Here is a 57,671-nt window from a genome sequence, read left to right on the forward strand (position 1 = left end):
GGCGATTTTTGCCGCGGGCATGATCGACCAAAATCCGCCGCATCATCTTGGCACCGATCGCAAAAAAATGAGTCTTCCCCTGCCAATCGACGCGCGTCTGGTCGGCCATTCGCAAATAGGTCTCGTTGACCAGCGCCGTCGGTTGCAGCGTATGGGACGGAGATTCCTGATTCAGCATCGATTGAGCCAGACGCCGCAATTGGTCGTAGACCTCCGGCATCAAACGGTCCGCCGCAGCAGGATCCCCGTCAACGATTTGTTGCAGCGAGCGGGCGACATCGATGGAATCGTCGTTCATGGCGGGATGACTGTTATTGCGGGGACTGAAATCAATCCACAAATCGAACTGCGGACAGTAGTTAGAACCGTCGCGTACCGCTGCGAGAGCCGTTGTCACAGCTAAAAGCAATGTACGAGAGTTCCTCGATGCAGTCCACCATGAGTTCCCCAACCATTGAAAGCCAGTCGGTCCCGATTCGGGATCTGATCGATGCCGCACAGCGAGGAGATACCGACGCCTATGCCCAAGTCATGGCGAGGTACCAAGATCGACTCTATAACGCGATGCGGAATTTTGTTGGTTGCCCAATCCTTGCCGAGGACATCGTTCAAGATGCATTTGTCCGAGCGTTTGTCCACTTGGGGTCGTTTCGGCAGGAGAGTGCATTCTACACTTGGCTGTACCGTATCGCGCTGAACGCTCGCCATACCTACGCCGAAAAACAACGTCGGTTGGTGCCGATGGAATCGGTTCCCGATGGTGCCAGGCCGCACGGCAAACGGTCGGTCGAGTCGCCATCGGCAGCGATCGAACGCAACGAGAGCTGCGAACAGGTACAAAATGCAATCAAGCGGCTCGACGATAGTTTTCGAGAGGTCTTGGTGCTGCGGGAGTTCGAAGGCTATGACTATCAAAAGATCGCGGAGATCCTGGAGATCCGCGTCGGCACCGTCCGCAGCCGATTGTCGCGTGCCCGGTCACAGCTGCGGCGGGAACTTTCCGCTTATGAGCAATCGATTAATTAGGCAGCCGCGGTGTCACACGTCGAAACAGGCAAGACGTACACTTTTAGAGTAAGGACTTGCATGACACCGGAAGTCCACGGAACTTGAGCAGCGAGATGGCGTTGAACGAACAGCAGTACGCAAAGGTCAAGGATGTTTTTTCTCAAGCGATTGCTGCCCCCGAGTCGCAATGGTCGGCGATCGTCGCTGCGCAGGCTGATCAGGATCCAGTTGTCGCCGACGAGGTCCGATCGCTGCTGAGGCATCATCGCGACGTGACGCTTCTGGACTCACCTCCCCAGGAATCGACCGAACCGACGGCGATCATGCGGGGCGGTGCGGTCCGGCAAGCTATCGATTTCGTCGATCCCGAGGTCCCAGTCGATACGTTCTTGGTGCAGCGAGAGATCTGGGAAGAGAACCGGCAGATCTTGCGGCGGCGGTTGATCGTGATCGCCATGGTGATGTCGCTGTTCATCGCGGTTTCGATGATCCGGTTGATGACCTATCACTACGCCGCCGTCGGCTATGGAGTCCGCGTCGCCGCGCTGCTGATCAGCCTCGGTGCCGCCTGGGTTCTGCATAGCGATCACAAGCTGAGTCTGCGGCGGCTGAGAATCATCGAACTAGTCGTGATGGTCAACGCCGGACTGCTGGCATCGGTGATCTATTTAAGGATGCTGCTGGACGCCGCAATTCGACAAGACGTCGTCATGTTTGTCAGCATCAACAACTGGCACTTCTTCGCTTGGGCGTTGCTGATCTTGATCTACGGGATCTTCATGCCCAACAACTGGCAGCGAGCCGCCGCGGTCGTCTTCCCGATGGTCCTGGTCCCGAATTTGACCATCTGGCTGGCCGCTTGGATCGATCCACAAATCCCGTTGCTGTTGGCTCAAGATACGTTTGGCAAACCGATTCCCGAAGTCTTTGTCGCCGCATGCATCGCGACTTACACGGCGCATCTGATCCATGGAGCTCGGTTGTCGGCGTTCCAAGCCCGTCGATTGGCTCAATATAAGATCAAGCGTTTGATCGGCGAAGGAGGAATGGGGCGAGTCTACGAAGCGGAACATCTGCTGCTGAAACGCTCCTGTGCGATCAAGCTGATCCAACCCGAACGCAGCGTCGAGGGGGAAGCTTTGCAGCGGTTCGAACGCGAGGTGCGGGCGACGGCAAAGTTGACGCATCCGCACACGATCGAAGTCTACGATTATGGCCAGACGAACGAGGGAGTCTTCTTTTTTGCGATGGAGTTGTTGCCGGGGATGAACTTGCGTGAAATGGTCAAACGGACCGGCCCCATGCCCGCGCCCCGGGCGATTCACTTTTTGATCGAAATTTGCGAAGCCCTGCAGGAAGCTCACAAGGCCGGCCTGATCCACCGGGACATCAAGCCGGCGAACGTCTTCGCGTCGCAGCGTGGCGGAATCGAAGACTACACGAAACTGCTGGACTTTGGCGTCGTCCGCGACGCGACGCTCGATCTCGATCCCCACACCGCAGCCGTCGAGGCGCAGCGGATCACCGGAACGCCCGATTACATGTCGCCTGAACAGGTAGCGACTCCCAGCCTCGTCGGCCCGCCCAGCGATCTGTACAGTATTGGCGCCGTCGGATATTACCTGCTGACCGGACGACCTCCGTTGACCGGCGGTTCGTTGCAAGAAGTGATGCGGGCCAAGTTGACGCAAACTCCGGAACCTCCTTCGACTCACGCAGCCGATGTTCCCGCCGACTTCGAAGCGATTCTGATGCGTTGCCTGTCCACCAATCCCGGTGGTCGTCCGGGGAGCGCCGCAGAACTGCTAAACGAACTTCGATCGTGTGAATCGGCGGGCCGCTGGAGCGAAGAAGATGCATCGGCATGGTGGACCGCGCAGACCGACTGAACCGCAGTCTATTAGAATCAGTACTCAACTCATCACCTCATGGAATACGTTATGAGAGTCTCATCACTCGTTGTCCTCGCGCTGCTTGCGTCGTTTTCGGCCGCGACGGCACAAGCACAACCGGGCTCCAGTCCTCACGTCGATCCATTGCCTTCGTGGAATGAAACCGCTCGAAAACAAGCGGTGATCGATTTTGTAAACCGCGTCACCGATCGCGATGGCGACGACTATGTCCCGCCGGCTCAGCGGATCGCTGTCTTCGATAACGATGGCACGCTGTGGCCCGAAGCGCCGCTCCCCTTTCAAGTTGAATTTGTGTTCGAAGAACTCAAACGCCGCGCGCCGCAAGAACCCAAATTGGCAGCAGATCCGATGGTGCAAGCCGCGTTGGCGGGCGATGTGAAGAAGCTGCTGGCGGGCAAGCATTACGATGGCTTGATGCGAATCCTGGCGCTGACGCACACCGGCATCACGACCGACGAGTTTAATGCTCGCGTCGAAACCTGGCGGGAAACGACACGACATCCACGCTTCCAAAAAGCGTACACCGATCTCACTTATCAACCGATGCAGGAGCTGCTGAAGTATCTCCGCGACAATGGTTTTGAGACGTTCATCGTCTCCGGCGGTGGTGCCGATTTCATGCGGGTCTGGTCCGAAGCTGTCTACGGGATTCCGCCGCAGAATGTCGTCGGATCGACAGCGTTAACGAAGTTCGAATTTCGCGACGGCAAACCTGTCTTGATCAAGACGATGGACCAGGCGTTTGTCGACGACAAGGATGGCAAACCGGTCGGGATTCATCAGTTCATCGGTCGGCGACCGATCGCCTGTTTTGGCAACAGCGACGGCGATCAAGCGATGCTGGAATACACGACGATCGGCAACCCGTTGCCCAGTTTCGGGATGCTGGTTCATCACACCGATGGCGAACGCGAGTACGCTTACGACGCTCATCCGCCCGCCAGCGGCACGCTGGTTACCGCGCTCGCAGCGGCACCGGCTAACGGTTGGAACGTGGTTGATATGAAGACCGACTGGAATCAGATTTGGAGAACCGACGCATTGGAATCAGCGCAGACCTTTTCAAAAGCATTGGTCGGTAACTGGTTGGCCGAGGATATCGAGAACCGAGGCGTCGTCGACCGGGCGCAAACGACGCTGGAGATCGCCGACGACGGCACCGCAGCGGGCAACACTTCGGTCAACCGCTACTCGGGCAAAGCGAAGATCAGCGGAGATAAGATCGAACTGGGACGGTTGGTCATGACGCGCCGTGCCGGCCCGCAATCTCTGATGGATCAAGAGACCCGGTTCATGGCGGCATTGGCCAAAGTGACCCGCTACCGAATCGGCGACAACGGGCTGTTGTACCTGCTCGACGCCGAGGGGAATGAGATCGTGCGGCTCTCAAAAATCGAAGATTAACCGCAAGCTAAATAGGTCGCGTGAAGATCCTTCCCTGCCGGAGGATCTTCACCAGCGGATCAGCTTGGTTCATCGTGCGGTTCGTCGAAGTTAGGCCCCCAGGGATCGATCTGCTTCAACTGTTTCGATTCCAGGAAGCGGTAGCAGTCGGGCAGGTCGAACCGCTGCAAGATTCCGGGGACCATCGACGACAGCGGCCACTTGTAAGTCTCCGCCGATGCAAGATCGGTATACGACGTGAGAGCGTGTTGCAGCGTGACCTGCTTCACGACCGGCGACAACACCGCCGCAAACGTCGCCGGGATCGCTCCCCAACCGTTTCCGATCAAATGGACTCCGTCGTGGCCGAAGGACTGCAGCCAGTTGAGGACCGTCAGAAGATCGAACGTCCGTTGCCGCGGGTATTCGTCGCGGAACATCACTCCGTGAATCGCATACATGTAATCGGAACCGTACGCGGACAGATAGGAATTGACGTCGGCGGTATCGGGTTGCGATTCCCCCATCCCACGCAGGTCGACCGTGAAGACGGGCGTGTCGGGATTTTCGGCGATCGCTTTACCAAGCAGTTCGTTTTCGCGTAGCTCCGCATCGGACGAGTGATGCGACACATACAGGATCGCCTGACGCTTATCCTTGGGCGGTCGCGAGAAATGCCAGTCGTTGTCGATTCGATAGACCAACGCTTGCACGCGTGGTTCGGTCTCGATCACATATGCGGCGACGTACTTGCGAGGATACTTGCGATCGCGGCGGTTTCGCAAGATCCGATAGTGCGGATCGTCCAGTGGCTTTCGATCCCCCAACCAATCGTGGACCATCTTCTTCAGCGGCTTTGCCCCGATCTCGCCTCGACTCTCCGCCAACTTGGCGGCCGTTTCGCGCGTGAACTGTTGGACCGTCTTCGAACCCAACTCGCTGACCTGGCCATCGGGAGTGCACCACAAGGTCTTATCGTCTTCGATCGTCATCTCGGGCTCTGCCGGATCGCCATCGCTGCCGGTGGCGCGATTGAACCAACCGTACATCGCCTCGCGATTCTCTAGAGTAAAACCGTGACGCGTCGGCCCCACGAACAGACCGATGTTCTCCTCTTTCCCAAGCTTGGTGTAGAGACGCTTCAGTCGCTCGTAAGCTTGTTCCGCACCGCGGACGTCGAAGAAGTCCTGCTCCTTGGCCAGGATGATGACCGGTTTGGGAGCCAGCGCGGCCAAAAAGTCTTCGTGATCTAGGCCCAGAGCGAGTGCATTGGGAGGGCATTGTTCGGTGTCCGTCGGCAACTCGTTCTCCAGGTTCCGAACGAACGACGTCACGTAACAGGATGGAGCGGCCATCGCCCACCGCTGGTCGACTCCGGCCAACAGCGTGGTCATCGTTCCGCCTCCCGAATTCCCAGTCACACCGATCTGCGACGGATCGACCTCGGGGCGGGTGAGCAGATAATCGAAGGCTCGAATGCCATCCCAGGCTCTCCACATACTGAACGACTCGCCCGTCAGGAACTGCTGATTCCCAGCCAACAGATGCTCGCGAACTCCCACGCCGACGTGCGACTTCAGATGTTCGTCGACATACTGCAACCGTTCGCCTTGACCGATCGGATCGTAGATCAGGCAGACATAACCTTTTTTGGCGAGTCCCTGCGAGAACGACTGATAGGCTTCCTCGGCTTTCCCATTGTGAGAGTGACCGCAGGTGCCGACAACCGCCGGGCGTGGGCCTTCGACATTGGTTGGGATATAGAGATTGGCAGTCACCAAAAAACCGGGGCGACTCTCGAAGATCAGATTCTCGATTCGATACCCATCGCGTTGGACGACTCCTGTGATTTGTGGATTCAGCGGCGTCTTCTCGGGCCGCGGTCCGAAGCATTCTCGCACCCGCGTTTGGCACGACTTCACGTACGCTTCCGCATCGGCCTGCGTTTCGATGGCATCGAGCCGCGCGACACGTTTATCATGAAATTCCCGCATCCGGTCGACGTAATATTCCTGCATCATCCGGGGAAAACGATTCAGCGGCGTCATCGCCGCCGGTTCGGATTGCCCCATTGCTCCGCTGGCCCACCACTGCTGGGCGATCAACGCTCCCAGCGCTCCGGCAGCCGATGATTGCAAAAATTGACGACGTGGATTCGGGGAGGACATGCAGGTCTCCAGAGGAGGGTAGGGAGAGTATCGCGGGAGGGAAGGTTAGCCAACATGGTAACCCAAACCGACAGCGGCATCGACTTTTTGAAGCTTTGCTTCGCGGGTGCGGCTACGGAAGACATAAAGATCTACTTCGTGACGGGCGACTTCAGTTCTTCGCGCAGCTTTTCGAGACCGCTGAGGTCTTCCTAAAGCGCCACCTCGGCGTCGACACAGGGTTTCCCTGAGTTCTCCCCCAAAAAATCCCCTGCAAATCCAGCCCTAAACACCGCCAGAGGTCGAGCCTTCGCAACGTAGCGTAGACGGTGGAACTTGCGATTTGATGCTCGCGTTAACCGCGTGAGGCGACGACGGTTGCGCGAGTTGGCAGCGGGTGTCCTTCGATCGTGGTCGTTTGATCGGGAGAGAGGAAATCGGATAGCGATTCGAACTCCATCCACTCAGTCCGCCGCTGTTCTTCGGTCGTCGTGACGCAGACGTCGACGACTTCGATATCGCGGAATCCACAACGGGAAAGAAAACGCTCGAGCATCGTCAGCGATGGGATAAACCAGACGTTCCGCATCTTGGCGTAACGTCCCTCGGGAATCAGAACCTGCGAATCGGGATGATCGATGATCAACGTTTCCAGCACCAATTTCCCTCCCGGTCGCAGCGACTGGAGCATCGATTTCAGGTGATCGATCGGGCTGGTGCGGTGATACAAAACGCCCATCGAAAAGGCGACGTCAAACGCTTCCAGACGCTTGGGAAGATCGGCGTCGGTGCCGGGAAGAACGTGCGCCGCCGAACCGCCGACGTAATGTTCGATGACACGATGCTGTGCAATGTACAGCGGAAACGGATCCAATCCGATCACGCGACGCGCCCCGGCGGCGAGCATTCGCCAACCGTAATACCCGTTGCCACAACCGACATCCAAGACGCTGGCATCCCGTAAATCGAGGTGCGACGCGACGCGAGCCCACTTCCAATCGCTACGCCATTCGGTATCGATGGCGATCCCAAACAGATCGAACGGCCCCTTTCGCCAGGGATGAAACAGCCGCAGTTGTTCGCGCAATCGCTGCTGATCTTCCGGGCTGATCTCGCCGGAAAGCGTTACCGCCGGCAGACCGAAGTCGGCCGTCACCGATTCGACTGCGGGAAGATCACAAATCGCCTGAGTCCACTGCGGCCACAGCCCATGCGCTGCATCGTGCTCGAATTCGCGAGCCCGCTGACGCAGCGTTTCCGCCCAGCCAGCGTGTCCCTCGGATTCCAATTCGGCCAACAGTCCTTCGATACCCAACATCATTTTTATAGCCGAAACCGCAAACAAGTAGGAACACGATGACACCGCGGGTGCACATAGAACCGATCAACGTTTCTGATCGCCGAAACCGCAAGCAAGTAGAAACACAACGGCACCGCGGGAGCTCTTGGAATCGATCATCATTTTACCGCCAAGATCGACGTAAAATTAAAGCATTGGAACCAAGGAACGACGGTTGCGAAGCCGACGTCGGCAAGCCGGGTGCGATGCGTCGCAAGCGTCTCGGGGACCATCATCTTTTCGAGCGCCGTCCGTTTTTGAGCGATCTCGAGTTCGCTGTAACCGTTGGCTCTTTTGAAGGCATGATGCAGTTCGGTCAGCCGCAATTGTTCCTGCGGATCGTCGAAGCTGATCTTCTCCGAAAGGACCAGCGCGCCGCCGGGCAACATTCCGTCGAAGATCGTTTGCAGAACCGATCGCCGCTCCGCCGCGGGGACAAATTGCAAAGTGAAGTTGAGCACGACAAAGCTGGCTCGATCGATCGGCACCGCGGCCAGATCGGCTTCGTGCAACGCGACCTCACATCCTTGGATCGCTTCGGCGGCCAACAGTTCTCGCAACCGGGCGATCATCGCGGAGGAGGAATCGACCGCCTGGATCGTGCAACTGCTGGGGACACGTCGGCTGATGATCCGCGTCGCCGCCCCCAGCGAACATCCCAGGTCGTAGATATTCGTGTCGGCGACGGCGTATTGCTGGGCCAGTTCGCCGATCATCGAAAGGATCGAACCGTACCCGGGAACGCTCCGCGAGATCATGTCGGGGAAGACATCGACAACGCGTCGGTCGAACTGAAAGTCGCCAACGTTTTCGAGAGGGAGCGCGTAGATATCGTCTTGGGACACGGTTTGTTTAACAGATCCGAAGGGAGCCGCGGTTTAGTTGTCCGTGGCGGGAGGCAGCTTAAATTCGGGTTCCACGTTTTCGGGAGTCGTGTTTTCGACAGGTTCGGTACCGAGATTTGGCGGCACGTTAAATTCCGAACCGCTGCCGGGGCCTTCAGCACTGCTGGTCGCGGCGGCTGCGGGAGCCGGCGTGGTTTCGGCGGGTGCGTCGGTTGCAGCAGGTGCTGGTGCGGCTGCGGGTTGCGAATCGGTTGCCGCAGGTTCGGTAGCGGCCGGTTGGTCTCCGCCGCCACAACCGATGGAGATCGCGACAAACACAAAGCTGAGCGTGAGGCTGAGGGTACGTGACATGAGACTTCTCTTGAATTCTGATCGTTGGGTGGGGAAACGTTCGATTTCAGCGGGCATCCGCCGCGCGATCGCCGCAGCGGTGGACATGCTCACAGTTTACAAGCTTTTGCCGCCGGTACGAGATGGAGTCCCCGGGCAAACCGGCGTCTCAATCGGAGGTATCAGCTCAAACACTTAATCGCTCTGCCAGCGTCCCCTTGAGCGGAGTCATACAAAGCCGTTTAATTGTTCGCTAAATAGCTCTTGGCATTTGAGCGCCAAGCATCTTTCGGTAGACAGGGCCATTCTGGCCGGTGTGGCAAGCGATTTACACGATTCAACCCTTGGCGGAGTTCTGCAATGTCAAACATTTCCAAATTCATGGACGACCATTTTCGCCACTTCAACGCTCGGGAGACCGTCGCGGCGGCGCAGGCTTATAAAGATCAGTTGGCCTCGGGCAACAAGATGATGGTTTCGCTGGCTGGAGCGATGAGCACCGGCGAGATCGGCCGTTCGTTGGCTGAAATGATTCGCCAAGACAAGGTCCACGCGATCAGCTGCACCGCGGCCAACCTGGAAGAAGACATCTTCAACCTAATGGCTCACGACGAATACAAGATCGTCCCCAACTGGCGTGCCCTGTCGACTGAAGACGAAGTCGAATTGCTCAACCAGGGTTTTAATCGCGTCACCGACACCTGCATCCCCGAAACCGTGATGCGGAACATCGAAGGCCGCTTGCTGACGCTGTGGCAGGACGCCGCCGACAACGATCGGCCGCGCTTCCCGTACGAATTCATGTACGAACTGTTGGACGATCCGACGCTGGAACCGCTGTTCCAAATTCCGAAAGAGAACAGCTGGATGCTGGCCGCCAAAGAGAAGGGCTTGCCGATCTTTGTCCCCGGCATCGAAGATTCGACTCTGGGCAACATCTTTGCAGCACGCGTGACGCAGGGCGTCGTCAGTTCGCACCGCGCGATGCGCAGCGGAACCGAACAGATGTCGAAACTGATCGGTTGGTATCAGGAACAGACCAACAGCGGTGCGGAGATTGGATTCTTCCAAGTCGGCGGCGGGATCGCTGGCGATTTCGCGATCTGCGTCGTGCCGACGATGATCCAAGATCTGAAGCTGGACATTCCACTGTGGAGCTACTTCTGCCAGATCAGCGACGCCGTGACCAGCTACGGCGGCTACAGCGGCGCCGTCCCTAACGAAAAGATCACCTGGTGCAAACTGTCGGGCGAAGCGCCGAAGTTCATGATCCAGAGCGACGCATCGATCGTCGCCCCGTTGATGTTCGCCTACATCTTGGGCTGGTAGTCGAAGGGGCTGGGCAATCGTTGCAGCATCGAGAACGTGCGGGGCGTTGCCCACGCGGTTAAACGAGAGCGATGACGGTGAATCGTTTAACCGCGTGCCCAACGGGCCGCGCGTCGCACGAGTCCAACCAAACGCATCGCGTTGGCGATCCGTAAGATCCGAGACGCTTCATTACCACGCGAAAACGCGCGGGGCGTTGCCCGCGCGGTTAAACGAAGGCAGCGACGGTGAATGCGGTCCCGATCGTTTAACCGCGTGCCCAACGGGCCGCGCGTCGCACGAGTCCAACCAAACGCATCGCGTTGGCGATCCGTAGGATCCGAGGCGATTCATTACCGCGGGAGAACGCGCGGGGCGCTGCCCGCGCGGTTAAACGAGAGCAGCGACGGTGAATCGTTTAACCGCGTGCCCAGCGGGCCGCGCGTCGCACGAGTCCAACAAAGCGCATCGCGTTGGCGATCCGTAAAATCCGAGACGCTTCATTACCACGTGAGAACGCGCGGGGCGTTGCCCACGCGGTTAAACGAAGGCAGCGACGGTGAATCGTTTAATCGCGTGCCCAGCGGGGCGCGCGTCGCACGAGTCCACCAATGCGCATCGCGTTGGCGATCCGTAAAATCCGAGACGCTTCATTACCACGTGAGAACGCGCGGGGCGTTGCCCACGCGGTTAAACGAGATGTAGTGCCGGAGAGCTAGACCGGAGCGCCGGCGACTCCGATCGCGAAGCAGAGGAAGCCGGGCAGGGCGGTGGCGATCAACGAATCGGTGACGTCCCAGACGCCGCCGAGGCCGGGCAGCAGATTGCCGCTGTCTTTGGCTCCCGAGTCGCGTTTCATCAACGATTCAGCTAGGTCGCCAAACATCCCGCAATTGCTGCAGACCAGCCCAAAGGCGATCGGGCCCCAGATCGGGTAATCGATCGGAGTACCGGTGAGTGCCGGGATCAGCCAGTGGAACATCGCAAAGCTGACGCCGATCGAAGCCGCGACGCCGCCGAGCGCTCCTTCGATCGTCTTGCCGGGACTGAGCCGCGGGATCAGCTTATGCCGTCCGATCGCACGTCCCGTGAAATAGGCTCCCGCATCGGCAGCTTTCGTCGCCGCGACCAGACTGATCAATGCGGCCAGTCCCCAGTGGGAAGATCCCAAACATCGAATCGCCACCAGGAATGCCATCGGCACGCCGATGTAGAGGATCGTAAATGAAGCTGTCATCACACAACCGGCAGCTCCCGTCTCGCCCGGGCGATAGCGAAACATCTCGTTCCCGATTGCAAGCCCCAACGCAACAATCGCTCCGACGGAGATCCAGCCCAGTCGTCCGACAGGGCAATCGGCCGGATAGAGCTCGCCCGACAGCGGCCACAACATGGGAACGCTTGCGATCAAGACGACGATCGCCACGCCGATTTTCGTCGGCAAGGGACGAACTGGATAATTGGCACTCCGCCACAATCGCGTCACATCGATCGCGGTCCCAACGGAAAAGAACAACAGCAGCGGAAGCAACCACAGCCCGCCGGTAGGGAAGCGATGATCGAGGTAAATCAGGGCCACGACAATGGAAATCAAGACTGCCGAAGTAGCAAGGCGTTGATAGAGCATAAGGTTTCTCGGCGACGATCCATCGCAAGGTGGGAGTGGTTCAAATTGGCATCGAGCGTGGGATCGATACGATAGACGGCAGGGCGTTTATTCGCGAGTGCCCTCTTTGTGCTCGCGGATCCGGCGATTGTAGGTGGCGATCGTTTCGCGGCGACGCAACATTCCCAACAGCCGCTGCGACTGATGATCCTCGACCACCGGCAACTCCTCCAGATTCAGCGCCGTGAAATGCCCCAACGCAGTATTCAGGTCGTCGTCGGGAGTGACCGAGACGACGTTGGTTGTCATCACATCGCTGGCGTTGGCCAGTTTCCAGATCGCATCGTGAAACAGATACGACCGGACGTCGTCGTCGGTGAAGATCCCAACCATGTTGCGATCGGCGTCGACGACGGGGAAGTAGTGTTGGTGGTTGTCGGCTAGGCGGTGGACGATTTCGTCCAACGACATCGATTCGTGAATCAGAGAATAGCTGTCGATCGGGCGATAGGTTCCGCGGACCTGCACGCCGTCCAAGACATCGACGATAAAGTCGCCGCGGTGGGCGGGGGAATCCATCCGCGTCGGGACCTGTTTGCGATACAACCGCGATCGGCGGCCGAAACCGAAGGTGATCGTGGTGACCAACATCGTTGGAACCAGCAATCCAAAGTCGCCTGTCAGGGCGCGAACCATGATGATCGTCGAGATCGGTGCGTTGGAAACGCCCGCAAAAAAACCAGCCATTCCAACGATCGCAAACGCCTCGGGATGAGGAGCCAAGTTGGGCATCCAATCGTGCAGATACAGTCCCAGGCCGGCGCTGAAGCAACCGCCGATCACCATCGACGGACCAAAGACTCCGCCCGGGCTGCCGCTGCCGATCGAAAGCGAAGTCGTCACAATCTTGACCAGCGCGATCGCGATCAACAGGGGCGGGCCCAATCGCAGCGAATGATGCACCGCCTCTTGAAGCGTCCCCGAACCGCTCCCCAACACCGCCAACGCACTCATCTGCTGGCCGGCTAAATAATAGAAGCCGACTCCGACGATCCCGGCGAACAACGCACCGATCGCCGGCCGCACGTGAGGCCGCACGGGCAAGCGTTCAAACGCCCACTGCGAACCATAAAACATCTGCACATACGCGATCCCGACGGGGATCAAAGCACAGGCCAACATCAGGTAGGGGATCAACTCCAACGGACCACTGATCGCGTGCTCCACCTTGATCCCAAACAGCGGCTGAAAACGGACTTCCGGCGGGAGCGATTGGGTGTAAATGCTGTAGGCGATCACCGACGAAGTTGCCGCCGGAACGATCACATCGGCTTCCAGTTCGGCATCGCTATAGAGGATCTCGGCGGCGAAAACCGCTCCGGCCAACGGGGCTCGGAAGAGCGCTCCCACACCGGCTCCCATCCCCGCGGCTAGCAAGATCCGCCGATCGCGCGGCGACAATTGCAGGCGTTGGGCGACCATCGATCCGATCCCCGCCCCAATCTGGCAGATCGGTCCCTCGCGGCCGCCGCTGGTTCCCGTCCCCAACGCGATCGCGCTGGCGATAGTTTTGACAAACGGAACCCGGGCGGCGATCTTGCCGTGCTGATTGTGGAACGCATCGATCGCCGCATCAGTTCCCGGCCCCGCCGCTTCGGGCGCAAATTGGTAGACCATCCACCCGGCGACCAGAGCTCCACAGACCATCACGACCACGATCATCCACGGCACAAGCGTCGTCGGCGGGTGGGTGAAGGGAGTGCCTTCGCCGGTCGCTTCGGGAGGGGCGTATCCGGCGTATTGGACCAACGAAAACCTGACGACCAGATGCCCCAGGAACTGAAAAACGACAGCTCCCAAACCGACGGTAACCCCGACCAGCACCGCCAGAAACAGCGATCGACTGGACGATCGGAAGTGTTTCGTGCGCGAGCGGAGCGTTTGGGCTAGATGCGGCGGAGCGGGCATTGAGACCTGAGACGCGGAAGCGGTGCAAACAAAGGGGGACGCACTGGCAGTCTAAAGGGTCCGCCGACGATGGTGAAGTCGGACGTCGGCGGCGGCGAGGATTCAGCCTGCCAAAGGCTGCAGAAATCGTGGCCGCAAGGGTTACCTGGTCGCTGAAATTGGTCCCCTTAACCCCGCTTAGGTATCAGAAGTGTAACGAAAAAGTAACCGTTTGAACGATCCGCAGCGAACCACTTTTTGCCCCATTTCGATTCTGCTAACGTAGCCCGGTCTCGATGCAAGGGGAGGCTCGCGAAGATCATCTTCAAGCCCACGCTCGCATTGCAATTCCTCCTTTTCAGTCCGTTCCGGCGGTTGCAAACCGCATCACTCCCACAACAGGAAACTGCCCCGTGTCGATTGTGATGGAACCCGAAGACGCGTCACCAGGGCTGAACAGCTCGCAAGAGAGCGCGCCGCTTCCCACCCGCAAACAAGTTCTGGCGGCGATCCCCGAGGACTGTTTCGATCGAAACACCTTTAAGTCGTCGGTCTACATGGTCATCTCGATCGTGTTAACCGTCGGCAGCGGCCTGTTGGCCTACCTGTTCCTGCCGATGACCTGGGCGTGGCTGCCAGCCTGGATTGCGTACGCCGCCGTGACCGGCACAATCGCCACCGGATGCTGGGTAATCGCCCATGAATGCGGCCACCGCGCGTTCAGCAAACACAATTGGTATCAAGACGCCGTCGGCTTCACCTTGCACTCGGCTCTTCTGGTTCCCTACTTCTCGTGGCAGCGCAGCCATGCTCTGCACCACGCTCGTACCAATCACATGGATCTGGGCGAGACGTTTGTGCCGACCCGCGACACGACCGCGGCGGGGAAGGCTTGGATCCGTTGGCAAGAGATTATGGGAGACGAAGCGTTTGCCGTCGTGATCATGGTCGCACGTCTATTGGTCGGCTGGCCCGTCTATCTTTTGACGGGTGCCAGCGGCGGACCGGCTCGCGGCGTGACCAATCACTTCTGGCCAGCGAAGCCGTTTTCGGCGGCGATGTTCCCCGGCAAGTGGCGAACCAAGGTTTGGCTGTCCGATTTGGGAGTGCTCGCAACGCTAGGCCTATTGGGTTGGTGGGCGTACGCGGAAGGTTCATTCCTGCCCGTGCTAGCCGTTTATGTCGGCCCCTACCTGTTCACGAATGCTTGGTTGGTCCTTTACACCTGGCTGCAACACACCGATGTCGACGTCCCGCACTTCGATGAAGACGAATGGACCTGGGTCAAAGGTGCTTTCATGACGATCGATCGTCCCTACGGACCGGTCTTCGATTTCTTGCACCATCGGATCGGCAGCACCCACGTCGCCCATCACATCGACGCCCGGATCCCACACTACAACGCGGTCCGTGCGACCGAGGCGCTCAAAAACGCCTTCCCCGATCTCTACCTATACGATCCCACTCCGATCCACAAGGCCTTGTGGAAAGTGGCAACGCACTGCAACGTGGTTTCCAAAGCCGATGTCGGCTGGAAATTCAACGGTAAGACACGGGTCTAACTCGCTAGCGAATCAACACCCCATTCTCCCTGGTCACGCCCAATCGGTGGCGTGGCCTTTCTGGAAAGCATGCCGGGCGATAGGTCGCGGCGTTTCTAAACGCTGCACGATCAAAACCACGCTCCGATCAAAGGCATCAGCAGCCACGCGCTCGCGTCCGGCTCGTCGGTTTAATCAGCCGATTGGGCGTTAGCCCCGGTTCCGCTGCCACTAAACCGGGGCGAACGCCCAAACGGCTAATCCAAGGAAGCTCGTTGTGACTAAACCGCCACGCGTTAGCGTCCGGTTCTGCAATCTGGGGATCGCTCGTCGACTGAATAGCCGCCAACGCAAATGCGTTTCAGCGATGGGCACGGCAGTTGGTGACGTCTCTTAATTGAAGAGAAGCTTGCGGCGGCGGAGCGACGCAACCACTGCAACTTTGGCAATGGGCACTCTATAACGCCGGGGCCTACTCGTCGGAAAGAAGCTTGCGTCGGCGACGCGACGCCGCAACTGCGACTTCAAGAAAACGATGGGGGTGACAGGAATCGAACCTGCACGCCATAAAGGCACTGGATCCTAAATCCAGCGCGTCTGCCAGTTCCGCCACACCCCCAGGTGATTGGCTAATCCGCCGCGTTTCCGCAGCGGAGGTCGAGAGTTTACCAAAGCGCGGCGACTTTGGTAAGGTCGGTATCGCCCCCGATTTTCCGCGCCGACATTGGCCGCTCTCACGATAGATTCGCGTGGCATAAACGCTGCCGCCGCAAGGACTTGCATCGACAACCGGCCGATCGACTGTCGCGCAATATCGAGTAGGGTGAGCCAGCGGAGCGACCGCTGACTCAGCCCTCTCACAGAACCGTACGTACGGGTCCGTATACGGCTCCTGTTTTACTTGCCTAGGTTAATCCAGGAAGGACTCCGGTCTCCAATTCGGTCAAGTCAAACAGGCCAAGTTCCGCCAGGAAGCCATTGCTGATGGCCATACTGGCGTAAGAACTACGCGACGTACGCCACGCGGTCATTCGCATCTTCTGGAGGTCACCACGAACGCCGACCTGCCGCAAGCGGCGAATCAGACGCGTCGGTTTCTTCCACAACGCGAGTTGCTTGGCCCGTAATCGTCGCCGAATCCATCTAGCCAACTCGCGATACAGACCTTTGCAGTTCGCCATCCGGAAGTAGCTGCCCCAGCCACGAAGCACCGGATTCAGGTCAGCAATGACCTTCTCCAAGTTCACCGGGCTGTTCTTGCGAGTGATCACTTTGACCTTCGCCTTGAAGGCCGCGACTTTCTCGGCAGCAATGCGAGTGTGCATGCTGCCGATCACGACGCCCAAGAACTTCACACCCTCACAGGCTGAAGTCAGGTGCGTCTTATCGCGATTGACGGTCAACTTCAAATCACCTTCCAGAATCTCCACTGCAACGCTCATCGCATGAGCCGCCGATCGCTTGCTCCGACACAGGATCAGAATGTCGTCGGCGTACCGAACGATTCGGTAACCACGACGCATCATCTCCTGATCGAAAGCATCCAGGTAAATATTGGCGATCAGGGGACTGACAACACCGCCTTGCGGGCTGCCAAGCTCCGTCGCATCCCAGACACCTTCGTTCATCACTCCGCTGGTCAAAAACATTTTGATCAGATTCAAAATGCTGCCATCGGTCACCCGACGACGGATCGACGAGAGAATCAAGCCGTGATCCAACCGGTCAAAGCATTTCGAGAGATCCATATCGACGACTTGGTCGAGACCATATCGCCGGATGAACATCGTTGCTTTGGCAACCGCCTGTTGGCAACTGCGGCCCGGTCGGTAACCGTAGCTTGATGGATGAAAGTCAGGATCAAAGATCGGCTGCAGGATGTCCAGCAACGCTTGCTGGACGACTCGGTCGCGAACTGTTGGGATGCCAAGATGCCGCTGGCCGCCTTCCGGTTTCGGAATCGAAACTCGGCGGACCGCACTGGGCCGGTAAGTCTTGCTCCGCAGTTCGCTCACCAACCGCGTCAGCTCCCCCAGTAAATCAGCTTCAAACGCATCGATCGCTTGCCCGTCGATGCCAGGTGCACCCTTGGCACGTCGGACTTTCTCGAACGCGCGAGCCAAAGCTCGGCGATCAAGCAGTCGGTCGTAGAGGCTGTAGTAGGTTCGCTTCATGACTGTCGGTCGGTGGTCTTTCGTTGGGTCGATCGCTTTCTGTCGAATCGGTTGGCAGGGTGGCGGTTCACTCAGCGGACGCCTCGTGTGCTATTCCAGTAAAGGACAATCGCGAGGCGTCGAGTTTGCTGAGTTACTTCCACGCCGACGGACGAATCGAGCAGCTCAGCAGTTCCCCGCATCGCCACTGTGGACCGTTCCCCGAGACCTTCGATCTTCTCGGATTGTGTCGGCTGCCGATTGCTCGTTTTCGGTGTTCTCTCCAATCACAAGTAAAACTTCACCCCTTCGCATCCAGTGATGACCTTTTGAGTCATCTCTGTCCGGCGTGACTCGCTTCGGTTACCGCCGATGCTTTGCACGTCGTCGCCACGGTTTTGTCCTCCAGACTGTTACCAGCTTTCACGGGCCGCGACTTATTCACTACTACGGGTTCATCTGACTCCTGACACCACATCGATCGCTTCTTGTGTTTCCACTTGAAGCGACCTTACCGGCTTCTCACGCTTCGCCTTTGGGGGAGCTAACGCGGCCACGGATAATGTCAGGTCTCCCCAGTTACTGCACTGGCTCCCTGACGATGATGACGTCCCCAAACACTTCCGGCGGCTGTTCATGTATCGGGCATCGCGACTTTTTGCACGCTCGCCCCCGCCGGCAGCCGAATCGGGTTCGCTTTCGCTACGTTCCATCGTCATCCTATCGCTTCCTTCAGACCCGCAGTCACCGGCGGAACCCTTGCGAATCGGATTCAATTCCCCATGAACAGGGCTTGGTCGGTGACAAGCACCGACTGGGTTTGCCAGCTTCGCTGGGCAAACAAAAAAGGCCAGGCTGCAAACAGCCTGGCCTCAAGAGATTCGTTCGAGCTGGCAAACTCGACGGCAGTCTGCCGCTTAGCGTTGGTTTGCCGAGCTGTTGCTCTGGCGGCTAATCCGATCCTTGGAGATCTCGATGTAGCGAGTCGCTTCCTCGGCGACCAGGATCGTCTCGCCAGCGGTCACTTCGGCGCGGAAGCGGTGGTGAGCTGCGTTCATCGCTTTGGCGCGAACGCTCAATTTCACCTGCTCTCCCGCATCGATTCGTGGGATCGCATCGAACAGGACTTGGCCGGGGACAAGTTCGCCAGCGTGCCCGGCAACCTTGATCGGTTCGATGCCGTTGCTGAACTGTGCGATAACTTTCACCCCTTCGGCGGCGCGAGTACCACGGTTGCGGATCACGATCTCGTAGTTCACCTCTTCACCAACGGGTGCCGGAGCGACGGGGTCGTTGATCGTTAGCACGAGGTCGGCGATCGCTTCGACTTCCGTTGTCAGCGAGACCGTCGCACGACCAGCGGCCGAACCGCGGCATTCGAAGGCCAACACATGCGACCCGACGCCTGCCAGTTCGCACTGAAGGTCGAAGTCGACCGAAGCACCTGGTGCCAGTTCGTCGACTTTCCAGCGGAGGAATTCGTCGACAAACTCAGCCCCCGGGATGCCCGACTTGTAGACGACGCCCTCGGGCAATCGCAGCACTGCGACCACGTCGTTGCTGGTCGCGGTGCCCGCGTTGTTGATCGTCAGATGATAGTTCGCCAGCGTGTTGTGGTACTTCACGGGAGGCCCGGTCAGCGTCGCAACCAGGTCGGCGGTCAAGACGCGGATCTTCTTGATCGCTTCGTTGCGAAGATCGTTTGCTCCGGTCGCCAAGCCGTGGATCTCCAATCCGCCGCGGTCTTGAGCTGTCAATTCGATCTCGAACTGAGCTTCTTTGCCTGGCGGGATCGAACCGATCCGTTGGTTCTGTGGCGTCGCGGAATTTGGCGACAGCGTAAACGAAACGTCGTGAGCGACGCCGCTGCCGGGGTTCATTACGCGAACGGTATAGACGCGTGATTCGCCGAAGACGACTTCATCGGGCCCTTCGACAACCAATTGAACCAGAGGTTGTTGAACGCGGACTTGTGCGGTTCGCTGTTGAGGCAGCACAGTCCATTCGACGCCGACGTCGAAGGTTTCTGCCTTTTCAGCGGCGATTCGCAGCGTCAACGTTTCGCTTTTCCCAGCCGGCAAACTGTTGATCTGCCAGATCATTCGTCGCTCGCCTTGATGTGGCTCCGGTTCGACGTCGCCAGCGGTCGTTTGATGGCTGCGAACGGCTGCCCATTGAGGCAGCGAAGCGCGGATCATCACGCCCGGTGCATCGATCGTCCCCTTGTTCTCGACAACGATCGTGTACTCTGCGACTTGATTGATTTGGATCTCTTCGGGACCGTGAGTCAGCACGCGGATCATCGGGATCTCGGACATCATCATCTGCCCGTTGTGATCGCGAGCCTCGACGGTGACTTCAGCCGTCTCAGCCGGCTCGGCCGGTTCGGCCGGTTCAGGAGCCGGAGCTTCGACAGTTTTTGTAGCCTTCTTAGCTACCGTGGGAGCGTTGTCGGTCGGTTCGGTTTCGGTTCGCGCGGGGACCTGATAGGTCGGCGATGCCGGCACGCCACCGATCACGGCGCGAGATGTCGACGAACGTCGGTTGGACGATCGCGGCGCAGAATCGCGAGCGGTAAAGCTGTTTTGTGGCTCCAGCGACAACTGGGCGTCGTGCTCGAATTGGGCATCGGCGTCGTGCGATGGGGCTCGTGCGATTCGCGTGGTTTCCGCCGGTGCGATCTCGCTTGGGCTGGTGTTGATGACTTCTAATGGAGTCGCCGATTGTGGCATCGCCAGTTCGATCTCTTCCTGCTCGACAACTTCTTCGACGTCGGAACGGCTGCCCGGCAACGGCTTCCGCGGCACCGAAGGCGTTCGCACAACTGGCGTGTCGTCGCGAGTGAAGGTTTCCACCTCAACCGATTCGGAAGCGGAAAAAGAGGTTCGGCGATCGGCGCGACGGCTGCTCGACGAAGTCGAAAAGCTATCATCGATCGACATCGACTGGCCTTGCGATGAGGAGCCCGCGCTGTAGGTCTCGACTGTCATCGAGTTGGCATCGTCGTAGTTGTCAGCTTGTGGGATCGCTGCTTCGGCGGCCTGTTGGCGTTCCAGCATCGCTCGGCGATCCTCGGGATCCAACAGCGGTTGCGGCTGGCCCGGTGCGACGTACGGAATCGCTTTCGGTTGCGCAGCAGAAGGTGCAGCGTCGTAAGAACTCGACGGCGTCGGAATGAACGGCGAGGGGAACGGCTGCGACGAATTGTTTGTCGGTCGCGACGCGGTCCGCAGCGGTTGCGACGGCTGGTTGCGATTGCTGCTCGCTTCGTTGTTGGACCCGCCGCCGAACAATCGGCTCAAGACGCCGATCCCGGAGCTTTGCGAGCTGCTTTGCCCGGAACTCGAGCGGCTGCTTGGCTGTTTGCCAACCACCTGCTGGATGTTGTTTGGATATTGCTGAGCCGATGCGTCCGTTGTGGGCTGATTTGTCTGGCCGTTTGCCGAAGCAACGCCCAGCAAGCAGGCGAACAAAACGATTGACAGTTTCGCGAAACGTGACATGCGCACGACTCTCCGACGAGTGAAATTCAGATCCTATGGTCTCTGATTATCGGAGCGACAACGTGTTAAATTGAATCAAATCTGCGGATTGTTCAGATAACGCGGCCGTTGGAATGCTTGCAATCCGCCCCCTCCCTCCTTTTTTTGGTAATGGAACGATGAGTCGACGCGAACAGATCGAGGCGATGTTGAAGGATGAACCGCAAGACACTTTCTTGCGGTACAGCCTGGCGATGGAGCTGCGCAGCGAAGGGGATAACGAAGCAAGCATTCGCCAATTGGTCGAAATGACGGGCGATACGCCCCCCTATGTACCAGCCTTTTTTATGGCTGCGCAACAGTTGGTCGATCTCGACCGGACCGACGAAGCGAGATCGATGTTGCGCGACGGCATCGAACAGGCGCGAGCTCAGGACGATGCCCACGCGGCGGCCGAGATGGCTGATTTCTTGGCGATGATCGGCGACCTGGGCGAATAGCTCTCGAGCAGACAGCGACGCTGGAGGAGACTTCGGTTCGCGCAGCGGATGGATTTGAGAAACGATGTCCAGCGAAAAAACGGAGGCTATCATTCTCCGCATCGTCCCGTTCAGCGAATCGAGCGTCGTGTTGACGATGCTGACGCGGGATTTCGGAAAGATTTCGGCGCTCGCCAAAGGAGCCTATCGCCCCAAAAGTGCTTTCGAAGGCGCGATTGACCTGGGTTGCCATTGTCGCGTAGTGTTCATCAAGAAGTCCTCGGATGCCTTGGATCTATTGACCGAAGCCAAACTGGAACGCCGGTTTCGCGCGGCCAATAAATCGTTGCCACAACTGTACGTTGGCTACTACATCTTTGAACTTCTGCGGGAACTGACCGAATCGGATGAACCCCATCCCGATCTGTTCGACCTGTCGTTGTGGACGTTAAAAAAGATCGATAGCGCCGACCTGATCCCCGGCGAACTATTGGACCTCGTAGCGACCTTTGAATTGCAAGCTTTAAAAACACTTGGACACGCTCCGTCGATGGACGTCTGCGCCACCTGTGGCAAGACGGTCGCGGACGCTGCGCGCGTCGCCTTCGGGATGATCAGCGGCGGCGTGTTATGCGATGCTTGCCGCCCTCGATCGCGGCAGGTTGTAATGCTTTCAAAGCAGGCGCGCGACGCGATGCGACAGCGAATCGACGAACCGGGCGGAGCTCGTTCAGCAAACCAAACTCAGAAAAACCAACTAAACGGCGAACTACGCGGCGTACTGCGTCGATATATGTCGCATCACGTCGGACATGAATTAAAGATGCCTCGATTGATCGACGGCATCCGCGTCCGGGGGTAGAGCGCCGTTGCAAATCAGATGTTGCCAGCGACCGATTTGCCAAGGACTACTTTTTTCAGCTCAGCGACATGGAAGTCGATCATGCGAATGAATATCTACACGCTGCTCGCGATCGGATTGATTGCCGTCCCCGGCTGCCAATCTTTTCAAAATACTCCGTGGAGCGATGGCCTGGTGGCACAAGAGCTTCCTCCGCCAACGGAAGCCACCGACGCCGATCAGATCGCTGAGATCGAAGACAAACGCAACCCCGCGGTCGCTTTGACCGACTACGTCACCGGCAAGGGACCAGCGAATCGCCCCAAAGCGCGGGAACTGTATCGCGAGGGTGAGGCGTTGTTCGAACAAGCCGCCGCCGCCGAGGGCAAACCGCGGATGAAACAGTTCCGCCAAGCTGCCGCTTCGTTCATCAAAGCCTCCAAGGAATGGAAGGATTCGGCGCTCGAAGAGGATGCGCTGATGATGGCCGGCGAAAGCTACTTCTTTGCCGACGACTTCCCCGAAGCCGACAAGATGTATGGCGAGCTGTTGGAGAGTCATCCGCGCAGCCGGCACATCGATCGCGTCGTCGCTCGCCGGTTCGAGATCGCCAAATATTGGCTGGCTGTCGACAAGCAGAGTCCGCAGATTCTGCCGGTCAACCTGACCGACCACCGCTTGCCGGCGCTGGACGTCGACGGTTCGGGAATCAAACTCTTGGATCAGATTCGCTACGACGCCCCGACCGGAAAACTGGCCGATGATGCCACGATGGCTGCCGGCCTGGAATACTTCGAACGCCAGAAGTGGACCACCGCCGACGGCTTCTTTTCGGATCTGCGGGAATCGTTCCCCGACAGCGATCACCAATTTAATGCGCACCTGTTTGGGCTGAAGTGCAAACTGAAGATCTACCAGGGGCCGAAGTACAGCGGCACCGTCCTCAACGAAGCTGACGACCTTGTCAAACGGATGCAGCGTCACTTTGCCACCGAATTGCAAAAGCCGGAGAACCGCGAACTTGTTAGCAAAGCGGCTGCCGAGATCGATCACCTGCTAGCCGAACGACTCTATTCGCGAGCCCAGTTCCGCGAGCTACGCTCCGAACACGGTGCGGCGAAGTTTTATTACCGCCAGTTGATCCAAGACCATCCCAAGACCAGTTATGCCGATACAGCTCGCGAACGTTTGACGGCGATCGAAGGGAAACCCGACACGCCGCCGCAACGCCTGGCTTGGTTGCACAAAATGTTCCCCGACAGCGAGCCGGCGAAACCGATCATGGTCGGCAATCCAAGCAACATGCTTAGGTAATCATTCCAGTGAGATCGATAAACGCTTTGTTTGATAACTCCCGCACCCTGTGGCTCGGCTGCGTCTGCCTGCTGGTAACCGCTGGCGGCTGCGCGGGCTACCAGTTGGGAAATCAGTCGCTCTACCGCAACGACGTCCGCACGGTCTACGTTCCGGTGATCCGAAACGATTCGTTCCGCCACGACCTGGGCGTTCGGTTGACCGAAGCGGTCCAGAAGGCGATCGAACAGCGAACGCCATTTAAAGTCACCGGCGATCCGAGCGCCGACAGCGTGCTCACCTGCCGCGTGATCGCCGACAGCAAACAAGTTTTGACCGAAACCAATACCGACGAACCGCGAGCTCTCGACAACGCCGTCGCCGTTCAAGCCAGCTGGGTCAATCGCCAGGGAACCGTATTGATGGAAAACCGGATCCTCCCGCCCGGCCAACTGGCGTTCTATTTTCGGCAGAGCAGCCGGATGGTTCCCGAAGCGGGCCAAACCGGTGCCACCGCGTTCCAAGAGTCGATCGACGATCTAGCAAATCAGATCGTCACCCAGATGCAGATCCGTTGGTAGCGATCGCATCGCCTGGGGCCAAAAATTGCCTCAAGAAAATTGGCAAAAATCCTGTGAACCCCTGTTACCCAAAACCGATCTTTTCGGGTAGACTTTGCACAGCAACAACTGCCCGATGGTGTAATGGCAACACTACGGTTTTTGGTACCGTCATTCTAGGTTCGAGTCCTAGTCGGGCAATGTTTGCTTTCTTCTTAGCCAGCTGAGGCGGATGGAATCGCTTTCCATCGATCGCCACACAGTTCAATCTGGCTCCTCAAGGCAATTGCCGAGGCCCCCCACCGAGTAAGTACTGTCAGTAGCTCCGCATTGTTTGCAGCAAGTCGCCCACCCCGCAGAGCTCAAAACCGGCAGCCGGTGCAATCGAGGACAGGCACTGTGATCGAGGACAGGCACGATACGGAACGCGATTAGGCCGCGATTGGGGCGATTGAGGACAGGCACGAAACGGATCGGGTGTGATCGAATCGCGTTTGAGGATGCGTTTGAGCGCGATTGGGGACAGGCACGAAACGGATCAGGTTCGATCGAATCGTGTTTGAGAACAGGCACAAAACGTTCCGTGGCAGGTGCCCCAAGATCGATCCCGCAGGGATCACAGACGGTAGCCGGTGGTTTGACTAGAGCGAACACGATCGGGGACAGGCATGGAAACGGATCAGGCTCGATCGAATCGCGTTTGAGCGCGTTTGAGGACAGGCACAAAACGTTCCGTGGCGATCGATGCCAACGATCGATCCCGCAGGGATCACAGACGGTAGCCGGTGGTTTGAGCAGAGCGAACACCACCGGAAACGTTCACGTATCCGATCGATGCCCCCGACGGGGTCACACAAAAATCTGCGATCCCTCAGGGAGCGTCGCGCGAGTTTGGCATGGCATTCCGGAGCTGCGCCGCTAATCGCCGCCCCCCCCCTCCGGGCACGGAGCATACTATCCGATTGGGTGACTTGCGATCCGATTGGGGATCGGATTGGGGACAGGCGTGAATTGCACCGGGGACCGCCCCCCCAACCGACTAGTCGGTTTCCGACGGGTTCAGGGACAGGCGTAGAACGGGGAGCTGATTGGGTGATTGGTGGGAATTGGGGACAGGCATCAACTGGATTGGCGCGGGTGGATCGTGTTTGGGACAGGCACAAACCGCAACGGGGACAGGCACCAACCGCTCCGTACATGCGGGATTAGGCAGGCGGGATTGGGGACAGGCATGTATTGCATCGGGGACCGCCCTCCCAACCGACCAGGTGGTTTCCGACGGGTTCAGGGACAGGCGTGGAACGGGGAGCTGATTGGGTGATTGGGGACAGGCATGAACAGGATTGCCACGGATCGATCGCGTTTGGGACAGGCACCGATCGCAACGGGGAAAGGCACTAAACGCGATCGAGGACAGGCACAATACGGATCCGGTGCGGATCACATGCGATTGAGGACAGGCATCAAACGTTTCTTATCCGGGAACGCCAACGATCGATCCCGCAGGGGGCAAATGCGGTAGCCGATGATTTCAGCGCAGCGAATGCCACCGGAAACGTTCGCGCAACCGCTCGACGCCCTCCGACGAGGGAACATACATCGATACACACAATCGACCGCTGCCCCCCCAGCAGAGGCAACTCACCCGTCTGCGATCGCGCGTTTTACGGATGGCTCGGTCAGAACGAACCCGAGAGTTCGGTGGCTCGCTTGACTCGCTGAATGCCGACGCCAAACGCCGCTTCGCGCAACGAGATGTTTTTCTCTTGCGAGGTATGCCACACGTTTTCAAACGCTTCGCTGAGCGTGCGGTCGAGTTCCTGACGCACTCGATCGAGACTCCAACGATAGTGCTGGCGGTTCTGCACCCACTCGAAGTAACTGACGGTAACACCCCCGGCGTTGGCGAGGATATCGGGCAGAACGATCACATCGCGTTCGTTCAATTGCTCGTCGGCATCGGGCCAGATCGGCCCGTTAGCAGCTTCGATGATGATCTTGGCTTTGATCTGATCGACGTTTTCTCCGGTGATCACGCCCCCCAACGCTGCCGGAATCAGCACCTCACAATCGGTCTGCAACAGCGCCTCGCCAGGCAATCGTTCACACTCCTTAAACCCCTCCAACGATCCTTTGTGCATCAGGGTGTGCCGCAGCAGATGCGGAATGTCCAGACCACGCGGATCATAATAGGTACCGCTGACGTCGCTGACCGCCACGATTGGAAACTCGGCTTCGTGCAAGAACTTGGCGGCGTGCGACCCCACGTTTCCAAAGCCCTGGATCGCGATTGGCGATTCCGCTGGGCGACGCCCCTTGCGTTTAATCAGCTTGAAGGTCAGCAGCCCCACTCCGCGGCCGGTCGCTTCCTCGCGTCCCTTGGCTCCATACTCTTCGACCGGTTTGCCGGTGATCACTGCGGGATTAAAGCCGTGGTACTTTTCCCATTGGTTACGGATCCAGGCCATCGTGCGGTGATCGGTTCCCATGTCGGGAGCCGGAATGTCGGTGTCGGGGCCGATTACGTCGTGGATCTGATCGACGAAGGCCCGCGTCATCCGTTCCATCTCCGATGCGCTGAGCGTCTTCGGGTTCACGCCGATCCCCCCCTTGGCTCCGCCGTAGGGAAGGTCGACAACGGCGGTCTTCCAGGTCATCAAACTGGCCAACGCGCGGACTTCGTCCAGATTGACTTCGTGGTGGAAGCGGAGTCCACCTTTCATCGGTCCACGACTGTTGTTGTGCTGCACTCGATAGCCGACGCAATTCATCACGCTGCCATCGTCCTTGTGGAAGGAGACTTGCACCTGCAGTTCCCGCTTCGACATCTGCAAGCTCTCCCGCATGCTGTCACTCATGTCGATATGCCGAGTGGCGCGGTTGAAGTAGGTCTGCGTTGCCTCAAATGCGTGCATAAGTTCTTCCTTACTAGTGCTGCTTAAATTTCGGGGGAACCGATAACGTCCGCCCTTCGCTCCGCAAGCTGCGTGGCAATCTTCAATATAGCCCATCGCTGAACGCCGCCGACCACCGCGGCCAATCCGCTACCCGGTTTTGCCCGCGAGGACAACAAAACCTTCATTGTGCATCGCGTGATGCGGGTCGTTCCGAATATGCGAGCCAACACCCGGCATCCGTTTTGCGAACCGCTGCCACTTTGCCCGCTTGCGCCCCTGGCTAACCTAGATTTTCTCGTCCAGTACTCTCTCGAGAAATCCGACGAAGGCACAGCTCAATGCTCGGCGAACATCTAGTTGCAGGCGAACAACTGCTCGGCGCAGACAACGATCTCCGCGCGCTCGAAGAACTCTGCCGCACAACCAGCCACGAATCCCAACGCGTCGCCGAACGCCGTCGGCTCGATACGCCCGTGCAAATCCAACCTGGAAATTCGCGAGAGCGGGGCGCGTGGAAACTCGCCGGCAAGCTCCGCGATCTTTCGGATACCGGCTGTGGAATCATGACCAACAAACCGCTGATGGTCGGCGACGTCTATTGGCTATCGACAACCGACCCCGCAACGCAGTTGGGCAGTTTTTTTGCCCGCTGCGTCCGCTGCCGCATGATCCGCGAGGGGAGCTTCGAACAAGGGTTTACGTTCTTCAGCAATCCGCGTCAGGATCGCAGCAATCCACCTCAGCCGATGCTCTAACAGCGACGAGCCGTTAAATCAACTCAAGGATTCGCCGCATGTCAGCTCCTACAAACATCGACACTCCCACATCACCAACGCACCAATCCGCCGACACGTTTGTGTTGGGGCATCTGGCGAGATTGGTCACCAGCCTGACCGCCCAGGGGACGACCTCGGCCGCGGTCTATCGCCAGTTGTTCGCAACGATCGTCGAGCACTACAAACCGCTGGTCGCGAAGATCGATGTCCGCGATCAAGCCGCTCGCTACAACGACGCCCACCAGAGCCAGCGACTGTCGGGGACGATGCTGATCGAAGTCGGGTCGATCGCGGTTGCCGAAACGCTGACCGATGCGATCTGCGAAGAGGCGCCGGTCTTTCGGATCAATTCCCTCGACGCGACCAAAAAGTATGTCACGATCGGCGTTCCGATCCGCGATCCGCTGCAGCGAGAGACGACAGGTGGTCTCGCCGTCGCGTTGGTCCCGCGCAACCAATCGGACATCAACGCGTTGGTGGCCGAACTAAATTCGTTGACACTCGCCGCCGCCGGATGCATCGACTCCCAACCAACCGAACAAAAGACACACAGCAACGCCGACTGGGCTCGCGTCTTGTCACGTGTCGCCAAGATGGGCGACCGGCACGAGTTTGCGATCACTCTGGTCAACACCTTGGCTGACCGATTTGTCTGCGGCAAGGCGGGCCTTGGACTGATCCGTGGCAAACGCGTCGAGGTGCGAGCCATCTCGGGACTCTCGACGCTGAAGCAGAACAGCCCCGGCGTAGCCGACATGCGGCAGGTGATGGAGGAGTGTTTCGACCAGAAGACGCCCGTCTTCGCCGGCCGACACAACGAACACGAACAGCGCTCGCTACCGATCCATCGCGGCTGGAGCGAACAGACGCACAGCGCGATCCTCAGCGTGCCGATCATGCTAGAGAACGAGGTGCTGGCTGTCGTGACGCTCTCGCGAGCCGCCGACAAACCGTTCCTGGACGAGGATCTCGAGTCGCTCACAAAGCTGTTGGAACCGTTTGGTCCGTCGCTGCAGTTGATCGAAAAATCGAGCCGATCGATCGCCGAGCACGTCCGCGAAGAGGGACGCGGCGCCGTCATGCCGTGGCTGAAACCACAATCGCACGCTCGCAAAGCCGCGATGATCACCGCGGGACTGTTCTTCGCTTGGTTCCTGTTCGGCAGTTTGACCTACCGCCCGATGTGCGAAAGCGCACTCTCCCCCGCGAGTATTCTGCACATGGCCGCGCCAATCGATTCGCGAATCGAACAGGTGCTGGTCAGCTCGGGCGACCGTGTCACAAAGGACCAGGTTTTGGTTGTCTTGGACAGCCGAGAGCTGCAACTGCAACGCAATCAATTACTAGCCCAGATCGCCAGCACCGAGGTGGCAGTCGGGCAAGCGATCGCCGATCGCAAAGTCGGTGAAGCGGCGCTCGCAAAAGCTGACGTCCGCGTCTTGCACAGCCAGCTGGACAGCATCGAAAACCAGATCGAACAATCGGTCTTGCGAGCTCCCGCCGACGGCATCGTGGTCGCTGCCGATCTCAAAAAACGAATCGGCGAAGTCCTGCCTCAAGGCGAACCGTTGGTCACCTTCGCCCCCGGCGAACGCTGGGTCGTCGAGATCATGGTTCCCGACCACGTGGCTCCCTACGTCGCTCAAGATCAGACCGGCGTGTTCCGCGCCTACTCGCACCCCGATCAATCGATCCCCTTCAAGATCGACTGGGTCGGCGGAGCAGCTCAGGTGGTCGAAGGCAAAAACGTCTTCATCGCGGAAGCCGAACTGCAATCGCAAACCGATTGGATGAAGGCGGGGATGAAAGGAGTCGGCCGGATTCAAGCACAACGCAAAGCCGTTTGGTGGGTCACGATGCATGGCCTTGTCGATTACTTGCACATGAAATTCTGGCTGTAACGATGACCAATCCTCCCGCACAACCGACCCTCGCCGAGCGTCTTGCCGATGCCCGAGCGATGCTGCGCAGCGACGTCACGGTCAGCCGACATCTGTTCCAAAGCGAACCGTCGTACATGCTGCACGATCCGGTCAGCTTTCAAAACCATCGACTCAGCCTGCAAGACTATACGATCGTCGCGGCGCTCGACGAAGCGTTGACGCTGAAGCAGTGCTTCGAGGAAATGGTTGCTCGCGGCGATTTAGACGCCAGCGAAGAAGAGGGCTATTACCGCTTCATCTTGCGGTTGCAAACTCTCGGCGTGCTGTCGCTGCCAGCCAACAACGGGCCGCAGTTGTACGAGCGATACAAACAGATCCAGAAAGCCAAAATCAAATCGCTGCCGATGCAGTTGATGTCGCTGCGGATCCCGCTGGCTCGCCCCGACGCGTTCCTGGAGCGAACCGCACGCTGGTTTGGATGGCTGTTTTCCGCGTGGTTCGTCCCGATCTGGCTGCTCGGAATGTTGATCGCCGCTTCGGTCATCGTGCTCCGCCGCGACGACTTCTTTCAACCGCTCAACGCAACGCTGACCACTTCCAATGTCGCAACTCTTGCAGTCGTACTGGCACTGCTGAAAGTGTGGCACGAACTGGGCCACGGATACGCCTGCAAGATCTTCGGTGGCCGAGTTCCCGAGATGGGGATGATCCTGATGATGGGAGCCCCACTTGCCTACGTCGACGCCAGCGCCGCGTGGACCTTCCCACGTCGCACGCATCGCTTGATCGTGATGCTCGGCGGGATGTATTTTGAGTCGCTGGTGGCGATCCCCGCCGTCTTCGTATGGGCGTTTTGGGGACCGACGACGATGGTCGGTTCGATCGCCTATCAACTGGTCTTCATGGCGACGGCGATCACGATCCTGTTCAACGCCAACCCGTTGATGAAATACGACGGTTACTTCATTCTCAGCGACCTGCTGGGCATCCCGAACCTTCGCCAACGGGCGACCAACGAAATCAACACGCTGTTCCAACGGCGAGTTCTCGGCTTGCGAACCGTCCCGCAGAGCACTGCCACACCAGCGATGCGGATCGCGATGCTCACCTACGGCGTCTCGGCATCGATCTATCGAATCTTCGTCTTCTTGGGCCTCTCGGCGCTACTCGCGTCCCATGCCTTTTTACTCGGAATGTTCCTCGGCGGACTGTTCCTCGTGCATTCGATCGGCGGCAGCTTAAAGAAGTTCATCGCATACTTATGGTACAGCGACCAAACCGCATCGGTTCGCCCTCGCGCCTATCTCGTCAGCCTGCTCCCGCTGGTCGTGCTTCCTCTGAGTCTATTGATCCTGCCGACGCCCGGCGGGATTCGCGCGACCGGTGTTGTCGGCGGGCAACAGGAGTTTGTGATCCGCGCCGCAGCGCCAGGTTTTGTTGAACAGATCGACGGGCAAGTCGGACAACCGGTGGTCGGTGGCGAACCGTTGGTCCGGTTGCGAAACCCAAATCTGCAACTGCAGTTTGAGATCGATCGGGCGATGCTGAACCGCGCCGAATTGGAACTGCAGGCAGTCGGACAGGTCGACCTTTCGCAGATGGCTCAAATGCGACACGAGGTCCACAGCCTCAAACACACGTTGCTGCACGCCCAACAAAACATGACGAATCTAGTCGTCCGCGCTCCCGCCGCCGGATCGCTCGTCGAAAGCATGACGCCGCGTGATCAAGGCCGCTTCGTCCAAGTCGGCGATCCGTTGGCGACGGTGGTCGAAGGGACAACGATCGTCAACGTTTGGCTGACCGGCGAACAGATGAGGATCATCTCGCCCAAGATCGGCGACCGCGTCAACGTTCGTTTTCCCGGCGCTCGGCTGGGATCTTACACAGCCAAGATCGCACACATCGCTCCGGCGGCTCAAATCGAGATGGACGAGATGGCCGCCACGCATGTCGCCGGTGGTGACATCCCGGTCGATCCCAGCACCGGTCGCACGATCGAACCGCTGGTTCAGGTGAAGGTAGAACTTCCCGATACGATCCAGAAACTTGTCCGTCACAAAAGCCAAGCCAGTTTGAACTTTGCACGCCGCTATGAACCGTTCGCCTTCTGGATGGCTAGGCGATTGATTGTGTTTGTCGAAAAATTGTCGATGAGCTAAACGCGATCGCGCGATCCCTACTATTGAGACTTCAAAGATGAAACCTTTCACTCTACTGCCCCTCTTTTTCGCAGCGGTCTGGATTCCAGTGGTTTGCCAATCGACGGTCGACGCCGTCGAACCGACAGGTGGTGCAAAATGGGATGCGTTGCAATACGATCCGTCGATCCTTGAAACGCGCAGCCAATTGCACGGCATCGCGAGGGGCAAATTGGAAAGCGAGATGCGGTTCGAAATTCCTGGGGTCGTCGCGAAAGTCCACGTCTGCGACGGGGAATGGGTCGAAAAAGGGGAACCGTTGTTGTCGCTGCAAGATGCGGTGGTGCGAGCCGCTTGGAAAGTCGCTCAAGCCCAGGCGTCGCAACACGGGACTGTCGAAGCGGCGCGATTGGAAGCTGAATTGATCGGCCGACAATTAAATCGTTTGCAGCAAGCTTTCCGCGAACAGGCGAGTTCCGAATTCGAACTGGAAGAGAAGCGAAGTCAGTTCGCGCAGGCTCAGGCTGCACTGACAGTGCAACAGGAAGAAGCCAACGCGGCCGGGGCGAATCTGGAGTTGAAGGCGGCCGAGCTGCAGAAGTTTCATCTCGTGGCCCCCTTCGCCGGGCAAGTCGTCCGGATCGACAAGAAGCAAGGCCAACCGATCGATCCCAACGAAACAGCGTTGATGATCGTCGACGCCCGCCGGTTGGAGATCGAGATGTTTTTGCCGATCGCTCTGTTTGGCGAAATCGCGGTCGGGCACCAATACGCGATGCGAGCCGATGCGCCGGTCGGGCGATCGCTGCAGGCCACCGCGATCTACGTCGCACCGATCGTCGACGCGACCAGTGGAACGTTTCGTTGTCTGTTCGAAATCGACAACACCGACTTGAAGCTGCCCGCCGGTTTTGCTGTCCGTTTGAATTTGCCGAGAAAACTCGCGTCGACTAGCAAATAGAATCGCAGCGACAGCCGCAAGGATCTTGCCGATCGCATTTTCCGCATCGATTAGGGATGCGTGTGCAGGGCTTCGATCGCGATCGCGATGAACAGTCCTAACAGCAGCGCGACGGTCAACTTGCCGCGATCGTGCGAGTGGAACTGGACTTCGGGCAGCAGATCGCCGAGCGCGATGCACAAGAAAAATCCGGCTGAAAACCCGAGACTGCAGCTTAAGATGAGATCCATCGTCGGCGAACCGCCTAGCGATGCGAGGCTGCTCCACGCCAAGATTGCTCCCAACGGACAGGCCATCGCGAAGCCGCAGTTGACCAACATCTGGTTCTCCATCGATGTCCCGCGAGCTCGCATCAGCGACGTGATCGACATCGCGTCGAGCGGTTTGTGCAACATCACCGCTAGGAACGTCCCTAGTCCTAGGAACGTCATCCCGCCACCCGATTCGCTCCGCACACTCGCTGCCAACGCCACGCCATCGATCAGCGTGTGGATCGCCAAACCGACAAACAATCCCTGCCAACTGAACCGGCTGGGGAGTTTTAAATTGGCAACCGCATCGTCGTGCGAGTGGCTGTGACCATGAGCGTGGCCGTGTGAATGACTGTGATCGTGAACATGTTCGTGCGCGTGATCGTGTTCCGACACGGTGACCAGATGAGGATCGCCGCCGACCGATTCAACCGCCGGATGGTCGGCGTGATCGTGATCGCAACGACTGTGATCCGGGTCGGTGTGATGATGAACGTGGAACACCCGCAACAGAAAGAACATCACCACGACGCCGCCGAGCATCGAATAGGCGACTGGCAAAAACGAATCGACTCGCATCGCCGCGTGCGGCAGCATATGAATGATCGCGACGCCCAGCATCAGCCCCGAAACGAGGCTCATAATGACCTGCATCCGCAGGTGGGTCAGCCGCAAAATCGATGGCAACAGACCGCCCAACAACGATGCAGCCACGATCATTACGCAGTACAGAATGATCAGAAGAGTCGGTGGCAGCATGGACTTGGAAGGTTACCGGCAGCATAGGGGAAAGAGACTCAAGCCCCCGAGAGAGACTTGCCCGCCAGACCACAAGACGCTTCCGCCTCGCAATCCGTTAGGGCTGCCACTTTACGCCGGATGCGGCTTTTAGACAATTCGCCATCCGCGAACGACGAACCGCTACCGCTCCGAAGCGCCTAGCCAGAGGCGCAAACGGCACTCGCCATGGCGGTTTGCGGCGACGAGTTATTCCCCGAGCGAGCGGTGCTGACTGCAGGTCGGTCGGCGCGCAGCCGAGCCACCTGGCTCGATGCAAACAAAAACTCGTCGACGTGATCGATCGCCTTGCCGATCGCCGTCCGCAATTTGGCTGGCCGCAAGTGGTACTCCAGCGGCGTATAGCGATGGTAAGCGTCGACAGCCATCCGGTAGCCGTTGACCATCGGAACCTTCTCCGCATCGGAATCGGGAGTCAAAACCAACGCTAGATTCGGCAAATGGCTGCTCTTCAGCGAGACCGGCTGCGTCCGAAAGCCAGCTTTGTGCGCCACGTTGCGGAGCGAGATCTCGGTGAAGTTATAGATATGTCCGTAGTGAAAGACACGATTCGGGGCGGCGTGCGGCCGGCCGAAATCGGGGACTTCGACAAACAGGTGGCCATCGGGACGCATCAATTGCCGGATCTGCCGCAGCGCGTCGACAGGGTCGGGCAGGTGTTCGAGGACATGCACTAACAGGACCAGCGATTGATCCTGCCGGGCGTCGTCGGCTAAATCTTCGAGGAAGGCACAGCGAACGTTCACGCCCAGCTGCTGCCGAGAATATTGGCAAAACCCTTCGCCCGGCTCGATTCCGCTGACCGAACAGCCAAAATTTTCGAACTGCCGTAAATTGCAACCGATTCCCGAACCGACCTCAAAAACTTGGTCTCCCGGTTCGATAAAGGGTCTCAGAGCGTCAAAACGCTCGCGTCCGCGACGCCATTCGCGATAGACGCGGCGGTTGCTGGGAGTCGCTTCGCCGTTGTAGTCGATTCGGTATTGGGAGCTATAGAACTCCGCAAGTTCTTCGCTGGTAGGGATTTGCGCGTGCTGAACGAGCCCACAGCTGGTGCAGACGACGGTTTCCAACGCCTGTCGACGGCGATCGCGGGTCGAAATCAGCTCCAGCCCAGCGGAACTACAGACGCGGCAAGCAGCTTGGCCTGCTGTTTTCCCAAGAACCATGGCGGCTTCCAAAAATTAACAATCGGGCTCCTGCGGCACCTTTAGGGTGGATTGGGAGCTTGAAAAACCGATCAATAACAGATGCAGCGACCGCAAGTAAATGACAGATCCGCCGTCGATTGGGGTGGGATCGTCGATCGATCAGCAATTGACGTAAATTTCAGGCTGCGATAGACTTAGCGGCACGAGATTTTGCGCATCCACCCGGCCACCGCGACAAACGTGGGCCAGGGTGTTCAAAACCACTTTTTATTAGCTTGGGGAAGGCGAAGGGCATGTTGCCCTGGACGACTCGCATCCGGCAAACGCCGGCATCGCTTGCGTCTCGAACTCCCGTGCTCACTCTGGAGAAGAAGAACTCGATGTCGAATTCAATCGTCAAGGACATGATCGAAGCGGGCGTTCACTTTGGACACCGTACCAGCCTGTGGAATCCCAAGATGGCTCCGTACATCTTTGGACGCAAAAACCAGGTTCACATTCTCGACATCCGCGAAACATTGCGTGGCATGTTGCGTGCCAAGAAATATCTTTCGCAAGTCGCCGCTGGCGGCAGCTTGATCCTGTTCGTTGGTACCAAGCGCCAAGCGGGCGAAGCGATCGAAAAAGAAGCGCTGCGTTGCGGCATGCCTTTCGTTTCGGAGCGTTGGTTGGGTGGAACGTTGACCAACTTCCGTACCATTCGTAGCCGCCTGACTCGTCTCGAAGAACTTGAGAAGCTGCGCGACAACGACCAGATGGACATGTACAGCAAGAAGATGCAATCGTCGCTCAACCGCGAGCATCGCAAGATGTACCGCAACCTGAACGGTTTGCGCACGATGAACCGCATTCCCGAATGCTTGGTGATCATCGATCCAGGCAAGGAACGCAACGCGATCCGCGAAGCGAAGCGATTGGGTATCACCACGATCGCATTGATCGATTCGGACAGCGATCCCGATTTGGTCGATCTGCCAATCCCAGGCAACGACGACGGTATCCGTTCGATCGAATTGATCGTTCGCCAATTGGCCGACGCCGTCCGCGAAGGCAAGGGCGAAAGCGCTAGCGAAGAGAAGGACAGCGCTCCGGCACCGGCAGTAGAAACAATGGCACCAGCTCCATCGACAACTTAGTCCCCAAGATTGGTACTCAAGCGTCGCATGCGATCATCGCATGTTGAGCGGCTTCCTTAATACGTAAAAATTCGACGGCGGCTGGTCCATCGGGCCAGCCGTCTAGCGAATTTCCGCAAAACGATCACATAACTCAACCGGCGGCGTCCCGAGCGCCGCGACGAAACCAGACAGGGAGAATCATAGACATGACGCAGGTTTCCGCAGCAGCGGTTAAGGCATTCCGCGTTCGAACCGGCCTTCCATTGATGGACTGCAAGAACGCGTTGCAAGAAGCGGGTGGCGACGAAGAAAAAGCATTCGAACTGCTCCGCAAAAAGGGCAAGGACATGCTCGACAAACGCGCCGACCGCGAGACCGCGTTTGGTCGTTTCGGAATGTACCTGGGCTTGGATAAATCGACCGGAGCGATGGTCGAACTGCTGTGCGAAAGCGCACCGGTAACCACCAACGAAGGCTTCGTTCAATTGGCCACCGACCTGGCACAACAATTGGCGACCGGCCCCGGTGCCAGCACTCCCGAAGAACTGCTCGCCCAACCTTCGCCTTCGGACCCCAGCAAGACTCTGGGCGACCAAAAGGACGATCTGTTCAACCGCATCCGCGAAGTCTTCAACGTCGGCCGCATGGTCCGCATCGATGGCTCTTGCGGTGGATACCAACACAACGCCGGTACCGTCGCAGGCGTCCTGGTTGCCGCTGAAGGCAGCAACGACGACATCGCGAAAGACGTTGCAATGCACATCGCCGCGATGCGTCCTTCGGCGCTCAGCGTCGAAGAATTGGACGCCGACGAGGTTGCAAAAGAACGCGAAACGCTGCGTGCCGCTGCGATCGCAGAAGGCAAGCCCGAAGCGATCGTCGACAAGATGGTCGAAGGTCGGATGCGAAACTACTACGCCGAACGCGTTCTGCTGGAACAATCGTTCGTCAAAGAAGAATCGCAAACCGTTGGCGAATACGCAAAAGCAAACGGCCTGACCGTCAAGGGCTACACCCACTGGATCCTTGGCGAAGCTTAATCGCCGGTCCGTGCTAAGTATATGAAATCGAGATCCCGGTTTGACTCCATTGTCAGACCGGGATTTTTTTGGACTCCACCATCCCACTCTGCCACGCAGAAACGCCTGCTGCGAAACCATCCGGATACATCATGACCACCGAAGCTGCCAATTCCGAACTCCGATACAAACGCGTCGTCCTTAAGCTCAGCGGCGAGAGCCTGGCTCATTCGGGCGAGCGTGGGATCAGCATGGAAGAAGTCGGCGACATCTCGGCGCAGATCAAACAGGCGACGCAGAGTGGATGCCAAGTCGCCGTGGTGATCGGCGGCGGCAACATCTTGCGCGGCGCTCAATTCTCCGGACGCAGCAGTCTGATCAACGAATCGACAGCGCACTACATGGGAATGCTGGCCACGGTGATGAATTCGCTGTCGCTGCAAGACGCGTTGGAACAGATCGGTTGCCCAACTCGCGTGATGTCTTCGATCCGCATGGACGGCGTTTGCGAAACCTTCGTCCGCCGACGCGCGATCCGTCACATGGAAAAGGGACGCGTGATCATCCTGGCCGCTGGCATCGGGCGACCGTTTGTCACCACCGACACCGCCGCGGCGCAGCGAGCGCTGGAACTGGAAGCCGACGTGGTCTTAAAAGCGACTCGCGTCGACGGCGTCTACAGCGAAGACCCAGAGAAAAACCCGCACGCGCTGCTCTATGATCGATTGAGCTTCAAAGACGTCATCGAACGCAATCTACGCGTAATGGACGCCACTGCGATCGCGATGTGCCGCGAGCATTCGCTGCCGATTCTGGTCTTCAATTTCAAGAAAGATGGCAACATCGTCCGCGCCGTTTCCGGTGAGAACATCGGTACGCGGATCGAAGAATCAGCAAGCTGATCGAAGCAGGTGTGGCCTGCGTCACATCGGCTGATCGCGAAACGAACTCCTTCGCCGCGCTGCAGTGCTGCTCGCGGATTCCCGCAAGCGACGATGGACGCCCGTTGCGGGAGGGTTACGCCCCTATCAACCGCCTGAATTTTGTGTGCTTCGGCGCGCGATTGCGTTGGCAAACAACTGCGGCGAATGCTCGGCGAACTCGAAATAGAGTCGCGGCTCGATCAGTTCGAGTTCCATCAACGCAAACGACTCTTGCTGCGTTCGCACGAGATCGACGCGGGCGTACAGCAGAACTTCATCGAGTGCCGCGATCACTCGATCAGCGGCAGCAACCAGTGCCGCTTCCGGTTCTGGGATGAACGTCACTCCGCCGCCGTGCTGGGACTGAACGCGGAAGTCTCCGTCGCGGACCGTCTTCAAAATCGTGTGGCTCAATTGCCCATCGATGTAGATCAGCGAGAACTCACCTTCCGCCGTGATCCCATCCATAAACGGCTGGATAAAACACGACCTGCCAGCAAGCGTTTCGCAGTGGCTCGCGAGGTCCTCCAGTGGCGTCGCCGGCGTGATGCGGAAGGTATCGACCGAGCCTGCGCCGACGGTCGGCTTGACCACGATCTGCGAAGCGTCAAAGCGAACCAGCGCGTTCTGAATGTCATCCGGTGTCGGCGACATGACGTGCTGTGTCGGAACGGCTTCGATTCCGCGGCGTTGCAGGTCGAACAGATAGCACTTATCCGCATTCCAACGAACGGTTGCGAGCGAATTACAGAGCGTCGCCTTGGACTCGTCGATCTGCTTGAGAACGGCCAGGAACCGATCCAGCGCGTATTGATAATCCCAGGTGCTGCGGATCACCACGACATCAAACGTATTCCAATCGACATCGCCATCCCAGGCCAAATCGACAATCTCCCACCCCAGTTGCCGCAACGGCTCATGGACGAGATAGTCGTCGATCAGCCAACCGTCTTGGTTGGCAATCGTCAGAAAGGCACATCGTGGCATTTTGCTCTTTGCTCGTTGAAAAGGTGCTGAAGGGCGGTTCACACGTCAGGACTCAGCACAGAGGTTCAACACCCGACCAGAACAGCCGCCTCTATGTTCTCAGCTCCCATTCGGTCCCATTCGGTCCCATTCGGGACAGGCGTTTCGACGGATACGTACCTATTAAGGAACCTATTAAGGACAGGCGTTTCGGAACTCCCAGCTCCCATTCGGGACAGGCGTTTTCACTGCCAGCTCCCATTCGGGACAGGCGTTTTCACTGCCAGCTCCCATTCGGGACAGGCGTTTTCACTGCCCCTCTCCCAAGAGGGGGTCAAAGGCCACCCAAGCTGATCGGCTCAGGTTAAGGACAGGCATTTCGACGGCTACGGACCTGTTAAGGACAGGTGTTTCTGAGCTCCCAAACTCGTTCGGGACAGGCGTCTTCAATTGCCTTCGCTCCCCAGCACTTTACAATTGCTTTCATGTGGGCAACTCGCGGAGGATTTTCCGATGACGATGGCTCGAAAGTATCTTGTCGATCCAGCGGTGACACGTTGGTATCACTGTATCTCACGCTGCGTGCGACAAACGCTACTCTTGCACGACAACAGTAGAGATACCAAGCGAGACTGGCGGCAGTGGATCGAAGATCGACTGCAATTGCTCGATTCTAACTTCGCCATTTCAGTGGGCGGGTTTTCCGTGATGGACAACCACCTGCATGTGCTGTGCAGGCTCGATCCCGAGGCGGCTGATCGATGGAGTCCCCAGGAAGTCATGCGGCGATGGATTGCCATCTATCCCCCGAAAACGCTCAAGTCGGACGACGAGAAGGCTGTTCGGCAATGGCTTGAAAAACACGCAAAGGACGCACGGCGGGTGACTCTATTGCGAGATCGGCTCAAAAATCTTGGCTGGTTCATGAAATCGCTCAAAGAACCACTCGCCAGGCTTGCCAACAAAGCCGATGGCTGCCGCGGGACGTTTTGGGAAGCACGCTATAAGAGCATTGCGATTCTCGACGACGATGCCCTCTTGGCGACAAGCACCTACATCGACCTCAACCCACTGGCTGCCGGAATCGCCTCGACTCCAGAGCAGGGTCTACACACGTCGATACACCAACGTGTCGAACATGTTTGCCAGAAGGGCGAAAAAGAAATCGAGCGGTTGAAGGCGGCCCGCCGGGGGAGTGTCGCCGCAAGTGTTGCCGCTGGCGCGATGGAACAAGACCATTGGCTCGTCCCGATCGAAGACCGCCGAACCGCATTGCGAGATGAAGCCGGCGGGCTAGAGTGTCGCGAGGGGATGCTGGAATCGTTTCCGCTGGGAAGCTACCTGCTGGTGCTGGATTACACCGGACGTCTATTTCGCGAGGGCAAAGCAAACATGGAAGCAGGAGTGAAAGAAGTCTTTGACCGACTATCATCAACACTCGAAGCCTGGCAGACTCGGGCCGACAAGATGCTTCACGCAAAGAGCCTACGCGGCAGCTTTTTTGCATCCAACAACCAGACAGTCGCAGAGATCACCACCGCACCTGGCCATCACTTCCGCAACCTATCGCCCCAACCGCCCGACTAGCCCCCTTCACCGGGGCATCACCACCACAGCTTGCCCAATCACTGGGCTACAGATACATCAAGTCCCAGAAAATTCACCCCAGCAACACGCCAGTCTTCTGAAAAAATGCCACAACACGCCTCAAAATACCACAACGACCACGCCCCCCCCCAACACACACTCCCCAGCGGCACAGCCAACCACCCGCAAGACGCACCATGCAGCGTCCTGAACGAGCCTGTCCATTTAGCGCCCATTTAGCGCCCCCAGAACAAGCCTGTCCTATTAGCGGCCGCCAAAAGACAAGCGAATCTCTATAGGTAACTTACGAACCACTCCCGAATCGCTGTCAGCCAGGGGAGATCGAGCTCCAATTCCAAGTTTCGTCGGCGCACAGCCTTCAAAATCTCGATGATCGTATAGGTCGAAAGCGCCGTTGTTAGCGCGATAACGGCCCCCCAGAAGAAACGTTGCTTCAACCATCGCCATCGCCCCAGCGATTGGGTCCGTCGCGTGATTTGGGCTGTCAACAGATCGGGATCGATCGAGCAAGAACTCGGCGTTTGACGCCTGTCCTTCTTCGACTTCTTCGACTCCTTCGATTTCGATTTTGCCAAGACTAAACCTCCCTCCTGCACTCTAGTGGCGGAAATGTGTCGCCGCGCTGCTGCCCCTGGGCGATCGACGCACGAAGGGACTGGGCGAGGCAAGCGACGGATTCCAATCTCGCCGACTTGATACGGTGCATCGGATAAATCTTGCCATGTCGCGCCAACACGTGGAATTGCATGGTCTGCGGGGCATAACGATAGGTACCAAAGATCATCATACACGACGATCAACGCTCCCTGGCACGGCTGCAAGCCCAACAAACGGAGGCGTAGCGAACAGGGACGCTCGGCCCCCATTAGGGTCAAACGACGCTGCAAACGCAACCGCCTGCAACGATTTAGGTACGTGAGCTCCAAATCGGGACGTTCGCTTGGGAACCACCCCGGCGAACCGCTACCAGGCTCTTGAACGTCAACGGTGATTCGATTCCTGCCGACATGGAAACTCGCCCCTCCGCAAGAAGCTTCAACACTGATCGGATGCGTCGACACCAGCGGTGTGACTTCCACTTGGCTTCCGAAAACGCAGACCAAACAAACGACATCGGGCAACGATTGGTCGGGAAGGCGGATCTGGCAATTGGGATGTGAACCAACCAAGGCAAAGGGGAGCGCTGGCGAGATCCGGCGTTTCCCGGCAGCGGTAACACTCTCCACCCCCCACGGCTCCGCATGCCAAAGTCTGTCGCGAATATGCGGTAGCGACCGAATAAGCTTCAAACTTGGTAGTTCCATCAAAGGCACCACAAATCACATCCAATCTTGGAGCGCCCGCAGGGCAAATCAGTGCTTCAGTCCGAAAAGCATCGGCCGGCGTGCGTTTGCGTCTGGCTTCTCTCTCGACAACCAGACGCAACCAGACGGCGGCTAATTCGCCGAAACAAAATTAGTTACTCCCCCTGTCGCGGGCGCCAGCCTACAAGGCTGAAGCAAGCCGCCGTCGCTATATTAACCTCCAATGGGTTGATTCCATACACCTGGTGACAAAAGTACAGCATACCAACGCTGCCAGAACGACCGGAAAATTCGATTCTGCGGGTGATTCGACATGCCGAGCCCACCAACGATGTGTTTATCTAGGGGATTCCGCGAACGATCGCTGGGCCAATCGATCTCGTTAGCCACACGGGCAACTTCTGCCAGATCTTGATTCGCCGCTGATTCGTTTGCGAATCGGGACGCATCGCTTCGACATCTCCTTTGCGGACATAATACTGCCAAACCGCTGGATGTGGCTGAGCCCCCCACTGCGCTTTGAACTTAGAGGTGCCACTATCGATGCTGCTGCGGCCAAAGTCGAAAGTGCGACTGCCACGCTCAATGGCACGACGCAGCAGATGCCGGTACATCCACATATTCGCTCCCGTCGGATTAGCCACCCTCAAACAACTGGCGCTGGGGACCTCGGTCACTCCGTCGGCATGCACCAACACCGCCCCCGCCACAGGGAATAGCTTTTCCTGCTCCGCTTGATAAACAACACACAACTCCGCATCCCCGGCAAAAGCATCGAGGATCTCGGCGAACAGCCGCTTGGAGAAGACCGGCGTCCCCAAGTCGCGCATGTTGACAGCGAAGACATGGTAGAAGTCGTCCAACAACTCGCTGCCTCCCCAAGCGATCCGATGATCGAATTGGCCCGCCTTGCGAACCTGGCTGCGGAGCTTTGACTTGAACGATTTGTCGAGCAGTTCATCCGTGGTTGGTAACGGCAACCGCATGTGGACTTTATCGGTCCGTTGAAAGTTCAGCCGCGGATGCTCAACAGGCTGTTCCTGCCTGAGTTCTAGATATTTAACGTCCAGCTCATCAGCTAACTGACAAGCCCGATCGATCAACCGCGTCGCCACGTCGGCATCGGTCGCCCAAACACCGCCGGTATTGATGTAAGGCAGCGAGACCAGAAAGCTGCCAAAGATGGGACCTTTAACCAGCATCAACGGCAGCACTCCAGCGACCTGATCGCCGTGCCGCACCGTGACCAAATAGCTTGGGTGCCGCAAGCCCTTGGCGATCGCTACGCTCCACGCGGGATGATGCCCTGCCAAGCGAGGCCAGCGGGCGTCGCAAGTGGGCAGTAAACCGAAACACATACCATCGCGGCCATTCAACTCTTGAACCTCAACAACCAGATCCGTCCCAGCCACAAACACCTCGCAACGCAAAAACAAAAAAAGGCAGGCCCTCGATAAGAGAGCCTACCTTCAAATCTCGATCAACGCCTTCTCTTTCGGACGTCGAATCCAACGATCTAAAGTAAACCTAAGCTGCAGCCGAAGTCTTGCGACGACGACCTCCCATCGCGCAAGCCCCGCCAACACAACCCAACAGAGTCAGCATCGAAGCCGGCTCCGGAACTGGGTTCACGGCGCCTGTTGCCGTTGCAGGAAGATTCACTAGTCGCGTCGTTGCATTAGCAGCAGAATCAACCTTGAAAACGGAACGTAAAGCAAAGTCGTTGAACGCAACCCCCGAAACCGAAACCGGCAAAAAGCTTGTCCCCACCATGCCTGGTAGAGTTGAGTTCGCCGAGGAAAATATGAGGCCAGCAGTCAACAGAATGCTGCCCACGTTGGTTCCCAAAGTGGGCATCACGGCACGGCGAGCAACACCAGCCCCGGACGTTGGCAGATTAAACAACGCTTCTACCTGAAAACCAGCGAATTCGTTAGAAAAATCGCTCTGACTTTCAAGCGTCCCCACGCTATTGAAATCACCAGATATCAATGCCGCGCTTGCCGAGTTCGCGACCGGTCCGGCGAAGCCAGCCAGTTGCCCAGGACCAAATATGTTGTCAATGAGGTTACTGGAACTGAGGATTCCAGCACCGGAAGTTTTCACACCCAATATGATCCCGAGCCCATTTCCGTTGCCATCAACCAAAGGGTTGCCGCCGTTCGAAGTAAGCTGGAACGCGAGCATAAAGCTATCGCCTGCACTAATGGCCCCATCTCCACCTACATCGGACATAAAACCGGAAACAGAGAACCCAAGATCGTTCTGCACGCCATCATAGGGCCCAGCATCGATAATCTTCGGGAACACAGCTGCCGCGTTGGCGGAATTCGATGCCAGCAACAGAGCAAGTAAAGCAAAATATTTTGTCATTAAAAGAATTCTCGTCATTTCGTTTGTAAAAATTGTCGTTTTGTTTAGTCGGTCGAAACAGGGATGCCCCGAGGTATCTCATCCAACACACGCAATCCGCGAAGCTCATCGGCACGCTCTCGCCGCCAGCAAATCCAGCGACCGTTGAGATCATCCGGAACCCCAGTTCGGTCTGCCAGCAATCCAAACAAGGGACCGCTGGATGACGATCCGTCGACTATTTGAAAATCAAAATCCAAACAGGAAGCTTCGACCCTGACCGGCGCATCATCCGCCGCTGATTGCATCGAAGGGATCTCAGGCAGCCTGGAGTCCAATCCGACATCGATCGCAGCATCCGCTACCGATGTTCCGACCTCGCCACAAATTAGTGCAAGGAAGATCCACAGGCTGTGGACAACAACTGGTTTTCTGTGCAGTACCATGTTTTCCATAGTAAACACCAGGAGTCGTACCTGCAATCATTTAAAATAGATAAAAATTGCAATTGCCAGACAATCATTACTGGTTGCCTTTCGGTCTCGTAAAAGCGAGTTCGTTTGCAGTTCCGAACGCGATGAGTCAAAGCTGGATCCAAATCCAGCAAGCTTCCTATACGGACTCCCTACGAACCCGCGCTCCCCAAACAAGGATGACTCCCAAATGCACTAGGTAGATGTCCGGCATTGGCGATCATTCCCCAACGCGGTATTTCCTTGTAGCATCGAAGCTGCTTTTCTACAGCGTGATCTCCTCTCGCGTATTGATTCCCTCCCGCGGCAGGATAGCCGCCACCGGCCCCCACTATCGATTCAAACAGCGATTGGGATTGCTGTGCGTGCGAGAGCTCCCCTGCAAAAGAGGCGGGACTTCCTACGGTGACGCAGCCGCGGATGCTCGACAGGCTGTTCGTGCCTGAGCTCCAGATATTTAACGTCCAGTTCATCGGCCCGCCAGCACGCCCGACCGATCAACCGCGTCGCCGCCTTGGCGCCGGCCGCCCAGACACCGCTGGTATCGATGTAAGGCAGCGAGACCAGAAAGCTGCCAAAGATGGGACCGTTTACGAGCAAAAACGGCAGCACACCGGCGACCTGATCGCCGTGCCGCACCGTGGTCGAGTAGCTCGGATGCTGCAACCCCTTGGCGATCGCGGCTCTACAAGCGGCATGACGCCCTGCTAGGAGATGCCACAGAGGGTCGCCAGCAGGCAAAAGTTGACGCGATTCACTTCGCAGCCAGTCAGGCCTTGAACGTCGCCCCCAATCCGTCCCAGACACAAACACCTTGTATCGCCGAAACAAAAAAAGGCAGGTCCTCGATGCGAGAACCTGCCTTCAAAAGTCGATCAACGCCTCCTCATCCAAGGAGGCCCGAAATCATCGGAAACCTTAAGCGGCACGTGCAGCTTTGCGACGACGACGTCCCATCGCACAAGCTCCACCAACGCACCCCAACAGAGTCAGCATCGAAGCGGGTTCGGGGATGGGGTTGACAATACCGCTTGCACTGCCTGCCACCACAGTCCCCCCCAAACCAAGACCAGTGCCGTTGGCGCCCGCAGATATGAGCGAGAAGTCAAACAAGCCGCTGCGTACTGGAGTGCCAGGCGAACCAGTAAAACTTGCATAGGGAACCGGCAAAAAGTTGATTGAACCGGGCGTGATTAGTGGCGAAATCGTCGTTGCCGACATTCCGAGGAGCATGCTAAAGGTTCCCGCCAAGTCAGGAACAGTGACGATGGATTCAACTGGAGTCAGGTTGAGCTCATTGCCCATCGGTCCATCCAGCGTGATAAGAGTGCTCGAGAACGTATAGCCACCGACGATTGCGGCACCAATTACGCCAGAGAACTCGATAGTAAAATCAAGTACCGGGCCACCGGAATTGCCGGTCAAATCATACTTAAGGTTCAACGTATCATCCGTTCCGAACGTTCCGGCACCAGCGCCGACTGCATCCGCATATGTTCCCGAAACAGTGAACGTCAGATTGTTTTGTACGGCATTGAAAGCCCCACCATCGATCGAAGGGAACACAGCAGCCGCATTTGCGGTTGCCGATGTCAGCAATAGAGCAAGTAAAGCAAGATATTTTGTCATTAGAAGAATCCTCGTCATTTCATTTGTAAAGTAAGTCACTCTGTTTGGCCTATGTGTCAAACAAGAATGAGCCGAGGTATGTCGTCTAGCAGTTGCACCGCACGCAGCTCGTCGACCCGTTCTCGCCGCCAGCGAATCCAACGACCATCGTGATCGCTGAGATCCCCCATTCGCCCTACCAACAGGCCAAACAAGGGCCCAGTTGGCGTCGAACCGTCGACCATCTGAAAACCAAAATCGATCCGCGTGTCTTCGATCAAGCTCGGCACGTTGTCCGTTGCTGGAGCCATCGAAACGACTTCGGGCAAATTCGAATCCAACCCCACATCGATCGCGGCCTCCGCAGAGGAAGTCCCCATCGCACTACAGAAGAGCGCAACAGCGATCCACAAGCTGCGGATTGCGATTCGAGGGTGGCAAATTTCCATACGTCAAACATTAACCCCCAGAGGAGGTGGTTGCAATCGTTTTCATCGTTAAATTTTGCATCTGGCAAAAATTCTTCCCCTGCGTCCCCGTTGGTCGCCTTTCGCTCCCGCGAAAGTGCGTCCTCCCCTCACCAGTAGGCCATCGCCAATGGCATCTGCAGCCAGCTGCTTTTAATTCGGGGCCTCAGGTTCTGTGCGAATTCCTCCAGCCGAGGACTCATTCGCGGAATTCCACTCGCGTCGCCCCTACTGTCCCACCATTCCCGCCAAGATTTCGTAGGCGGCAACGGTTGTCTGGTGCACCGCATGGGCTGTGGGCACGATTCCAAGGAGCCCAAAGGTTCCTTCGCCCTGACCGAGAAATACGATCGGCAGAGGGTCGATCTGCAATCCCGCGCGCTCTGCCAGTCGTAGCGCCCGCGGCATATGCCCGGCATTGGTGATCATTCCCCAGCGCTCGTTTCCATCGGTGGCATCGAGTCGAGATTTCAACAGCGCGATCTCCTCTCGCGTATTGCTTCCCTCCAGCGACTCGATCGCCGCCGCCGGAACTCCTATCGATTCCAATAGACCTCGAGCTTGCGCGGCGTGGGAGGGTTCCAGTTCGGTAAAGACGGGGTTGCCGCCGGTGACAAGGATCCGCTGCGCCCGCCCGCTGTGATACAGCTGAGCCGCCAATAACAACCGTTGACCATCCCAGATCAACTCCGGCTCCCCAGCGGGCCCCAGTTTTGTGCTCCCTCCCAGCAAAACAACCGTATCGAACGCCCCCACGGGCGGCCGCACATACTTTGCGACGGGGCGTTCCAGCCAGCGATTCAATTGCCCCGCGATCCAGCCATTGCCAACAAAGCCGATCAACACAAGAAACATAAAGTAGTGAAGAGCGAGTCGATCGCGACGACTCCACAAGGCGAACAAGCAGCCCGCGGTGGCCAGATTCCAGATCAGTCCCACCGGCATGGCAAAGGCGGTCAGGGTTTTCTCTACCGCCTGCCAGCCATGTTGAGCCCATCCCCAACCAGGCAGTCCCAGCCACAATCCCGCCGCGACCAGCAGCACCCACCAACGGCGGCGGGCTGGAGGCGTTTCGTTCGCATGGTCGTTCACGGCAGGATGCAGTATCCAATTCAATAGGAAGTTTTAATGGAAGGCGGTTGCAGCAGGCGATTATAGATTGTCGCCATCGTTTGCATCCGTTTGGCAAAACAAAAACGTTGCTCCACCGTCGCGCGGGCCGCTTGGCCCAGTTGCATCCGCAGCTCGGGCTGCCGAAGCAAGTCGCCGATCGCCGCCGATAACGCGACCAGATCACCACATGCGACCAAGCGACCATCGGTTTGCCCGTCGATCAATCGGGGAACGCCCGCGACACGGGTGGAAACGACCGGCACTTCATAAGCCATCGCTTCTAATAAAACGTTGGGCAACCCCTCCCGTAAACTGCTGAGCGCGTACAGATCCATCGCTTGATAATGCATGGCGGGTGAGGGAACAAATCCAGCCAATTGAATCCTATCTCTCAGATCCAGGTCGGCGATCTGTTGTTCCAGATCGCCCCGCGCCGGCCCCTCGCCAACGATGATCAATCCGACATCGATTCCAGCTCGGATCTGCTGGGCAACCGCATCGATCAACAGATCAAAACCTTTTTCGGGGGACAATCGCCCCACCGCGCCAACCAACAATTGAGACTCGCGCCACCCAAGCTCCCGCTTGGCCTGGGCTATCGATTGAGATCGCCGCGTTTGGCTCAGATCGATTGCATTGTCGACCAGCAGCAAGGATTCGGACTTCACTCCCATCCGCTTGCACGATTCCAACAGATCGGTGGAAACGCAGATCACCCGATCGCAGCGTCGCAGACACCAGCGATCGATGGCGTAATAGAGGGGTGTCTTCCAAGTCTTCAGCACCCAACCGTGGACTGTCGTCATCATCCGCAACCGATGGGTTCGGCGCATCCAAATCCCGATGAGGTTGCTTTTGTAGTCATGCCCGTGCCAAATCAACGGCCTATCGCCGATCAAGGAGAGCAACTCGCTTACACGTCGCACGATACCGCGATCGGTCGCTCCGAAATCGTCGATCGCCACTAGCGGCGCGTATGCGTCTTTGGCCCGCGCTTCGATCGATTCAAACCCATCATCGGCAGGATCGCGAAAGTAGATACAGAGGCTGTCGTACCCAAGGTCGTCGAGAAAGCGAGGCGAATTGAGGATCGTCTTCTCCGGACCTCCCCCAGTACCACTAACGACGCGGGTATGCAAAACCAACGGCCGCGAACCGGGCGTTGCGATCAACGCAGCCGCCTGCGAATTCAGCGACACCCCCGCTGGTGGTTTCAATTCGGTCGACAGGGTATCGCTGGTCACTGGAAAAACATTCAATCAACGGACAGGGGAAAAATCGTCGGCGCTACCGATCCAGTCCAAATTGCGAGCCGTTGCGAGGCGAACCGGACGACAAGCCCCAGGTCACGATCGACCGATAAAAGCCCCAACCGCAGAGCGCTCCGCCCGTATAAATCAATACATCTGCCGCATCGGCATGAAAGGGAACCAGATAGACCTGGGCGACTTCTATGACACCACCCAATGCAACGACAAGAAATAACGACACGCAACAGGCAGCAAGTCCGGGAGGGGAATCGCGATGCCCCGGGCGAGCGAAGAGGTTACCCAATGCGATCCCCAAAAGGCTGAACACGATCATCTTACCCAACAGATTCGAACCGGCCAAAAACTCGCTAGTGTAGTAGTATTTCACAAACGGAGCCGTCCAAAAATGGGACCACGCGGTGGCGATTTCCGCGGCGTTGGCGATCCGTTCGTAGCGTCCCAGGAATGCCATCACAACGGCCGCCAATACGGCCACAACGGCTGTCACACGTAGGGCCAGCCTGTCGTTGCAACGCGCGATCAGTCCCAATTGCAGCCCAATTGCCATCCCCACCAGCCCGCCGCCCCAACCGCACAACACGTCTGCAAAGGTTGTGTAACGCGTGAAGATTGGGGCCTGCAGCAGTTCGATCAGGATCGGAAATCCGATCAACAGCGATAAGCCTCGTTGCCGCCAGCCCGCCACGATCAACAGCAATCCGACCGGTAGCATACGGGCGGCGGAGAGCGTTAGGCTTAGCGCCAGGTGCAGCGTGACTCGCTGTGGATCGACAGAAACCATATTCAGTTCCGGCACCCAATCGAATCGTCCGGCCTGCCACTTTTCTCGCCAATCGGCCCCCGACAACATAATGTCCAACGGTAAGACCGAATACGCGACCAACAGTGCCAAATACATCACCAACAACCAACCCGCGATCCGTTGTGATGAAGGCCCGTCCCAAGTCAGCCGACGGACTTGCCGCCACGCGGCGACAGCTGGGCGTCCAACGAACATCCAGGCCAGCGGTCCGATCGTGGCACCGATACAGCCCGCTGCGATATCGTTTTGGGATACGGTGCGACGCGGATACCACAATTGCAAGAATTCGATCGCCACGATCAGCGCATTGCCAAAAACGATGATGGCCAACAGCGACATGGCATACCGCATCGTCATACGGCAGTCGCGATCGACGGCCCCGGCCAGCAGGAACCCAAACGGCAACGCCACCAAACCATTGGCGACCCAATCGGCTCGCCGATAGACACTCAAATTCAACCACGGAATTTGCCGGAACCGCTCGATCGCTTCGGCAAGCGAAAGGGGCTGGAATTCCAACGGGACAATCGACGCATAGATCAATCCCAAAAACGCAAACACCCCCCCCCAGCCGAGCCAACAGCGGAGCCGACGATCAGCATCCTGGGCTTGTCGAAGCACGTTGATTTCGCGATCGTTTACCATGGAAGTCAACGTGGATCAAACATCCTTGGCAAATTGGATGCGTTTAGTCCAAGTCAGCGGATCCAACCAGGTTCGAATCCGCGGCAACGGATAATGCTCCATCTTCCACATCGCGAAGCGGCGGCTTCTGGAACGCAACGTGGGGCCGTCGGGAATGGTGGCTCGCCGCATGTCCCTGTACAATCGCCGGTGCCGCAACCTTTCTGGACTTTCCTGCAGCAACAGCTGACAAAATTCCTGCGGCTGGCCACGCCCAACAAGATCGGCCACCAATAGCAGCACCGTTGCCACAGCCCGACCGATGCCAAGCTCAGTGGTTCGTCGCGCAAACTGATCCCAATCGAATGAAGACACAGAGCCCCCGAGCGAATCTTCAGGCCGGCCTTCGATCAAGCAATAGATATCCCACAGATCTCGATAGGCGCGACGAAATTCACCGGTATGGGCAAGATTTATGATTGCATGGATGGTTCGATCGACAGGATCAAGGATGTGGAATGGACTATCGGAAATCGGCGTCGCTCGTTCAATGAAAGCGTGGGCGCAGAAGCTGTTCGGATCCGCCATTGGCAGTAACCGGAAGTGAACGTCCAGTTCGATTCGTCGATAAGGATGACTGACCGGAGGCGTTTCGTGCAACCAACGCCGATAGTATCGAACATCCGCCTCCGACAACTCATAACTGGCTGAGTATCCTGCGTCGGCTAACACCTTTTCGACCGACGCAAGCGAATTCTCCGGAACCAGTAGATCGAGATCGTTAGTGATCCGCCCTCTAGCCCATGGAAGGTCGGCAGCGATGTAGGCGGCACCTTTTAATAAGACGATTCGGTTGCAAACCGCAGGCAGCAACTGCTGCAGATGCAGCAATTCAAATTCGATCGATTTGCGAACTAAATCCTCGCATTGATTTTCTCGAATCAAAACCCGTCGAACGACATCGGGCAACGATGCGAGCCCGTCGCCGGACAACTGCCGTGCGATCCGCGGCAACAACTCGGTGTGACTTGCGATCAACACCAATTGGTCCCACTGCTTCAACGTCAATCCGACAACCGAATCCGGATCGTGCAGGGCGTCGACCAACATTCGCAGGCCCGGAGCGACGTCGTCGGTAGACCTTGCCAGATAACTTTTGTTTTGTGTCGGCAACGCTTCCGATTCAGTGATTTGGTGCGAAGCAGCGTCATTGTCCGCTGGCTCCAGCACGATCGCTGATTCGCCAACATCCGCCGATTTTGCAGCGACTGTTGAACGCTCGCCTCCCGTCACGCATGGCAACGCATCGATCAACGGATCGTGTCGCAAGAATTTTTCAGCGTCCGCGGCGTCTTCGTAGACGAGTTCAAACGCGGGCACACGTTTCGCTAGCTCGACGGTTGTTTCGAAACCTCGTTTACCGAGCGAGCGAAAGTTGAGCCCGTACTGCGAAAGTCGCGAAAACAATGTCCCTCGCTCGATCGGATTCAATTCCGGCTTCGCATCCGCAACACGGCGTGGGAACACGATCGCGACGGGAGCAAAACGTTGACCGGACAACTCCCGCGTTTCCTCGGTTGGCAACAGATGGGCGACCCGCACCGGTGGATCGAGAATCCGTCCCGAGGGACCAAAGATGGCCCGTTCGCCATAACGCTGGGACATCATCTCCAGCGAATGCCCTTTTAAGATCGTCGGGCGCCCGAGTCCAGTTAGATGAAAATCGTCGAGATCAAACAGCGAGATCTCGTCACTCAACAGCCCCCAGCCCGACATCATCAACGTCGACGCCAGCGTACTTTTACCCGCCCCCGACAGTCCTGGGAAAACGATTGCCCCGCCGTTTCCCCCCGGCCGCACTGCTGCGGCTGCGTGAACTGCCAACGCATCATCCGCACCGCGAAAAATGCAGTGGCTGAAGATCCACTCGATCGCCCCAACGGTCAGCCGTTTGGGCCACTGATGCCAAACCTGACCATTGACCGTCGAAATCACAGTTCGTCTGCCACGCAGGATTCCCGGATCGTGTCGAACCCGGAACGTCGAAAAGTCTGCTGGCCCCCGTAGAGGATGGTGGGGATACAGCCGATGCACGCCAGTAGCGATTTCAGCAATGGGGGACTGCAACCGAAATTCACAGGGCCCCAGCGTCAACCCAATCCCGTCCCCTTTTAAGCGTTCCGCAATGTCGCGGGGCGTCGCCTCACCAATTCTCAATTTGTCGCTTCCAAGCAAACGATTCCAACGTGCGCCAATTGAGCTATAGATTCTTCAGTGTACTGAAGCAACCGTTGGTCGATGGGAAGATCGAGCGAAGCAGCCACCAGACGTACCAAAACGTCCATGTCAATGGCAGTATGATTCATCTCGCAAAGCGTACGGAGAATCTGAGCATCGATCGCATTCAACATATAGGAATCTGAATACAGCGAGTTGTAGACAGCGAATTCGTGTTCGGAGAGTGGTTCGAGCACCACGTCTTTCACTATCATCCGCCAACGAGAAGAAGTGTCCAATGACTTCATTGGCTAAAATGACTCCCGGAACATTCATGCCCTACTTGCGGAATGGTTATTGTGTCAACTCAACCGCAGTCCCAAATACCGTCGGGGGTTCTACGCTGTACTCGGACCAGAAGCTTTCGAGCCGGTACCGTCAGCATAGGCTGTTTGAGCGGATCCGGCCACGATCAATGGACTCCCCATCATTGCGGCGGCAAGCAGCATCCGACGGCGTTGCTTCATCGATTTGATATTATCGGAGTCCGAAAACAGGCATTCGTCTTCCGATTTGATCGGTAGATTCTCTTTTTTCTCGTTCATAGCATCACTTTGCAGAAGACGGGAAGGGGAACGAAACGGTAGATCGATCGTCGAAAGGAAGTTGCGGCATTATACCAAAGGAGGGGCGGGACGTCAGCCACTTACCACAAAAATTGAGACGTTCACGCCTAATGATAGACAGGCGACGGACGGGTTGCACCCGAATTCCGCGTTAGACCAAGCGGTTTTGGCAGTCGCAAACAGCAACCGCGGAGCACAAACAGAGGCTCTCGGTCGATAGTCAGACCGTTGCGTCTGCTGGCAGCAACATCAAAGTTCAGCCGAGCGATCGACTGCTCATCAATTGCACTGTTCATGCAACGTCCCGCGTGTGATTCATTCGTTGGGTAGGATCCGAGTGCGAAATTGCGCCGCCTTGGCTTGCCAACTCTCATCGGCGAGCCGCGCCGCAAGCCGCTGATTTCTTTCCGTCGATCCGGCCCTGCTTTGCTGCAGCGCTTGCAGCGTCGCGGCGACAAAGTCTTGTTCGTTGACGACCATCTGCAAACAATCACTCCAAGGTTGAACCGCCGGGAGATCGGCCGCGACGACGGGAACACCTGTCGCCAGATATTCCTTCAATTTCAAAGGTTGCATCGCGCGCGTGACGGGCAGGTCGGCATAAGGCATGATCAGCACCGATGCCTGCCGGGCCAACGCTGGCAATTGAACAAACGGGACTGGACCGATCGCTGCGATCCGCGGATGCGACAACAGTCGCGGATCGGGATCCTGGTGAGGCCCCGCCAGCACGATCGTTCCCGCGGCGAGCCGATCGGCTAAGGCGAGGACCCAATCGGCATTCATCCGCCGGTCGACCACGCCCCAAAACAGTGCCAGCGGCCGGGGGAGGGAGGCGATTTCTGCCGGCGCCTCCTCAGTCGGTTGCGCCCAGAAATCGCAATCGACGCCGTGGGTCAAGACCGAGACATCGGGGTGCAGGGGGCGAATCGCAGCGGCGAGATTTTCCGAAGCGGCGACAACACAATCGACTCTTTCTAACAGCGAGCGTTCCATCGTCCGCATCGCAGCGGCGGAGAGTCCGGGCCAGACGGAAAAATCATCGACGCAGTAGTAGACCCAGCGGCGAACCGGCAGGCGCCCGACAAGATCGGCAACGATCGGAATCGTCGTCACCGCCACCGCCCCATCGGAGACGTCGTGCAACTGCCGCGTCAGCAGCCGAGCGTTCAGGGCTCGGTCCCAACGGTGCGACATCCAGGGCCACATCCTGGGATTGAGCACCGCCAAATTTTCTGGACAGGTTTCGCCCCTTCGGGAGGTCTCGGTCGACCACCAGTCCCGCAGTTTCCCACCTCCGCGACGAAGCGTCAGCAAGTCCAGCCGAGGCGGCCGCATACCGATGGTATTAACCCAGGTCGCGGAGAGCTCGGGCAACAGCTTACCAACCAGATGTTGACAGCTGCTCGGATGCCGCCCCCAATCATCGGAAAAGACAATCAGCGAATCGTCACGTCCGTCCAGTGGAAATTGAGACATCGGATCCAGGCTAGAACGCGGGCTTAGTAGCATTTCAATCGATTCCAAGAGGCGAACGGGTGCAACAAAGCGTTCACTAGCGAACCCCTTCAACAATTAAGAAATCCGATCGTTCGACTTGCTCGATATCGGGGATTCGGCTGTCATGGAACGCGTGTCTCCGGACTTCGCGGAACCCGGAATCGGAAAACAAGGCCGTCAATTGGACCTCGTCGTACTGCCACTTGTGAAAATGTCCCATCGAACCGAGCAGACGTCGCCTAGTGCAGATGTCGCGGAAATACATCCGCACGTGGTCGTCCAGCGAACAGGCTTCACGCTCCAGGGGAGGCCTCGCCAACTGCTCATCCAATTTCCGTAAATATTCACGCCAAAACGCCTCACCATCGGGAACGCAAATCCGCAACACTCCCCCTGGTTTCAGCACGCGTAAGCATTCCCGCGTGAGCCGAGAAGCGGCGTCGCGTTCGAGGTGCTCCCAAAGCTCACCCGCGTAAATCGCATCCACAATTCTGTCTGAGTAGGGTCGTGGCCCCAACAGGTTTAGCACTTTCGTGCTGCTACTAAACCCGGCCGGGGGGGCACTCCTAACAATTCGTCATCAGGTGATCTACCGGCGACGCCCACGACGCCAATTTCGCACGCATGCTCCTATCCACATTTACCCAACCCTCAGGCTGAATCGGCCCACAACCTAAATTAAGACGAATGGGCAATCTTCATATCCTCGTGGAGTAATGATGCAAATTGGTTGGACTGTATCCTCTGCAATTCCCTGTTTGCTAGCCGTTGGCCACACCAAGCTGACTCTGAATAGTCCACTACGAGGCGAGAGATTCGATGCAAAGCCCATGAAACACCTCCCCCGCCCTCACCGAAGCGCTCGAGCAAAGCTTCAACGATTCCGCATGTCGCACGGTTCCTGCGCCCCCCTTTGCATCGCTAGCGGAAAAAGTCAACTTCGTTTCCAAGCAGATCCTTGCACCAGGAGTTGAGCAACATAACGCAAACTTGATTTGCTCGTATTCTACGGAAATACATGAGTGGCGAATTTCTCGCGGCGAAGAAGAACGCGGCTTATCCAGAGGGCGATTCTCGTCGTCGAGAGTGTCAAAACTCGCGAAAAAGATCAAATCCACCCGCACAGAGCTGACCGTGAATCATAACGTAGGTCCAACCGACCTCAGTGGCTCTTGGTTCGCCGTTTTATACATCAGCCGAACCATCGACGGTTGCGCCGATCAGGCTGAGACACCGCTCTATCAGCAGGCGTTCTGTTTTTCGCGAAGAGCTTTCATTTGCGGAGGACTGAACTGCATCGTTATAAACTTCAATGCAGCGGTTAACCCGTTCCGCTATCTCCGCAGACGACATCCTGTTGATGTACGCAAACAGCCGCTCGGGGCCTGAGAACGCACGGCAATCGATGTAACTGTCTTCGGGAAACACGGAATCAACAGCGGCTTGCCCCCAATAAATCGGAAGTGATCTCGCTCGAATAGAATCCCACAGCTTCTCCGTGACGTAATTTGGTGCGATCGTATTCTCCAGCGCGAAGTTGAACCGATAGGCCTTTAGAAGCTGTTGCTTCCTTTCCCACCACCCTGCAAACTGGTTCTCTCCAGTCTCCTGTCGACTGTCTTCAATAACGCGAGAATCGGAAGGCCAATGCCGCCCACACACATCGACTACCCCATTTCTGTGTCCCCAAACCGCCCAGCGACTTCGCAGACAAGAAAGATCATGCTCAACGCCGTTGCGTCTCAAACTCCATTGCGAACCCTCACGGTATGTCATCAAAGCGAGTACCGGCGCGACGTCGTCGCGGGATTCCATTTCTGCCGGCGTGACGAAAGGGAGCGTTTCTCCGTAGAGTAAGAAGCGGTAGATGTCGTGAAAAACATCACCTGTGAAGCAGTTCATACGTTCTGGAACCGCATGACTCTGCGCCACACCAGAAGGAATGCATGTGTCGTACCTCGGTTCGTCAGTCCAAAGAAGCGTAGGCTTTCGTCGCAAATTCAACGCGTTTTTCAGAAAATCTTTCCTACCCCACTTCTCAGTAACGACGAGGTCGGCTAACGCTGCTGTTTCGACCAATTTAAACTTCACATTGTGCGTGCCAGCAAGAAACTCTTCCTTCGCAAAAGGCCAATCTTTTGAGGACCATCTCAGACGGTAAACACGGATCACGGTCATTGTGCAACCACTAGCATCGAGGTGAAACAGATGAGCGCATGGCTTCCGAACTGTGAACGCAATAGACGCTCACGCAAGGAATGAGGTCGGCCAGTGTCGAGTTGTTCATTAAGCTTTCTATCGAACACTAACCGCGCAGGGGCACTCTTCATCCGTGGCGATTCGCGACATCGTGCAATTTAACAAATGGCACTAAACATCTCGCCATTATTCGAAATGTATTCCTCCAGAGAGTGTTAGCGAATAATTTTGAGTCGTTCAAAGCTGAGCGTCGCGACGAAATGTGGTCGTACTGGAGGATTTCCAAGAGTTCCCGGTATTCTGAAGAGCGTTCTGCTTCGCGTACAATGCCCATTCCATAAGCACGCCTAGGTCGCGTCGCCAAATCACTCGACATTCTTCCCGAATTCCCGGAACCAATCGTGTCTCCTACCAGGGAACAACGAGGTGTCGCATTTTGCACACCAAT

46 protein-coding genes, 2 tRNA genes and 1 pseudogene (2 of these 49 only partly in view) are annotated in these 57,671 nt (G+C 57.6%); 18 read left to right on the plus strand and 31 right to left on the minus strand.

The genetic code is table 11. The features are described from left to right. On the minus strand, positions 1-298 hold the 5' portion of the coding sequence (locus tag CA51_RS19785; RefSeq protein ID WP_145122918.1) for a sigma-70 family RNA polymerase sigma factor. 278 nt of this gene lie to the left of the window's left edge; 298 of the gene's 576 nt are visible here — the first part of the coding sequence; the start codon lies at positions 296-298; the stop codon falls past the left edge of the window. A gap of 140 nt (positions 299-438) precedes the next feature. Between CA51_RS19785 and CA51_RS19790 the strand changes: the two genes are divergently transcribed. The 3 genes from CA51_RS19790 to CA51_RS19800 are packed head-to-tail and all read left to right on the plus strand — an operon-like array spanning position 439 to position 4,325. Beyond that, a complete protein-coding gene (locus CA51_RS19790) occupies positions 439-1,026 on the plus strand; it encodes an RNA polymerase sigma factor (RefSeq protein ID WP_197451331.1) in 588 nt (195 codons plus the stop codon). A gap of 56 nt (positions 1,027-1,082) precedes the next feature. After that, positions 1,083-2,897, plus strand: a complete 1,815-nt coding sequence (locus tag CA51_RS19795; protein ID WP_145122920.1) for a serine/threonine-protein kinase — start codon at positions 1,083-1,085, stop codon at positions 2,895-2,897. Positions 2,898-2,948: 51 nt separating this feature from the next. Then, on the plus strand, positions 2,949-4,325 hold the full coding sequence (locus CA51_RS19800) for an META domain-containing protein (RefSeq protein ID WP_145122921.1): 1,377 nt from the start codon (positions 2,949-2,951) through the stop codon (positions 4,323-4,325). A gap of 59 nt (positions 4,326-4,384) precedes the next feature. Here CA51_RS19800 and CA51_RS19805 read toward each other — a convergent pair whose 3' ends face one another. The 4 genes from CA51_RS19805 to CA51_RS19820 form a co-directional block, all read right to left on the minus strand. Next, positions 4,385-6,472 (minus strand): alpha/beta hydrolase family protein, encoded by a 2,088-nt coding sequence (locus CA51_RS19805; RefSeq protein WP_145122922.1) that lies wholly within the window; start codon positions 6,470-6,472, stop codon positions 4,385-4,387. Positions 6,473-6,806: 334 nt separating this feature from the next. Beyond that, on the minus strand, positions 6,807-7,772 hold the full coding sequence (gene cmoB, locus CA51_RS19810) for a tRNA 5-methoxyuridine(34)/uridine 5-oxyacetic acid(34) synthase CmoB (RefSeq protein WP_145122923.1): 966 nt from the start codon (positions 7,770-7,772) through the stop codon (positions 6,807-6,809). A 137-nt stretch (positions 7,773-7,909) separates the two neighbouring features. Further along, positions 7,910-8,635, minus strand: coding sequence for a carboxy-S-adenosyl-L-methionine synthase CmoA (gene cmoA / locus CA51_RS19815; protein WP_145122924.1), 726 nt, complete (start codon positions 8,633-8,635; stop codon positions 7,910-7,912). Between the two features lie 33 nt (positions 8,636-8,668). Further along, positions 8,669-8,986 carry a hypothetical protein gene (locus CA51_RS19820; protein ID WP_145122925.1) on the minus strand — a complete coding sequence of 106 codons (318 nt, stop codon included), beginning with the start codon at positions 8,984-8,986 and terminating at the stop codon, positions 8,669-8,671. Positions 8,987-9,325: 339 nt separating this feature from the next. Between CA51_RS19820 and CA51_RS19825 the strand changes: the two genes are divergently transcribed. Then, positions 9,326-10,294, plus strand: a complete 969-nt coding sequence (locus CA51_RS19825; RefSeq protein WP_145122926.1) for a deoxyhypusine synthase family protein — start codon at positions 9,326-9,328, stop codon at positions 10,292-10,294. A 694-nt stretch (positions 10,295-10,988) separates the two neighbouring features. Here the strand turns inward: CA51_RS19825 and CA51_RS19830 are convergent. Continuing rightward, positions 10,989-11,852 (minus strand): phosphatidate cytidylyltransferase, encoded by an 864-nt coding sequence (locus CA51_RS19830; protein ID WP_231745798.1) that lies wholly within the window; start codon positions 11,850-11,852, stop codon positions 10,989-10,991. Between the two features lie 135 nt (positions 11,853-11,987). Next, positions 11,988-13,847, minus strand: coding sequence for a chloride channel protein (locus CA51_RS19835; RefSeq protein ID WP_145122928.1), 1,860 nt, complete (start codon positions 13,845-13,847; stop codon positions 11,988-11,990). A gap of 392 nt (positions 13,848-14,239) precedes the next feature. Between CA51_RS19835 and CA51_RS19840 the strand changes: the two genes are divergently transcribed. Next, a complete protein-coding gene (locus CA51_RS19840; RefSeq protein WP_197451332.1) occupies positions 14,240-15,388 on the plus strand; it encodes a fatty acid desaturase in 1,149 nt (382 codons plus the stop codon). A 515-nt stretch (positions 15,389-15,903) separates the two neighbouring features. On the opposite strand, the gene CA51_RS19845 is transcribed toward CA51_RS19840, so the two are convergent. The 3 genes from CA51_RS19845 to CA51_RS19855 form a co-directional block, all read right to left on the minus strand. Continuing rightward, positions 15,904-15,986 (minus strand) — tRNA-Leu (locus tag CA51_RS19845). A 286-nt stretch (positions 15,987-16,272) separates the two neighbouring features. Then, on the minus strand, positions 16,273-17,541 hold the full coding sequence (gene ltrA / locus CA51_RS19850) for a group II intron reverse transcriptase/maturase (protein WP_145117258.1): 1,269 nt from the start codon (positions 17,539-17,541) through the stop codon (positions 16,273-16,275). A gap of 896 nt (positions 17,542-18,437) precedes the next feature. Continuing rightward, entirely contained in the window at positions 18,438-21,023 is a 2,586-nt protein-coding gene (locus tag CA51_RS19855) for a COG1361 family protein (RefSeq protein WP_145122929.1), read from the minus strand. Between the two features lie 158 nt (positions 21,024-21,181). Here CA51_RS19855 and CA51_RS19860 point away from each other — a divergent pair, with 158 nt between their 5' ends. The 5 genes from CA51_RS19860 to CA51_RS19880 all read left to right on the plus strand — a co-directional run bounded on the left by CA51_RS19860 (position 21,182) and on the right by CA51_RS19880 (position 24,376). Beyond that, the gene (locus CA51_RS19860; protein ID WP_145122930.1) at positions 21,182-21,502 is read left to right on the plus strand and encodes a tetratricopeptide repeat protein; all 321 of its coding nucleotides are present in this window, start codon (positions 21,182-21,184) and stop codon (positions 21,500-21,502) included. A gap of 64 nt (positions 21,503-21,566) precedes the next feature. Further along, the gene (recO, locus tag CA51_RS19865) at positions 21,567-22,343 is read left to right on the plus strand and encodes a DNA repair protein RecO (protein ID WP_145122931.1); all 777 of its coding nucleotides are present in this window, start codon (positions 21,567-21,569) and stop codon (positions 22,341-22,343) included. Positions 22,344-22,424: 81 nt separating this feature from the next. After that, on the plus strand, positions 22,425-23,636 hold the full coding sequence (locus tag CA51_RS19870; RefSeq protein ID WP_197451333.1) for a tetratricopeptide repeat protein: 1,212 nt from the start codon (positions 22,425-22,427) through the stop codon (positions 23,634-23,636). A 26-nt stretch (positions 23,637-23,662) separates the two neighbouring features. After that, complete coding sequence (gene lptE, locus CA51_RS19875; protein WP_231745799.1) at positions 23,663-24,196, plus strand: LPS assembly lipoprotein LptE; 534 nt, start codon at positions 23,663-23,665, stop codon at positions 24,194-24,196. A 109-nt stretch (positions 24,197-24,305) separates the two neighbouring features. After that, positions 24,306-24,376 (plus strand) — tRNA-Gln (locus CA51_RS19880). Between the two features lie 1,478 nt (positions 24,377-25,854). On the opposite strand, the gene CA51_RS19885 is transcribed toward CA51_RS19880, so the two are convergent. Then, positions 25,855-27,090 carry a Glu/Leu/Phe/Val family dehydrogenase gene (locus CA51_RS19885; RefSeq protein WP_145122933.1) on the minus strand — a complete coding sequence of 412 codons (1,236 nt, stop codon included), beginning with the start codon at positions 27,088-27,090 and terminating at the stop codon, positions 25,855-25,857. 320 nt (positions 27,091-27,410) lie between these two features. Here CA51_RS19885 and CA51_RS19890 point away from each other — a divergent pair, with 320 nt between their 5' ends. The 4 genes from CA51_RS19890 to CA51_RS19905 are packed head-to-tail and all read left to right on the plus strand — an operon-like array spanning position 27,411 to position 32,833. Continuing rightward, a complete protein-coding gene (locus CA51_RS19890; RefSeq protein ID WP_145122934.1) occupies positions 27,411-27,827 on the plus strand; it encodes a PilZ domain-containing protein in 417 nt (138 codons plus the stop codon). 38 nt (positions 27,828-27,865) lie between these two features. After that, positions 27,866-29,749 (plus strand): GAF domain-containing protein, encoded by a 1,884-nt coding sequence (locus CA51_RS19895; RefSeq protein ID WP_145122935.1) that lies wholly within the window; start codon positions 27,866-27,868, stop codon positions 29,747-29,749. A gap of 2 nt (positions 29,750-29,751) precedes the next feature. Continuing rightward, entirely contained in the window at positions 29,752-31,893 is a 2,142-nt protein-coding gene (locus CA51_RS19900; RefSeq protein WP_145122936.1) for an HlyD family efflux transporter periplasmic adaptor subunit, read from the plus strand. A gap of 37 nt (positions 31,894-31,930) precedes the next feature. Beyond that, positions 31,931-32,833, plus strand: coding sequence for an efflux RND transporter periplasmic adaptor subunit (locus CA51_RS19905; RefSeq protein WP_145122937.1), 903 nt, complete (start codon positions 31,931-31,933; stop codon positions 32,831-32,833). A 50-nt stretch (positions 32,834-32,883) separates the two neighbouring features. Here the strand turns inward: CA51_RS19905 and CA51_RS19910 are convergent, their stop codons facing one another. Together CA51_RS19910 and CA51_RS19915 are read right to left on the minus strand one after the other, a co-directional pair. Next, positions 32,884-33,843 carry a ZIP family metal transporter gene (locus CA51_RS19910; RefSeq protein WP_145122938.1) on the minus strand — a complete coding sequence of 320 codons (960 nt, stop codon included), beginning with the start codon at positions 33,841-33,843 and terminating at the stop codon, positions 32,884-32,886. Positions 33,844-34,022: 179 nt separating this feature from the next. Next, positions 34,023-35,051 carry a class I SAM-dependent methyltransferase gene (locus CA51_RS19915; protein WP_145122939.1) on the minus strand — a complete coding sequence of 343 codons (1,029 nt, stop codon included), beginning with the start codon at positions 35,049-35,051 and terminating at the stop codon, positions 34,023-34,025. Positions 35,052-35,413: 362 nt separating this feature from the next. Between CA51_RS19915 and rpsB the strand changes: the two genes are divergently transcribed. The 3 genes from rpsB (at position 35,414) to pyrH (ending at position 38,072) form a co-directional block, all read left to right on the plus strand. After that, positions 35,414-36,169, plus strand: a complete 756-nt coding sequence (gene rpsB, locus CA51_RS19920; protein ID WP_145122940.1) for a 30S ribosomal protein S2 — start codon at positions 35,414-35,416, stop codon at positions 36,167-36,169. A gap of 188 nt (positions 36,170-36,357) precedes the next feature. Continuing rightward, positions 36,358-37,191 (plus strand): translation elongation factor Ts, encoded by an 834-nt coding sequence (tsf, locus tag CA51_RS19925; RefSeq protein ID WP_145122941.1) that lies wholly within the window; start codon positions 36,358-36,360, stop codon positions 37,189-37,191. Positions 37,192-37,322: 131 nt separating this feature from the next. Continuing rightward, entirely contained in the window at positions 37,323-38,072 is a 750-nt protein-coding gene (gene pyrH / locus CA51_RS19930) for a UMP kinase (RefSeq protein ID WP_145122942.1), read from the plus strand. A gap of 126 nt (positions 38,073-38,198) precedes the next feature. On the opposite strand, the gene CA51_RS19935 is transcribed toward pyrH, so the two are convergent. Next, entirely contained in the window at positions 38,199-39,080 is an 882-nt protein-coding gene (locus CA51_RS19935) for an ATP-grasp domain-containing protein (RefSeq protein ID WP_145122943.1), read from the minus strand. 492 nt (positions 39,081-39,572) lie between these two features. Between CA51_RS19935 and CA51_RS19940 the strand changes: the two genes are divergently transcribed. Next, a complete protein-coding gene (locus CA51_RS19940; RefSeq protein WP_145122944.1) occupies positions 39,573-40,646 on the plus strand; it encodes a hypothetical protein in 1,074 nt (357 codons plus the stop codon). Positions 40,647-40,939: 293 nt separating this feature from the next. Here the strand turns inward: CA51_RS19940 and CA51_RS19945 are convergent, their stop codons facing one another. The 17 genes and pseudogenes from CA51_RS19945 to CA51_RS20020 form a co-directional block, all read right to left on the minus strand. Then, positions 40,940-41,242 carry a hypothetical protein gene (locus CA51_RS19945; protein WP_145122945.1) on the minus strand — a complete coding sequence of 101 codons (303 nt, stop codon included), beginning with the start codon at positions 41,240-41,242 and terminating at the stop codon, positions 40,940-40,942. A 1,070-nt stretch (positions 41,243-42,312) separates the two neighbouring features. Beyond that, a complete protein-coding gene (locus CA51_RS19950; RefSeq protein WP_145122946.1) occupies positions 42,313-43,329 on the minus strand; it encodes a FemAB family XrtA/PEP-CTERM system-associated protein in 1,017 nt (338 codons plus the stop codon). A gap of 169 nt (positions 43,330-43,498) precedes the next feature. Next, a complete protein-coding gene (locus CA51_RS19955) occupies positions 43,499-44,344 on the minus strand; it encodes a hypothetical protein (protein ID WP_145122947.1) in 846 nt (281 codons plus the stop codon). A 44-nt stretch (positions 44,345-44,388) separates the two neighbouring features. Continuing rightward, positions 44,389-44,787: a hypothetical protein gene (locus CA51_RS19960; RefSeq protein WP_145122948.1), complete on the minus strand. Its 399-nt coding sequence runs from the start codon at positions 44,785-44,787 to the stop codon at positions 44,389-44,391. Positions 44,788-45,714: 927 nt separating this feature from the next. Beyond that, positions 45,715-46,425 carry a hypothetical protein gene (locus CA51_RS19965; protein ID WP_145122949.1) on the minus strand — a complete coding sequence of 237 codons (711 nt, stop codon included), beginning with the start codon at positions 46,423-46,425 and terminating at the stop codon, positions 45,715-45,717. 56 nt (positions 46,426-46,481) lie between these two features. Continuing rightward, positions 46,482-46,784 carry a hypothetical protein gene (locus CA51_RS19970; protein ID WP_145122950.1) on the minus strand — a complete coding sequence of 101 codons (303 nt, stop codon included), beginning with the start codon at positions 46,782-46,784 and terminating at the stop codon, positions 46,482-46,484. A 315-nt stretch (positions 46,785-47,099) separates the two neighbouring features. After that, positions 47,100-47,963: a YdcF family protein gene (locus tag CA51_RS19975; RefSeq protein ID WP_145122951.1), complete on the minus strand. Its 864-nt coding sequence runs from the start codon at positions 47,961-47,963 to the stop codon at positions 47,100-47,102. Between the two features lie 20 nt (positions 47,964-47,983). Continuing rightward, positions 47,984-49,228 (minus strand): glycosyltransferase family 4 protein, encoded by a 1,245-nt coding sequence (locus CA51_RS19980; RefSeq protein ID WP_231745801.1) that lies wholly within the window; start codon positions 49,226-49,228, stop codon positions 47,984-47,986. A gap of 43 nt (positions 49,229-49,271) precedes the next feature. Further along, complete coding sequence (locus CA51_RS19985; RefSeq protein ID WP_145122952.1) at positions 49,272-50,702, minus strand: VanZ family protein; 1,431 nt, start codon at positions 50,700-50,702, stop codon at positions 49,272-49,274. A 15-nt stretch (positions 50,703-50,717) separates the two neighbouring features. After that, a complete protein-coding gene (locus CA51_RS19990; protein WP_145122953.1) occupies positions 50,718-52,676 on the minus strand; it encodes a nucleotidyltransferase family protein in 1,959 nt (652 codons plus the stop codon). A gap of 218 nt (positions 52,677-52,894) precedes the next feature. Further along, positions 52,895-53,206, minus strand: a complete 312-nt coding sequence (locus tag CA51_RS19995; protein ID WP_145122954.1) for a hypothetical protein — start codon at positions 53,204-53,206, stop codon at positions 52,895-52,897. Between the two features lie 90 nt (positions 53,207-53,296). Further along, complete coding sequence (locus CA51_RS20000; protein ID WP_145122955.1) at positions 53,297-53,503, minus strand: P-loop NTPase family protein; 207 nt, start codon at positions 53,501-53,503, stop codon at positions 53,297-53,299. 336 nt (positions 53,504-53,839) lie between these two features. Continuing rightward, entirely contained in the window at positions 53,840-54,721 is an 882-nt protein-coding gene (locus CA51_RS20005; protein ID WP_197451335.1) for a glycosyltransferase, read from the minus strand. A gap of 358 nt (positions 54,722-55,079) precedes the next feature. Continuing rightward, positions 55,080-55,412 (minus strand): hypothetical protein, encoded by a 333-nt coding sequence (locus CA51_RS20010; RefSeq protein ID WP_231745802.1) that lies wholly within the window; start codon positions 55,410-55,412, stop codon positions 55,080-55,082. 3 nt (positions 55,413-55,415) lie between these two features. Then, positions 55,416-55,553, minus strand: a pseudogene (locus CA51_RS26540) (methyltransferase domain-containing protein); the annotation flags it as partial. 656 nt (positions 55,554-56,209) lie between these two features. Further along, on the minus strand, positions 56,210-57,202 hold the full coding sequence (locus CA51_RS20015; protein ID WP_145122958.1) for a glycosyltransferase family 10 domain-containing protein: 993 nt from the start codon (positions 57,200-57,202) through the stop codon (positions 56,210-56,212). A 148-nt stretch (positions 57,203-57,350) separates the two neighbouring features. Further along, positions 57,351-57,671, minus strand: the 3' end of a protein-coding gene (locus CA51_RS20020; protein WP_145122959.1) for a sulfotransferase domain-containing protein. It continues 651 nt past the right edge of the window; only the last 321 of its 972 coding nucleotides appear in the window; its start codon lies beyond the right edge, outside the window; its stop codon occupies positions 57,351-57,353.

It is taken from the genome of Rosistilla oblonga (assembly GCF_007751715.1).
Taxonomy (GTDB): domain Bacteria; phylum Planctomycetota; class Planctomycetia; order Pirellulales; family Pirellulaceae; genus Rosistilla; species Rosistilla oblonga.

What these genes read in the sequence shown, in the direction of transcription:
- CA51_RS19825 (WP_145122926.1), top strand. Translation starts at nt 9,326, where the DNA reads ATGTCAAACATTTCCAAATTCATGGACGACCATTTTCGCCACTTCAAC.
- CA51_RS19915 (WP_145122939.1), bottom strand. Translation starts at nt 35,051, where the DNA reads ATGGTTCTTGGGAAAACAGCAGGCCAAGCTGCTTGCCGCGTCTGTAGT.
- CA51_RS19820 (WP_145122925.1), bottom strand. Translation starts at nt 8,986, where the DNA reads ATGTCACGTACCCTCAGCCTCACGCTCAGCTTTGTGTTTGTCGCGATC.
- CA51_RS19940 (WP_145122944.1), top strand. Translation starts at nt 39,573, where the DNA reads ATGACGATGGCTCGAAAGTATCTTGTCGATCCAGCGGTGACACGTTGG.
- CA51_RS19835 (WP_145122928.1), bottom strand. Translation starts at nt 13,847, where the DNA reads ATGCCCGCTCCGCCGCATCTAGCCCAAACGCTCCGCTCGCGCACGAAA.
- CA51_RS19895 (WP_145122935.1), top strand. Translation starts at nt 27,866, where the DNA reads ATGTCAGCTCCTACAAACATCGACACTCCCACATCACCAACGCACCAA.
- CA51_RS19905 (WP_145122937.1), top strand. Translation starts at nt 31,931, where the DNA reads ATGAAACCTTTCACTCTACTGCCCCTCTTTTTCGCAGCGGTCTGGATT.
- CA51_RS19855 (WP_145122929.1), bottom strand. Translation starts at nt 21,023, where the DNA reads ATGTCACGTTTCGCGAAACTGTCAATCGTTTTGTTCGCCTGCTTGCTG.
- CA51_RS19965 (WP_145122949.1), bottom strand. Translation starts at nt 46,425, where the DNA reads ATGACAAAATATCTTGCTTTACTTGCTCTATTGCTGACATCGGCAACC.
- CA51_RS19955 (WP_145122947.1), bottom strand. Translation starts at nt 44,344, where the DNA reads ATGACAAAATATTTTGCTTTACTTGCTCTGTTGCTGGCATCGAATTCC.
- CA51_RS19860 (WP_145122930.1), top strand. Translation starts at nt 21,182, where the DNA reads ATGAGTCGACGCGAACAGATCGAGGCGATGTTGAAGGATGAACCGCAA.
- CA51_RS19910 (WP_145122938.1), bottom strand. Translation starts at nt 33,843, where the DNA reads ATGCTGCCACCGACTCTTCTGATCATTCTGTACTGCGTAATGATCGTG.
- CA51_RS19900 (WP_145122936.1), top strand. Translation starts at nt 29,752, where the DNA reads ATGACCAATCCTCCCGCACAACCGACCCTCGCCGAGCGTCTTGCCGAT.
- tsf (WP_145122941.1), top strand. Translation starts at nt 36,358, where the DNA reads ATGACGCAGGTTTCCGCAGCAGCGGTTAAGGCATTCCGCGTTCGAACC.
- rpsB (WP_145122940.1), top strand. Translation starts at nt 35,414, where the DNA reads ATGTCGAATTCAATCGTCAAGGACATGATCGAAGCGGGCGTTCACTTT.
- cmoB (WP_145122923.1), bottom strand. Translation starts at nt 7,772, where the DNA reads ATGATGTTGGGTATCGAAGGACTGTTGGCCGAATTGGAATCCGAGGGA.
- CA51_RS19870 (WP_197451333.1), top strand. Translation starts at nt 22,425, where the DNA reads ATGCGAATGAATATCTACACGCTGCTCGCGATCGGATTGATTGCCGTC.
- CA51_RS19970 (WP_145122950.1), bottom strand. Translation starts at nt 46,784, where the DNA reads ATGGGGACTTCCTCTGCGGAGGCCGCGATCGATGTGGGGTTGGATTCG.
- CA51_RS19805 (WP_145122922.1), bottom strand. Translation starts at nt 6,472, where the DNA reads ATGTCCTCCCCGAATCCACGTCGTCAATTTTTGCAATCATCGGCTGCC.
- CA51_RS20015 (WP_145122958.1), bottom strand. Translation starts at nt 57,202, where the DNA reads ATGACCGTGATCCGTGTTTACCGTCTGAGATGGTCCTCAAAAGATTGG.
- CA51_RS19985 (WP_145122952.1), bottom strand. Translation starts at nt 50,702, where the DNA reads ATGGTAAACGATCGCGAAATCAACGTGCTTCGACAAGCCCAGGATGCT.
- CA51_RS19995 (WP_145122954.1), bottom strand. Translation starts at nt 53,206, where the DNA reads ATGAAGTCATTGGACACTTCTTCTCGTTGGCGGATGATAGTGAAAGAC.
- CA51_RS19950 (WP_145122946.1), bottom strand. Translation starts at nt 43,329, where the DNA reads ATGTGTTTCGGTTTACTGCCCACTTGCGACGCCCGCTGGCCTCGCTTG.
- CA51_RS19800 (WP_145122921.1), top strand. Translation starts at nt 2,949, where the DNA reads ATGAGAGTCTCATCACTCGTTGTCCTCGCGCTGCTTGCGTCGTTTTCG.
- CA51_RS19890 (WP_145122934.1), top strand. Translation starts at nt 27,411, where the DNA reads ATGCTCGGCGAACATCTAGTTGCAGGCGAACAACTGCTCGGCGCAGAC.
- pyrH (WP_145122942.1), top strand. Translation starts at nt 37,323, where the DNA reads ATGACCACCGAAGCTGCCAATTCCGAACTCCGATACAAACGCGTCGTC.
- ltrA (WP_145117258.1), bottom strand. Translation starts at nt 17,541, where the DNA reads ATGAAGCGAACCTACTACAGCCTCTACGACCGACTGCTTGATCGCCGA.
- CA51_RS19790 (WP_197451331.1), top strand. Translation starts at nt 439, where the DNA reads ATGAGTTCCCCAACCATTGAAAGCCAGTCGGTCCCGATTCGGGATCTG.
- CA51_RS19935 (WP_145122943.1), bottom strand. Translation starts at nt 39,080, where the DNA reads ATGCCACGATGTGCCTTTCTGACGATTGCCAACCAAGACGGTTGGCTG.
- CA51_RS20000 (WP_145122955.1), bottom strand. Translation starts at nt 53,503, where the DNA reads ATGAACGAGAAAAAAGAGAATCTACCGATCAAATCGGAAGACGAATGC.
- CA51_RS20005 (WP_197451335.1), bottom strand. Translation starts at nt 54,721, where the DNA reads ATGTCGCACCGTTGGGACCGAGCCCTGAACGCTCGGCTGCTGACGCGG.
- recO (WP_145122931.1), top strand. Translation starts at nt 21,567, where the DNA reads ATGTCCAGCGAAAAAACGGAGGCTATCATTCTCCGCATCGTCCCGTTC.
- CA51_RS19885 (WP_145122933.1), bottom strand. Translation starts at nt 27,090, where the DNA reads ATGCACGCATTTGAGGCAACGCAGACCTACTTCAACCGCGCCACTCGG.